The 54,396-nt window shown below is 72.6% G+C and carries 44 protein-coding genes and 1 tRNA gene; 12 read left to right on the top strand and 33 right to left on the bottom strand.

Annotation, left to right across the window (positions count from 1 at the left end; translation table 11 throughout):
* The first annotated feature begins 292 nt into the window (after positions 1–292).
* Positions 293–970, top strand: coding sequence for a Type 1 glutamine amidotransferase-like domain-containing protein (locus NOCJ54_RS0117370; protein ID WP_028656507.1), 678 nt, complete (start codon positions 293–295; stop codon positions 968–970).
* 54 nt (positions 971–1,024) lie between these two features.
* Positions 1,025–2,074 carry a phosphatase PAP2 family protein gene (locus tag NOCJ54_RS26585; RefSeq protein WP_051485994.1) on the top strand — a complete coding sequence of 350 codons (1,050 nt, stop codon included), beginning with the start codon at positions 1,025–1,027 and terminating at the stop codon, positions 2,072–2,074.
* On the opposite strand, the gene NOCJ54_RS0117360 is transcribed toward NOCJ54_RS26585, so the two are convergent.
* From NOCJ54_RS0117360 to NOCJ54_RS0117315, 10 genes are all read right to left on the bottom strand, one after another.
* Positions 2,037–2,771, bottom strand: a complete 735-nt coding sequence (locus NOCJ54_RS0117360; RefSeq protein ID WP_028656506.1) for an SDR family oxidoreductase — start codon at positions 2,769–2,771, stop codon at positions 2,037–2,039. The two genes, NOCJ54_RS26585 and NOCJ54_RS0117360, sit on opposite strands and share 38 nt — an antisense overlap.
* Before the next feature lies 1 nt (position 2,772).
* A complete protein-coding gene (locus tag NOCJ54_RS0117355) occupies positions 2,773–3,627 on the bottom strand; it encodes a bifunctional allantoicase/(S)-ureidoglycine aminohydrolase (protein ID WP_028656505.1) in 855 nt (284 codons plus the stop codon).
* 4 nt (positions 3,628–3,631) lie between these two features.
* Positions 3,632–4,975 carry an allantoinase AllB gene (gene allB, locus NOCJ54_RS0117350; protein ID WP_028656504.1) on the bottom strand — a complete coding sequence of 448 codons (1,344 nt, stop codon included), beginning with the start codon at positions 4,973–4,975 and terminating at the stop codon, positions 3,632–3,634.
* A 55-nt stretch (positions 4,976–5,030) separates the two neighbouring features.
* Positions 5,031–5,921: a fumarylacetoacetate hydrolase family protein gene (locus NOCJ54_RS26580; RefSeq protein ID WP_051485993.1), complete on the bottom strand. Its 891-nt coding sequence runs from the start codon at positions 5,919–5,921 to the stop codon at positions 5,031–5,033.
* On the bottom strand, positions 5,918–7,054 hold the full coding sequence (locus NOCJ54_RS0117340; protein ID WP_028656503.1) for a glycerate kinase: 1,137 nt from the start codon (positions 7,052–7,054) through the stop codon (positions 5,918–5,920). Before NOCJ54_RS0117340 ends, NOCJ54_RS26580 begins: the two co-directional genes overlap by 4 nt.
* A gap of 13 nt (positions 7,055–7,067) precedes the next feature.
* Positions 7,068–8,843, bottom strand: a complete 1,776-nt coding sequence (gene gcl, locus NOCJ54_RS0117335) for a glyoxylate carboligase (RefSeq protein ID WP_028656502.1) — start codon at positions 8,841–8,843, stop codon at positions 7,068–7,070.
* Between the two features lies 1 nt (position 8,844).
* Entirely contained in the window at positions 8,845–9,726 is an 882-nt protein-coding gene (locus tag NOCJ54_RS0117330; RefSeq protein ID WP_028656501.1) for a 2-hydroxy-3-oxopropionate reductase, read from the bottom strand.
* Between the two features lie 25 nt (positions 9,727–9,751).
* Positions 9,752–10,573, bottom strand: a complete 822-nt coding sequence (locus NOCJ54_RS0117325; protein WP_028656500.1) for a hydroxypyruvate isomerase family protein — start codon at positions 10,571–10,573, stop codon at positions 9,752–9,754.
* 206 nt (positions 10,574–10,779) lie between these two features.
* The gene (locus NOCJ54_RS26575) at positions 10,780–12,315 is read right to left on the bottom strand and encodes an NCS1 family nucleobase:cation symporter-1 (RefSeq protein ID WP_084255392.1); all 1,536 of its coding nucleotides are present in this window, start codon (positions 12,313–12,315) and stop codon (positions 10,780–10,782) included.
* Positions 12,316–12,397: 82 nt separating this feature from the next.
* Positions 12,398–13,123, bottom strand: coding sequence for an aspartate/glutamate racemase family protein (locus NOCJ54_RS0117315; protein WP_028656499.1), 726 nt, complete (start codon positions 13,121–13,123; stop codon positions 12,398–12,400).
* A 170-nt stretch (positions 13,124–13,293) separates the two neighbouring features.
* On the opposite strand from NOCJ54_RS0117315, the gene NOCJ54_RS0117310 reads away from it, so the two are divergent.
* The 6 genes from NOCJ54_RS0117310 (at position 13,294) to NOCJ54_RS0117285 (ending at position 23,001) form a co-directional block, all read left to right on the top strand.
* Positions 13,294–14,823, top strand: a complete 1,530-nt coding sequence (locus NOCJ54_RS0117310) for a PucR family transcriptional regulator (protein WP_028656498.1) — start codon at positions 13,294–13,296, stop codon at positions 14,821–14,823.
* Positions 14,824–14,984: 161 nt separating this feature from the next.
* Positions 14,985–16,934: a 2-oxo-4-hydroxy-4-carboxy-5-ureidoimidazoline decarboxylase gene (gene uraD, locus NOCJ54_RS0117305; RefSeq protein WP_028656497.1), complete on the top strand. Its 1,950-nt coding sequence runs from the start codon at positions 14,985–14,987 to the stop codon at positions 16,932–16,934.
* Positions 16,931–18,463: a xanthine dehydrogenase small subunit gene (locus NOCJ54_RS0117300; protein ID WP_036518450.1), complete on the top strand. Its 1,533-nt coding sequence runs from the start codon at positions 16,931–16,933 to the stop codon at positions 18,461–18,463. The genes uraD (NOCJ54_RS0117305) and NOCJ54_RS0117300 overlap by 4 nt, the downstream gene beginning before the upstream one ends.
* A complete protein-coding gene (gene xdhB / locus NOCJ54_RS26570) occupies positions 18,460–20,838 on the top strand; it encodes a xanthine dehydrogenase molybdopterin binding subunit (protein ID WP_051485992.1) in 2,379 nt (792 codons plus the stop codon). The genes NOCJ54_RS0117300 and xdhB overlap by 4 nt, the downstream gene beginning before the upstream one ends.
* A 4-nt stretch (positions 20,839–20,842) precedes the next feature.
* Positions 20,843–21,679 (top strand): xanthine dehydrogenase accessory protein XdhC, encoded by an 837-nt coding sequence (gene xdhC, locus NOCJ54_RS26565; RefSeq protein ID WP_036518449.1) that lies wholly within the window; start codon positions 20,843–20,845, stop codon positions 21,677–21,679.
* Positions 21,676–23,001 carry a guanine deaminase gene (locus NOCJ54_RS0117285; RefSeq protein ID WP_028656508.1) on the top strand — a complete coding sequence of 442 codons (1,326 nt, stop codon included), beginning with the start codon at positions 21,676–21,678 and terminating at the stop codon, positions 22,999–23,001. The genes xdhC and NOCJ54_RS0117285 overlap by 4 nt, the downstream gene beginning before the upstream one ends.
* Before the next feature lie 644 nt (positions 23,002–23,645).
* Here NOCJ54_RS0117285 and NOCJ54_RS26560 read toward each other — a convergent pair.
* From NOCJ54_RS26560 to NOCJ54_RS0117240, 9 genes are all read right to left on the bottom strand, one after another.
* Positions 23,646–24,371 (bottom strand): IclR family transcriptional regulator, encoded by a 726-nt coding sequence (locus NOCJ54_RS26560; RefSeq protein ID WP_051485991.1) that lies wholly within the window; start codon positions 24,369–24,371, stop codon positions 23,646–23,648.
* Positions 24,372–24,389: 18 nt separating this feature from the next.
* Complete coding sequence (locus tag NOCJ54_RS26555) at positions 24,390–25,802, bottom strand: nucleobase:cation symporter-2 family protein (protein ID WP_084255388.1); 1,413 nt, start codon at positions 25,800–25,802, stop codon at positions 24,390–24,392.
* 10 nt (positions 25,803–25,812) lie between these two features.
* Positions 25,813–26,718, bottom strand: a complete 906-nt coding sequence (gene pucL, locus NOCJ54_RS0117270) for a factor-independent urate hydroxylase (protein WP_028656495.1) — start codon at positions 26,716–26,718, stop codon at positions 25,813–25,815.
* Between the two features lies 1 nt (position 26,719).
* Positions 26,720–27,085, bottom strand: a complete 366-nt coding sequence (gene uraH, locus NOCJ54_RS0117265; RefSeq protein ID WP_198020254.1) for a hydroxyisourate hydrolase — start codon at positions 27,083–27,085, stop codon at positions 26,720–26,722.
* Complete coding sequence (gene uraD, locus NOCJ54_RS0117260; protein WP_028656493.1) at positions 27,082–27,591, bottom strand: 2-oxo-4-hydroxy-4-carboxy-5-ureidoimidazoline decarboxylase; 510 nt, start codon at positions 27,589–27,591, stop codon at positions 27,082–27,084. The genes uraH and uraD (NOCJ54_RS0117260) overlap by 4 nt, the downstream gene beginning before the upstream one ends.
* A gap of 240 nt (positions 27,592–27,831) precedes the next feature.
* On the bottom strand, positions 27,832–28,299 hold the full coding sequence (locus tag NOCJ54_RS0117255) for a helix-turn-helix domain-containing protein (RefSeq protein ID WP_028656492.1): 468 nt from the start codon (positions 28,297–28,299) through the stop codon (positions 27,832–27,834).
* Positions 28,300–28,391: 92 nt separating this feature from the next.
* Positions 28,392–29,651, bottom strand: a complete 1,260-nt coding sequence (locus NOCJ54_RS0117250; protein ID WP_028656491.1) for a DUF6986 family protein — start codon at positions 29,649–29,651, stop codon at positions 28,392–28,394.
* On the bottom strand, positions 29,648–31,246 hold the full coding sequence (aceB, locus tag NOCJ54_RS0117245; RefSeq protein WP_036518448.1) for a malate synthase A: 1,599 nt from the start codon (positions 31,244–31,246) through the stop codon (positions 29,648–29,650). Before aceB ends, NOCJ54_RS0117250 begins: the two co-directional genes overlap by 4 nt.
* A 14-nt stretch (positions 31,247–31,260) precedes the next feature.
* The gene (locus NOCJ54_RS0117240; RefSeq protein WP_028656489.1) at positions 31,261–32,640 is read right to left on the bottom strand and encodes an NAD-dependent malic enzyme; all 1,380 of its coding nucleotides are present in this window, start codon (positions 32,638–32,640) and stop codon (positions 31,261–31,263) included.
* 143 nt (positions 32,641–32,783) lie between these two features.
* Between NOCJ54_RS0117240 and NOCJ54_RS0117235 the strand changes: the two genes are divergently transcribed.
* On the top strand, positions 32,784–33,551 hold the full coding sequence (locus NOCJ54_RS0117235) for an IclR family transcriptional regulator (RefSeq protein WP_028656488.1): 768 nt from the start codon (positions 32,784–32,786) through the stop codon (positions 33,549–33,551).
* Here NOCJ54_RS0117235 and NOCJ54_RS26550 read toward each other — a convergent pair.
* The 3 genes from NOCJ54_RS26550 to NOCJ54_RS0117220 form a co-directional block, all read right to left on the bottom strand.
* Entirely contained in the window at positions 33,511–35,685 is a 2,175-nt protein-coding gene (locus NOCJ54_RS26550; protein ID WP_036518447.1) for a thiamine pyrophosphate-dependent enzyme, read from the bottom strand. The genes NOCJ54_RS0117235 and NOCJ54_RS26550 overlap by 41 nt on opposite strands.
* Positions 35,686–35,839: 154 nt before the next feature.
* Positions 35,840–35,915 (bottom strand) — tRNA-Thr (locus NOCJ54_RS0117225).
* A gap of 93 nt (positions 35,916–36,008) precedes the next feature.
* Positions 36,009–36,191 (bottom strand): hypothetical protein, encoded by a 183-nt coding sequence (locus tag NOCJ54_RS0117220; protein WP_028656487.1) that lies wholly within the window; start codon positions 36,189–36,191, stop codon positions 36,009–36,011.
* Between the two features lie 106 nt (positions 36,192–36,297).
* Here NOCJ54_RS0117220 and NOCJ54_RS0117215 point away from each other — a divergent pair, with 106 nt between their 5' ends.
* Positions 36,298–37,215: a LysR family transcriptional regulator gene (locus tag NOCJ54_RS0117215; RefSeq protein ID WP_028656486.1), complete on the top strand. Its 918-nt coding sequence runs from the start codon at positions 36,298–36,300 to the stop codon at positions 37,213–37,215.
* A 51-nt stretch (positions 37,216–37,266) separates the two neighbouring features.
* Here NOCJ54_RS0117215 and NOCJ54_RS0117210 read toward each other — a convergent pair whose 3' ends face one another.
* The 9 genes from NOCJ54_RS0117210 to NOCJ54_RS0117170 form a co-directional block, all read right to left on the bottom strand.
* On the bottom strand, positions 37,267–38,832 hold the full coding sequence (locus NOCJ54_RS0117210; RefSeq protein ID WP_084255386.1) for an alpha/beta hydrolase: 1,566 nt from the start codon (positions 38,830–38,832) through the stop codon (positions 37,267–37,269).
* A gap of 40 nt (positions 38,833–38,872) precedes the next feature.
* On the bottom strand, positions 38,873–40,030 hold the full coding sequence (locus NOCJ54_RS0117205) for a DNA polymerase III subunit delta' (RefSeq protein ID WP_028656484.1): 1,158 nt from the start codon (positions 40,028–40,030) through the stop codon (positions 38,873–38,875).
* Complete coding sequence (tmk, locus tag NOCJ54_RS0117200; protein WP_028656483.1) at positions 40,027–40,686, bottom strand: dTMP kinase; 660 nt, start codon at positions 40,684–40,686, stop codon at positions 40,027–40,029. The genes NOCJ54_RS0117205 and tmk overlap by 4 nt, the downstream gene beginning before the upstream one ends.
* A gap of 145 nt (positions 40,687–40,831) precedes the next feature.
* A complete protein-coding gene (gene topA, locus NOCJ54_RS0117195) occupies positions 40,832–43,558 on the bottom strand; it encodes a type I DNA topoisomerase (protein WP_028656482.1) in 2,727 nt (908 codons plus the stop codon).
* Between the two features lie 130 nt (positions 43,559–43,688).
* Positions 43,689–44,879: a DUF2510 domain-containing protein gene (locus NOCJ54_RS28480; protein ID WP_028656481.1), complete on the bottom strand. Its 1,191-nt coding sequence runs from the start codon at positions 44,877–44,879 to the stop codon at positions 43,689–43,691.
* 30 nt (positions 44,880–44,909) lie between these two features.
* Positions 44,910–46,406, bottom strand: coding sequence for a DUF7059 domain-containing protein (locus NOCJ54_RS0117185; RefSeq protein WP_028656480.1), 1,497 nt, complete (start codon positions 46,404–46,406; stop codon positions 44,910–44,912).
* A gap of 33 nt (positions 46,407–46,439) precedes the next feature.
* Positions 46,440–47,270: a DUF2817 domain-containing protein gene (locus tag NOCJ54_RS28475; protein WP_028656479.1), complete on the bottom strand. Its 831-nt coding sequence runs from the start codon at positions 47,268–47,270 to the stop codon at positions 46,440–46,442.
* Positions 47,271–47,278: 8 nt separating this feature from the next.
* On the bottom strand, positions 47,279–49,615 hold the full coding sequence (locus NOCJ54_RS0117175) for a sodium-translocating pyrophosphatase (RefSeq protein WP_028656478.1): 2,337 nt from the start codon (positions 49,613–49,615) through the stop codon (positions 47,279–47,281).
* A gap of 529 nt (positions 49,616–50,144) precedes the next feature.
* Positions 50,145–50,486, bottom strand: a complete 342-nt coding sequence (locus NOCJ54_RS0117170; protein ID WP_269634544.1) for an STAS domain-containing protein — start codon at positions 50,484–50,486, stop codon at positions 50,145–50,147.
* Positions 50,487–50,631: 145 nt separating this feature from the next.
* Between NOCJ54_RS0117170 and NOCJ54_RS26535 the strand changes: the two genes are divergently transcribed.
* A complete protein-coding gene (locus tag NOCJ54_RS26535) occupies positions 50,632–53,001 on the top strand; it encodes a DEAD/DEAH box helicase (protein WP_232221822.1) in 2,370 nt (789 codons plus the stop codon).
* 10 nt (positions 53,002–53,011) lie between these two features.
* Complete coding sequence (locus tag NOCJ54_RS0117160; RefSeq protein ID WP_028656476.1) at positions 53,012–53,338, top strand: hypothetical protein; 327 nt, start codon at positions 53,012–53,014, stop codon at positions 53,336–53,338.
* Position 53,339: 1 nt separating this feature from the next.
* On the opposite strand, the gene NOCJ54_RS26530 is transcribed toward NOCJ54_RS0117160, so the two are convergent.
* The gene (locus tag NOCJ54_RS26530; protein ID WP_232221821.1) at positions 53,340–53,780 is read right to left on the bottom strand and encodes an Rv3654c family TadE-like protein; all 441 of its coding nucleotides are present in this window, start codon (positions 53,778–53,780) and stop codon (positions 53,340–53,342) included.
* Positions 53,777–54,142 (bottom strand): TadE family type IV pilus minor pilin, encoded by a 366-nt coding sequence (locus NOCJ54_RS0117150; protein WP_028656475.1) that lies wholly within the window; start codon positions 54,140–54,142, stop codon positions 53,777–53,779. The genes NOCJ54_RS26530 and NOCJ54_RS0117150 overlap by 4 nt, the downstream gene beginning before the upstream one ends.
* Between the last annotated feature and the right edge of the window lie 254 nt (positions 54,143–54,396).

Below are 54,396 nucleotides of genomic sequence, written 5' to 3'. Positions count from 1 at the left end.
CACCGGCGGGAGGGCAGCGCCGGGGCGCCTCGCACCTCAACCACCGGCGGGAGGGCAGCGCCGGGGCGCCTCGCACCTCAACCACCGGCGGGAGGCCGGTGCCGCGGCGCCTCGCACCTCGACCACCGGCCGGGCCGCACCTCGAGGAACCCCGCCCGGCCCGGTGGTTGAGGTGCGACGAGCGCCAGCGAGGAGCCTCGAAACCTCCGGGCCCACCAGGCTTAGGTGCGGCGCACCGTCCGGCGAGAAGGCCTCGCGATGATTCCGGCGCCTCCGACGAGTCCTCCTGTCCGTGAAGCTCCTCCTCACCTCCGGTGGCGTGACCAACCCGAGCATCCGGCAGGCGCTGGTCGACCTGCTGGGCAAGCCGGTCGAGGAGGCGCACGCGCTGTGCATCCCGACGGCCATGCACGGGCACCCGCAGGTCGAGCCGGCGCTGACGTGGCAGTTCGTGGCGGGGCGGTCGGACAACCCGATGGTCGACCTGGGCTGGGCGTCGGTCGGGCTGCTGGAGCTGGCGGCGCTGCCGAGCATCGAGCGCGAGCGGTGGGTGCCGTGGGTCGAGCAGGCCGACGCGCTGCTGGTGGCGGGCGGGGACGTGCTCTACCTGTGCCACTGGGTGCGGGAGTCCGGGCTCGCCGACCTCCTGCCGGGGCTCACGGACACGGTGTGGGTCGGCCTCAGCGCCGGCAGCATGGTGCTGACGCCCGAGGTCGGGGACGACTTCATCCAGTGGCGACCGCCGTCCGGGGACACCAGCACGCTGGGCCTCGTCGACTTCTCCATCTGCCCGCACCTCGCACCGGAGGGGCGACCGGGCAACACGCTGGCCGAGGCGGAGGCGTGGGCGGCGGCGATCTCCGCGCCGGCGTACGCCGTCGACGACCAGACCGCGTTCCGGGTCGTCGACGGCGAGGTCGAGGTGGTCTCGGAGGGGACGTGGCACCAGCTGCGCCGAGCCACGCCCTGAGAACCCTCTCGCGACCTGTCGGCCGCCACCACTACCCTCCTCCGGGGAGGTCCCATGACAGGCGGTGAAGCAGAGGCGACGGCGCGTCCGGCCCTGCCCCGGGTCGACCTCGTGCGGGTCGCCGGCATCGCGGCCTTCGTCCTCGCCCTGGCGGCGTACGTGCAGTACAAGGGCCTGCCGCGGCAGGGCTACCAGGTCGTCATCATCCTGTGGCTCGCCACCGTGGTCTGGGACATCCGCCGGCCGCTGCGCGAGCACGTCGCGTTCATCAGGGACTGGTGGCCGCCGTTCGCGGTGCTGCTGTTCTACCTCTACAGCCGCGGCGTGTCCGACGACCTCGGCATCTTCAGCGTCCACTACAGCGAGCCGATCGAGGCCGACCGCTGGCTGTTCGGCGGCGTCCTGCCGACGCAGTGGCTGCAGGAGCAGCTGTGCGGGGTGCCGTGCCGGCAGTCCCTCCCGCCGGCCTGGTACGACGTCGTGCTGACCACCGTCTACTACTCGCACTTCTTCGCCGCGCTCGCGATCGGCGCCGTGCTGTGGAAGCGCAACCGCGACGCGTGGGTGCACTACATGCGGCGCTACCTGGTCATCATCTCGGCGTCCGTCGTCTGCTACGTCCTCTACCCGATGGCGCCGCCGTGGATGGCCGCGCGCGACGGCTACATGACCGACGACGTCGCCCGGATCACCGGCCGCGGCTGGTTCGACCTCACCGCCTCGACCGGCAGCACGACGACCGCGCACCAGAACGTCTCCGCGATCGGCAACCAGGTCGCGGCGATGCCGTCACTGCACTCGGCGCTCGCGATCTTCATCGCCTGGTGGGCGATCACCCACTTCACCAGCAGGTGGCGCTGGACGGTGCTGCTCTACCCCGCCAGCATGCTGTTCTCGCTCGTCTACTACGCCGAGCACTACGTCGTCGACGAGATCGCCGGCGCCCTGCTGGTCGCGGTGGTCGTGGCCGGCTGGAGCCGGTGGGACCGCCGGCGCGCACGCCGTGCCGCTGCCACCGTCACGGGCAGCAGCGCCGATGGCGACGAGGGCGGGGACGAGGACGGGCTCAGCCCCGACCGACGTACGGCATCCCTGTCGCCATGATCGTCATCGTCGGCACGCTGACGTCGAGCGGCAGCCGGGCCATGGCGAAGACGGCGTCCGCGACGTGCTGCGGGTCGAAGGTCGGCTCCGGCCGGACGGAGCCGTCGGCCTGACGGGCGCCGGTCGCGATGCCGGCGGTCATCTCGGTCGCGGCGTTGCCGATGTCGACCTGCCCCACGGCGATGTCGTGGGCGCGCCCGTCGAGCGCGAGCGCCTTGGTCAGCCCGGAGATCGCGTGCTTCGACGTCGTGTACGCCGCACTGCCGGGCCGCGGGACGTGCGCCGAGATCGACCCGTTGTTGATGATCCGCCCGCCGCGTGGCTCCTGGCGCTTCATCTGCCCGAAGGCGGCCCGGGCGCAGAGGAACGAGCCGGTCACGTTGACCGCGAGGGTGGCCGCCCAGTCGTCGACGGCCACGTCGTCGACGTCGCCGGAGGGCCCGAAGGTGCCGGCGTTGTTGACCAGCAGGTCGACCCGGCCCCACTCCGCGACGACCGCGGCGAACGCGGCCTCGACCTGGCCGGGGTCGGCGACGTCGGTCGGCAGCACCAGCGCCGAAGCCAACGGTGCGGCTGTCTCCTCGAGGGTGGCGCGGGTGCGGCCGAGCAGCGCGACGTCGTGCCCGGCCTCCCCGAGGGCGCGGGCGACCACCCGGCCGAGGCCGGAGCCGGCACCGGTGACGACGGCGACCGGCACGTCAGACGAGCTGCCGCGACAGGGCGGCGTGCCGGTTGACGTCCTTGTAGAGCAGGTAGCGGAACCGACCGGGACCGCCGGCGTAGCAGGCCTGCGGGCAGAAGGCGCGCAGCCACATGAAGTCGCCCTCCTGCACCTCGACCCAGTCCTTGTTGAGCAGGTAGACGGCCTTGCCCTCGAGGACGTAGAGGCCGTGCTCCATCACGTGCGTCTCCGGGAACGGGATCGCTCCGCCGGGCTCGAAGCTCACGATGTTGACGTGCATGTCGTGGCGCACGTCGTTCGGGTCGACGAAGCGCTGGGTCCGCCACGCGCCGTTGGTGCCGGGCATCTCGCCGCCCTCGACCTCGGTCTCGTTGGTGACGAAGGCCTCCGGGACGTCGATCCCCTCGACCCGCTGGTAGGCCTTGCGGATCCAGTGGAAGCGCGCGACCTGGTCGCTGGTGTTGTGCAGCGTCCAGGCGCAGCCCGGCGGGAGGAACGCGTAGCCGCCGGGGGTGAGGTCGTGCTTCTCACCCTCGATCGCCAGCGTCAGCGCGCCCTCGACGACGAAGAGCACGCCCTCGGCGCCGGGGTCGAGCTCGGGCTTGTCGCTGCCGCCGCCGGGCGAGACCTCGACGATGTACTGCGAGAAGGTCTCCGCGAAGCCGGACAGCGGCCGGGCGATCACCCACAGCCGGGTGCCCTCCCAGAACGGCAGGTTGCTGGTGACGATGTCGCGCATCGTGCCGCGTGGCAGGACGGCGTAGGCCTCGGTGAACACCGCACGGTCGGTGGTGAGCTCGTGCTGGCCCGGGTGGCCGCCCGTCGGGGCGTAGTAGCGGGGCTGGTCAGGCTGGGCGGACTGGTCGGCCATCGGGTCAGGCTCCTCCTCGGGTCAGCAGCCGGCCCTGCGGCGCGGCGTCGATGTCGATCTTCGCGCCGCGCAGCCAGGTCGAGCGGACGACGCCCGCGAGCGGCCGGCCGTGGTACGGCGTGACGGCGTTCTTGTGGTGCAGCTTGGCGACGTCGACCACGAAGGCGTCGTCGGGGGCGAAGACGCAGAAGTCGGCGTCGTAGCCGAGCTCGATGCTGCCCTTGCGCTGCAGGCCGGCCTGCCGGGCCGGGGCCTGGGACATCCAGCGGGACACGTCGACGAGAGAGAAGCCGCGACGGCGGGCCTCGGTCCACACCGCCGACAGGCCGAGCTGGAGCGAGGAGATGCCGCCCCACGCGACGCCGAAGTCGCCGGTGTCGAAGCACTTGAGGTCCGGCGTGGACGGCGAGTGGTCGGAGACGACGAGGTCGATGACGCCCTCGCGCAGGCCCTCCCACAGCAGCTCGCGGTTGGCGGCCTCGCGGATCGGCGGGCAGCACTTGTACTGCGTCGCTCCGTCGGGGATCTCCTCGGCGGCGAAGGTCAGGTAGTGCGGGCAGGTCTCGGCCGTGATCCGCACCCCGTCGCGCCGGGCGGAGGCGAGCATGGCGAGCACGTCGGAGCTGGAGACGTGCAGGATGTGCACCCGGCAGCCGGTCCAGCGGGCGAGCTCGATGACCTGGGCGACGGCGAGGTTCTCCGCGCCGCGCGGGCGGCTGTGCAGGAAGTCCTCGTAGGTCTCGCCGTGCGGGTCGGGCGCCCGCTCGATCGCGTGGGTGTCCTCGGCGTGCACGATCATCAGCCCGTCGAAGGACTGGATCTCGCGCATCGCCTCCTCGAGCTGGTCGGGGTCCAGGTGCGGGAACTCGTCGACGCCGGAGTGCAGCAGGAAGCACTTGAAGCCGAACACCCCGGCGTCGTGCAGGCCGCGCAGGTCGGGCACGTTGCCGGGGATCGCGCCGCCCCAGAAGCCGACGTCGACGAACGCCTGGCTCTCCGCGGTCTTGCGCTTGAGCTCCAGCGCCGGGACGTCGCAGGTCGGCGGGATGCTGTTGAGCGGCATGTCGACGATCGTGGTGACGCCGCCGGCGGCCGCGGCGCGGGTGGCGGACGAGAAGCCCTCCCACTCGGTGCGGCCGGGGTCGTTGACGTGGACGTGCGAGTCGACGACACCGGGCATGAGCAGCTCGTCGTCACCGAGCTCGAGCACCTCCGGGGCCTCGAGGCCGGACGACAGCGGCTCGATCGCGACGATCGCGCCGTCGCGCACGCCGATGCAGCGGGCCACCTCGCCGTGCCGGGCCACGACGCGCGGCGCGCGGATCACCAGGTCCAGGTCGCGGTCCATGGGCTCACCCTCCGGGACTTCCACATTTCGGAATGTCATTTCTGTTCTCTGAAAATTACGCCGGGCGCTTCGCGCCGGTCAAGAGGTCTGCGCCCGCGGCCGCGACGACCGGGGTGCACTGCCGGCCGAGGCCGCTGACCTCAGCCTCCACCACCTGTCCGGGCCGGAGGAAGGGCCGCGGCTCGGGACGTCCGGCAGCCACGCCGCCGGGGGTGCCGGTCAGCACCAGGTCGCCGGGCTCGAGGGTCATCAGCGTGCTCACGTAGGCGAGCAGCTCGGCGACCCCGAAGGCCATCCGCGCCGTCGTGCCGCGCTGCCGGCGCTCGCCGTCGATCCACAGCTCCAGGCGCAGGTCCTGGGGGTCGGGCACCTCGTCGGGCGTGACCAGCCAGGGGCCGACGGGCGTGAACGTGTCGGCGCACTTGCCCTTGGCCCACGTCGGGCCGGCGGCGATGCGCGAGCGCTCGCTCACGTCGTCCGCGGTGACGTAGCCGCCGACGGCGGCGAGCGCCTCCTGGGGGGAGGAGCAGCGGCTGAGCCGGCTGCCGACCACGACACCGAGCTCGACCTCGTGGTCGCTGGTCTCCGAGCCCGGCGGCAGCTCGATCGCGTCGAACGGCCCGGACACCGTGGTCGACGGCTTGAGGAAGACAACGGGCTCGTCGGGGATCGCGGCCCCCGCCTCCTCGGCGTGGTCGACGTAGTTGAGCCCGATGCCCACCACCTTGCCCGGCCGGGCGACGGGGGCGCCCACCCGCAGGCCGTCGGGAACGACGGGCAGCTCGGCGGACGCGAGCGCCTGGCGGACCACCCGCAGCCGCACCGGGTCGGCGAGCAGGGCGCCGTCGACGTCGGCCACGACCGCGGACAGGTCGCGCAGCACGCCGTCGGCGTCGAGGCCGGCGGGCCGTTCGTGGCCCGGTGGGCCGATGCGCAGCAGCCTCATGCGTTCTCCTCGATCAGGACGAGTCGGTCGGTGGCGATCTGCTCGCCGAGCTGCTCGAGCAGGGTGGCGCCGTCGGTCAGGCAGCGCTGGAGGTCGGGCTCGACGTCGGCCAGGGCGTAGGCCGTGCCGATGCCTGCGGCCCCGAGCCGCCCGGGGTCGAGCCGGTTCACGCCGCAGACCGCGACGACCGGGACACCGGCACGGGTGGCAGCGGCGGCGACGCCCGCGGGCGCCTTGCCGTGCAGGGTCTGCTCGTCGAGCGCCCCCTCGCCGGTGACGACGAGGTCGGCGCCCGCGAGGCGCTCGCCGAAGCCGACGAGCTCCAGCACCAGCTCGATGCCGGAGCGCAGCTCGGCGCCGAGCACGGCCAGGGCCGCGAAGCCGACACCGCCGGCGGCGCCGGCGCCGGGCCGGTCGCGCACGTCGGCGCCGGCGCTGGTCGCCACGACGTCGGCCCAGCGGGCGAGTGCGGCGTCGAGGCGTCGTACCTGCCCTGGGTCGGCACCCTTCTGCGGGCCGTAGACCGCGGCCGCGCCGTGCGGGCCGGTGAGCGGGTTGTCGACGTCGCAGGCCACGGTGACCGTGACGCCGTCGAGCCGGTGCCGCAGGCCGTCCAGCTCGAGCCGGTCGACGTGCTCCAGCCCGGCGCCGCCGTCGGCGACGTCGCTGCCGTCGGCGGTGAGCAGCCGCGCGCCGAGACCGCGGAGCAGGCCGGCACCGCCGTCGGTGCTGGCGCTGCCGCCGATCCCGAGGACCACCCGGCGGCAGCCCGCGTCGACCGCGGCTGCGAGCGCCTGGCCCGCGCCGAGGCTGGACGCGCCGAGCGGGTCGGGCGCGCCGGGCAGCCGGACGAGGCCGGCGGCGTCGGCGAGCTCGACCACGGCGAGATCGCCCCGCCGCGCGTACGACGTGCGCACGGGCTCCCCGGTCGGGCCGGTCACGGTGACCGGGACGAGGTCGAAGCCCGCGGCCGCCGCAGCGGCCAGGGTGCCGTCGCCGCCGTCGGCCACCGGGGCCGAGTCGACGACGGCGTCCGGGACGACGCGCCGAATGCCGGCGCCCACCGCCGCCGCGACGTCGGCGGCGGTGAGCGATCCCTTGAACTTGTCGGACGCGATCAGGACCCGGGGCACGGCACGGTCCCGATCAGTCCAGCGGGACGAGGGCGGTCGGGGCGTGCTCGCCGCGCTCGGCCAGCTCCTCGAACTCCACGACACCGTCGATCTCCAGGCCCATCGACACGTTGGTGACGCGCTCGAGGATGACCTCGACGACGACGGGGACGCGGTACTCCGCCATCAGCGCCTTGGCCTTCTCGAAGGCGGCACCGAGGTCGGCGGGGTCGGTGACCCGCAGCGCCTTGCAGCCCAGGCCCTCGGCCACCTTGAGGTGGTCGACGCCGTAGCCGTTGACCTCGGGGCTGTTGACGTTGTCGAAGGACAGCTGCACGCAGTAGTCCATCTCGAACCCGCGCTGCGCCTGGCGGATCAGGCCCAGGTAGGAGTTGTTCACGACGACGTGGATGTAGGGGATGTTGAACTGCGCCCCGACGGCCAGCTCCTCGAGCAGGAACTGGAAGTCGTAGTCACCCGACAGTGCCACGACCTGGCCGTCCGGGTCGGCGGTGGCGACGCCGAGCGCGGCCGGCAGGGTCCAGCCCAGGGGGCCGGCCTGGCCGGCGTTGATCCAGTGCCGCGGCTTGTACACGTGGAGCAGCTGGGCAGCCTGGATCTGCGACAGCCCGATCGTGGTGACGTAGCGGGTGTCTGCGCCGAAGGAGCGGTTCATCTCCTCGTAGACCCGCTGCGGCTTGATCGGGATCTCCTCGAAGTGCGTCTTGCGCTGCATCGTGGCCTTGCGGTCACGGCACTGCTCGGCCCAGTCGGCGCGGTCCGCCAGCTGGCCGGCGGCGGCACGCTCGCGGGCGACCTCGACGAGGACCTCCAGCGCGGCCTTCGCGTCCGAGACGATGCTGTAGTCGGGGGCGAAGACCCGGCCGATCTGGGTCGGCTCGATGTCGACGTGCACGAAGGTGCGGTCCTTCGTGTAGGTCTCGACCGAGCCGGTGTGGCGGTTGGCCCACCGGTTGCCGATGCCCAGGACGAAGTCGCTCGCCAGCATCGTCGCGTTGCCGTAGCGGTGCGAGGTCTGCAGGCCGACCATCCCGGCGTTGAGCGGGTGGTCGTCCGGGATGGTGCCCCAACCCATCAGGGTCGGGACGACCGGGACGCCGGTGACCTCGGCCAGCTCGACGAGCAGGTCGGCGGCGTCGGCGTTGATGACGCCGCCCCCCGCGACGATGAGCGGGCGCTCCGACGCGGCCAGCATGTCCAGCGCCCGGGCCGCCTGGGCCTTCGTCGCTGCGGGCCGGCTGACCGGCAGGGGCTCGTAGGTCTCGATGTCGAAGTCGATCTCCGCCTGCTGGACGTCGATCGGCAGGTCCACCAGGACCGGGCCCGGGCGGCCCTCGCGCATCAGCTGGAAGGCCTTCTGGAAGGTGCCGGGCACCTGCGCCGGCTCCATCACGGTGACCGCCATCTTCGTCAGCGGGCGGGCGATGGAGGCGATGTCGACGGCCTGGAAGTCCTCCTTGTGCAGCTTCGAGACCGGCGCCTGGCCGGTGATGCACAGGATCGGGATCGAGTCGGCGGACGCCGAGTAGAGCCCGGTGACCATGTCGGTGCCTGCGGGGCCCGACGTGCCGATGCAGACGCCGATGTTGCCGGCCTTCGCCCGGGTGTAGCCCTCGGCCATGTGCGAGGCAGCCTCGACGTGGCGGGCGAGCACGTGCTTGAGCCCGCCGTGCTTGCGCATCGCGCTGTAGAACGGGTTGATCGCGGCGCCGGGCAGCCCGAACAGCTGGGTGGCGCCCTCCTTCTCCAGGATCAGGACGGCGGCGTCGACCGCGCGCATGCGTGCCATGTCAGTTCTCCCGTCCGCTCAGGCGCTCGACCCCGCGCAGCAGGCCGGAGTGGTCCAGGCCGCCGTCACCGTTGGCCTTCGCGCTCGCCATCAGCTGCGCGACCAGCGCACCCAGCGGCGCGACGACGCCCGCCTCGCGGGCGGCCGCGGTGACGATGCCGAGGTCCTTGTGGTGCAGCTCGATGCGGAAGCCGGGCTGGAAGGAGCGGGTCAGCATGTTCTCCTTCTTCTGGTTCAGCACCGCCGAGCCGGCCAGGCCGCCGCCGAGCACCTCGAGCGCGGCCTTGGTGTCGACGCCGTACGCCTCGAGGAAGACGACGGCCTCCGCCAGCGCCTGGATGTTCGCGGCGACGATGAGCTGGTTGGCGGCCTTGACCGTCTGGCCGGCACCGCTGGGGCCGACGTGGACGACGGTCTTGCCGACCACGTCGAAGACCTCGCGTGCTGCCTCGAAGTCGTCGGCTGAGCCGCCGACCATGATCGACAGCGCCGCGTTGCGCGCGCCCGCCTCACCACCGGAGACGGGGGCGTCGAGGAGGCGGAAGCCCTTGTCCTGCGCCTGCTCGGCGAGGGCGGCGGTGACGTCGGGCCGGATGCTGGAGAAGTCGATGACCAGGGTGCCGGGCGCGGCGTTCTCGAAGACACCGCCCTCACCGGCCAGCACGGCCTCGACGTCGGGCGAGTCCGGGACCATCACGCAGACGACCTCGGCGCCCTGCACGGCGTCGGCGATCGAGTCCGCGGCGCGGCCGCCCACCTCGACGAGGGGCTGGGTCTTCTCGGGGGTGCGGTTGTAGCCCGCCACGGTGTGGCCGGCGCTGGCCAGGTGGACGGCCATCGGGCTGCCCATGATGCCGAGGCCGATGAAGGCGATGTTCGTCATGGTGTCTCTCCTCTGGGGACGGGGGTCAGTGGGTGGCGGCCGCGGCGGAGCGACGCTCGCGCGGGAGCCAGCCGAAGCTGTCGGCGGAGGTGGTGGCCGGCTTGTACTCGAGGCCGACCCAGCCGCGGTAGCCCGCGGCCTCGAGGGCCGTGAGCTGGCGCTCGAGCGGTAGGTCGCCGGTGCCGGGCTCGTTGCGGCCGGGGGCGTCGGCGATCTGGACGTGCGCGACGCGGGCCGCGTGCTGGGCGATGACGGCATCGACGTCGTCGCCGTTGACCGCGAGGTGGTAGAGGTCGGCCAGCAGGCCGATGTTGGCCTCCCCCGCCCGGTCGACCACGGCGAGCGCGTCGGCGGCGGTGAGCAGCGGGTAGCGGTCCGCGCCGCTGACCGGCTCGACGAGCACGGTGCCGCCGATGCGGGCGGCGGCGCGGGCGGCCAGGGCGAGGTTCTCGGCACCGAGCTCGTCCTGCTCCTCGGCAGCCACCCCGTCGACGCGGTTGCCGTAGAGGGCGTTGAAGGCGGTGCAGCCGAGCTGCTCGCCGATGCCGACGGTCACGTCGATGTTGTCGCGGAACTCGGCCGATCGGGCCGGCCAGGAGACCAGGCCCCGGTCGCCGCCGGGCATGTCGCCGGCGAAGAAGTTGAGGCCGACGAGCTGGACATCGGCGGCGCGCACCGCAGCGACGAAGGCGTCGACGTCCTTGTCCGCGGGCACGGCCTCGGCGAACGGCCACCAGAACTCGACGGCGTCGAAGCCGGCCGCCTTGACCGCCGCCGGCCGCTCGAGGAGGGGCAGCTCGGTGAACAGGATCGAGCAGTTCACCTCGTACCGGAGCTGGTGCGTCATCTCGAAGTCCTTTCTTCCGTAATGCGGAATCAGTTTTCTGATATTCGGAATGCTACGGACGTGACCGTGGTCACGTCAAGCCCCCGCCGCGAATCCGGCCGGAGCCGGAAACCCGCGTGGGGCAAGGAAAAACCCCGCCCCCGGCACGGGCGTACCGGCGGGGGCGGGGCGCAGGTGGGACGACGGCCGGTGGACGGCCGGCGCCGTCAGACCACTGCGGTGGGGACCGGCTGGTCCTCGTCGCGGCACCGCGAGGTGGCCGCGACCTCCATCGCCTGGGCGATGAAGTAGTAGGCGACGAAGCCGACGCCGCAACCGATGAACCAGCTGTAGTTGCTCATCCAGTCGATCGGCGAGGAGCCGTCACCGAGCATCGCCCACAACCTCGGCACGATCACCGACCCGAGCGAGAAGAAGCCGGCGATGAGCAAGGCGTGCACGGCCGCCATGTTGGTGCCCTTCTGGTACCAGTAGGCGCCGTCCTCCTCCATGGTGAACAGCTCATCGACCTCGATCCGCTGGCTGCGGATCATGTAGTAGTCGGAGATGAGGATGCCGAACAGCGGGCCGATCAGGGCGCCGAGGATGCCGAGGGTCCAGAAGATCGCCTCGTCGTTGTTGTACCAGTTCCAGGGCGTGAGCAGCACCGAGCCGACTGCGGCGATCATGCCGCCGGCGCGCCAGCTGATCCGCTGCGGGTCGACGTGGGAGAAGTCGAACGCGGGGCTGATGAAGTTGGCGACGATGTTGATGCCGATGGTGGCGATCACGAAGGTCGCGCCGCCGAGCACGATGGCGAAGGTGCTGTCGAGCTTCTCGACGGTCTCGATCGGGTCGGTGATCAGCTCGCCGTACAGCGGGACGGTGGCGGCCGCGGTGAGCACGGTCAGCAGCGAGAAGACGATGAAGTTGATCGGCAGGCCGAGGAAGTTGCCGCGCCTGACCGCCTTGAACGACCGGGCGTAGCGGGAGAAGTCGCCGAAGTTCAGCATCGGGCCGGAGAAGTACGACACGACGGCGGCCACGGCACCGCACATGGCCCAGACCAGGGTCCAGCCGCCGAGCTGGTGCTCGGAGAGGTTCAGGTCGATCTTGAAGTCGACCTTGAAGAGCATGTAGAGGCACATCACGAGCATCACGACGTAGACCGCCGGACCGGCGAAGTCGACGAACCGGCGGATCATCTCCATGCCGCGCCAGAACAGCAGTGCCTGCAGGACCCAGAGGATCGCGTAGCTGATGTAGCCCAGCGCCGAGAGGCCGAGGAACTCGTGCTGGGTCAGCGGCACGGCGAAGTCGGGCCACAGCTTGAGGAAGACGATGTTCAGCGACTGCGCGGCCAGGAAGGTCTGCACGCCGTACCAGGCGACCGCGATGAGGCCGCGGATGATCGCCGGGATGTTCGCACCGAGGACGCCGAAGGACGCCCGGGAGGTGACCGGGTAGGGGACCCCGGCGATCTGGCTGGGCTTCGCTACCAGGTTGCAGAAGAACTGGACGATGACGATGCCGACGATCAGGCAGACGAACACCTGCCAGGCAGTGAGGCCGATCGCGAACAGGGCGCCCATGGTGACGTAGCCACCGACGCTGTGCACGTCCGACATCCAGAACGCGAAGATGTTGTAGGAGCTCCAGGTCTGCTTCTTGAGCGGAGCGAGGTCCTCGTTGGTGAGGCGCGGGTGGTAGTCCCGCTTGATGACACTTTCGCCGGCCGGGTGGTCGGTGGCGTCGTTGATCATGGACGGATCTCCTCGGTGGGTGGCGGTGGCAGGAGGAAGCTGGGGGGATCTGGGGCGATCTGGGGGATCTGGGGGTTCTGGCTCAGGGCTGGAGCGGCCAGCCGGTCAGGCGCTTGGGCCGCGGGGGCGCGTAGGTGCGGACCTTGCTGGTGCTCAGGCCCAGGGCGACGAGGCTCTCGGCGAGCTGGACGGCGGCGGAGACGCCGTCGACCACCGGCACACCGGTGGCGGCGTGGACCGCCTCGTCGAGGCCGGCCATGCCGCCGCAGCCCAGGCAGATGACCTCGGCCTTGTCGTCCTGGACGGCGCGCTGGGCCTCGGCGACGATCACCTTCACGGCACGCTCGGGGTCCTCCTCGAGCTCGAGGACGGACAGGCCGCTGGACCGCACGGACGCGCACCGGCGGTCGAGGCCGGCGAGCAGGAGCCGGTCCTCGATGAGCGGGACCGCGCGGTCGAGGGTGGTGACAACGGAGTAGCGGTGGCCGAGCAGCGAGGCCACGTGGCCGGCCGCCTCGGTGATGTCGACGACCGGCACCTCGAGGAGCTCCTGGAGGCCCTCGCGGCCGTGCTCGCCGAAGCCGGCCTGGACGACGGCGTCGAACGGGCCGTCGTACGCGACGACCTCGTTCATCACCGCCAGGGCGGCGAAGTAGCTCTCGAAGTTGCCCTCGCACGACTCGGCGCCCACGCGGGGCGTGAGGGCGACGACATCGGTGCCCGGTCGCGCTGCCGCCCGGGCGGAGGCCGCGATCGCCTCCGTCATCGAGGCGGTGGTGTTGACGTTGACCACGAGGATCGTCGGCATCGGGTGCCCCTCTCGGTCCCGCGGAATTGCGGAGACTTCTCGGAACGTTTTCGTATCGTGGAAGTCCGTTTCCGAACAGTAGAAGTGTGGTCACGGTCACACAGATGTGTCAAGAGACCTGCCGCCAGGAGGGGTCGGCGTTGTACCTTCCTCCAAGAAGGGGGGCGACGATGCTGCTCTCGGAGCTGCTGGCGACACCAGGCCTGGGGCTCCGGCTGCTGCACGCACCCCCCGGCTCGCTCGAGCGGCCGGTCGGTCGCACCATCACCATCGACCTGCTCGAGCCGGGCCGCTTCCTGACCGGCGGCGAGCTGGTCCTCACCGGCCTGGTGTGGCGGCGCACGCCCGAGGACAGCGAGACCTTCGTGACCTCGATCGCGTCCCGGGGGGCGGCCAGCCTGCTCGCCGGCGCGGCCCAGCTGGGCTCGGTCCCCGACGACCTGGTCGAGGCCTGCCGGCGCCACGAGCTCGCCCTGGTCGAGGTGCCGGTGGACGTGCCCTTCGCCGACATCACCGAGCACGTGGCCGCCGCCGGCGCTGCAGGGGTCGGCGCGCGGTTGTCCGCGAGTCTGGTCCGCCAGCGCCAGCTGCTGTCCGCCGTCGCCGAGGGCCGCAGCCTCGACGAGCTCGCCGCGCGGGTGTCCGCCGAGGTCGGCCACGCCTGCCGCGTGCTGACCGCGAGCGGGCGCCACGTCGTGCCCGGACCGGGCGAGCTCGACCCGGACACCGTCGACCTGCTCACCCGCGCCTTCCTCACCGCCGACGTGGTGCCCGCGGTCGCCGAGGCCGGCGGCACGTCGTACTCCCTGCTCGCGGTCGGCTCGGGCCTCGCCGACCGGCTGACCGGGTGGGCGCTGGTCGTCGAGGGCGACCACCGTGCCTGGCCCCAGGACGTGCTCGACGCCATCCACGAGCTGGGCGCGATCGTCGCGCTCGACCGGTCCCGCCGCGAGGAGGGGCTGCGGGTGCTGCGGCCGCTGGCCGCCGAGACGCTGGGGCAGGTCGAGGCCGGCGCGACGCCCGCGGGGATCGGCGCGAGACTGCGCCAGTCCGGGCTGGACCCGGACCGCCCGCTCGTGGTCGCGGTGGCCGAGCTCACCGGCGGCCTCCCCGATGTGGCCGCGGTTGCGCTGGAGGACGTCGCGCAGGCCGTCGGACCGTCGGTCGTGGCGTCCTCGGCGGACGGCGGGGTCGTCGCGTTCCTGCCGGCCGGGCCCGGCCTGACCGACCAGCTGCGCCGCTCCCTGACCCGCCTCGCGCCGGGCCTCCCCCGCGGGTCGCTCTCGATCGGGTTGAGCGGCGAGAGCAGCATCGACGCCCTGGCCGGCGCGCTCGAGGAGGCCCGGTTCGCGCACCGGGTCGCCCGCTCCGGCGGCGGCGCGGTCGCCCTGGTGTCGTCGGAGGAGGTGACCTCCCACGTGCTGCTGCTCGCGACGGTCCCCGACGACGTACGACGCACCTACGCGCACCGCGTGCTGGGGCAGGTCATCGAGCACGACGAGCGCGGCAGCGGCGACCTGCTGCCGACGCTCGCGGAGTTCCTCGCCTGCTCCGGGTCGTGGACGCGCACGGCAGAGTCGCTCCACCTGCACGTCAACACCGTGCGCTACCGGATCGCGCGGGTCGAGGAGCTGACCGGGCGCGACCTGGGCACCCTCGAGGACCGGGTCGACGTGTTCCTCGCCCTCAAGTCGCTCTGACCGCACCCCCGCGCTGGAGGATCGCACAAGGCGCCCTGCGCAGATGAGGTCATCTTCGGAGGATCGGCGGGTGCCCCGAGAACCCTCACCGGGACGATCCTTGTGTGTCGTGGGTCACAGCAGAGGGCCTGCGACGACGCCCCCGAGAAAGGTGTGAGGCGATGAAGGCACTCCAGAGGTCGAACCGGTCGGAGAAGCGGGCTCGCGCAGCCGGCGTCCACCCCGTCGACGAGGTCCTCCCCGCAGGCAAGCTCGCGGTCTACGGCATGCAGCACGTGCTGGCGTTCTACGCCGGCGCGGTGATCGTGCCGATCCTGCTGGCGAACGCGATCGGGCTCAGCACCGACCAGCTGATCCACCTCATCAACGCCGACCTCTTCACGTGCGGCATCGCCTCGATCATCCAGTCGGTCGGCTTCTGGAAGGTCGGCGTCCGGCTCCCGCTGCTGCAGGGCGTCACGTTCACCGCCGTGTCGCCGATGATCGCGATCGGCCTGGCCGCCGGCGGCGGCACCGACGGCCTGCTGGTGATCTACGGCGCGGTCATCGTCGCCGGGCTCGCGACCTTCTTCATCGCCCCCTTCTTCAGCCGGCTGATCCGCTTCTTCCCGCCGGTGGTCACCGGCTCGGTGATCACGATCATCGGCCTCGCGCTGCTGCCGGTCGCCGCGGCCGACGCGACCGGCGGCGCCGGCCCGACGTCGGACCCGACCAGCGGCCGCAACCTGGCCTACGCACTGGGCACGCTGGCGCTGATCGTCGCGATCCAGCGGTTCTTCAAGGGCTTCATGGCCACGGTCGCCGTCCTCGTCGGCCTGGTCGTCGGCACGCTGGTCGCCTGGGCGCTCGGTGACGCGCACTTCGACTCCGTGAACGAGGCCGGCTGGGTCGGCGTCACCACGCCCTTCCACTTCGGCTGGCCGCAGTTCTCCTTCGCCGCGATCGTCTCGATGATCGTCGTCATGCTCATCACCGCCGTCGAGACCACCGGCGACGTGTTCGCCACCGGTGAGATCGTCGAGAAGCGCGTCGACCGCGAGGACATCGCCCGCGCGCTGCGCGCCGACGGCCTGGCCACCACCCTCGGCGGCACGCTGAACTCGTTCCCCTACACCTGCTTCGCCGAGAACGTCGGGCTGGTGCGGCTGACCCAGGTGAAGAGCCGCTGGGTCGTCGCCTCCGCCGGCGCGATCATGATCCTGCTGGGCCTGCTGCCGAAGGCCGGCGCGATCGTCGCCGGCATCCCCCACCCGGTCCTGGGCGGCGCCGCGCTCGCCATGTTCGCCACCGTCGCCGTCGTCGGCTTCCAGACGCTGACCAAGGTCGACTTCCACGACCACCGCAACGTCGTCATCGTCGCCACCAGCGTCGGGCTCGCCATGTACGTCACCGCGCAGCCCCAGGTCGCGCAGGCCGTCCCGGACTGGGCCGAGATCATCTTCGGCAGCGGCATCACCCTGGGCAGCCTGACCGCGATCCTGCTCAACATCCTCTTCCACCACGTCGGCAAGGACTTCGGCCCGGCCGTCGCCGGGATGCCGGGCGACTCGGTGCGCCTCGACCAGGTGAACCAGATGAGCCGCACCGAGTTCGTCGACACCTTCGCCGGCCTCTTCCAGGGCCCGCGGTGGATGGTCGAGCGGGCCTGGCAGCAGCGCCCCTTCGCCGACACCCACGCCCTGCGCCGCGCCTTCCAGGACGCCCTGTTCGGCGGCTCCGCCGAGGAGCAGCGCCAGCTGATCGAGTCCTACCCCGACCTGGGCTCCCGCCTCGTGGCCGACGGCATCACCGGCGAGGAGTCGCTGCGCGACCAGTCCTCCCGCGGCCTGACCCACCTGGCCGAGCCGGACCAGGAGGCGCTGACCGCGCTCACCGACGCCTACCGCGAGCGCTTCGGCTTCCCGCTGGTGATCTCGGTGCGCGACACCCCCTCGCTCGACCGGATCCTCGCCGAGGGCGCCTCCCGGCTGGGAAACTGTGAGCGGCAGGAGCACGCCGCCGCCCTGATCGAGATCGCCAAGATCGCCGGTCACCGCTTCGACGACTTCCTCCGCGAGGCCAACCCCATCCACAGCGCACGCACCCGCACCCCCTGGAGCAGCCAGCGATGAGCAGCACTCCGACCATCACCGTCAACGGCGACGAGGTGCCCCTGGCCGGCATCGCCGCCCACACCACGACGCTGGACTGGCTGCGCGAGCGCGGCCTGACCGGCGCCAAGGAGGGTTGCGCCGAGGGCGAGTGCGGCGCCTGCTCCGTCCTCGTGGCCCGACCCGGCACCGACGCCCCGACCGAGTGGACCGCGGTGAACGCGTGCCTCGTCCCGGTCGCCGCGCTCGACGGCCAGGAGCTGGTCACCAGCGAGGGGCTCGGCACCAGCAGCGACCTGCACCCGGTGCAGCAGGAGATCGCCGTCCGCGGCGGTTCGCAGTGCGGCTTCTGCACCCCCGGCTTCGTGTGCAGCCTGGCCGCGGAGTTCTACCGCCCCGGCCGCACCGGCGACGCCACGCCGGCCGGCACTGGCGATGGCACTGGCGACGGCACCGTGAACGGCACGAGCCGCGGCACCGACGTCGCGCCGTGCGACCACGAGCACGGCCCGAACGGGGTCGACCTGCACGCGCTGAGCGGGAACCTGTGCCGCTGCACCGGCTACCGCCCGATCCGCGACGCCGCCTTCGCGCTCGGCGCCCCCGAGGCCGACGACGCGTTCGCCGCGCGGCAGGCCGAGCCACCGCCAGCGCCGCGCCCGACCCGGGTCGCGGTCGACGGTGCGGAGTTCGTCCGCCCGCAGTCGCTCGCCGAGGCGCTGGACCTGCTCGTCGCGCGTCCCGACGCCCAGGTCGTCGCCGGGTCGACCGACTGGGGCGTCGAGGTCAACATCCGCGGCCGTCGTGCGCCCTACGTCGTCGCGGTGGACCGCCTGCCCGAGCTGCGCGAGCTGTCGTACGGCGACGACGTGGTCGAGATCGGCGCCGCGCTCACGCTCACCGAGATCGAGCGCCGGCTCGCCGGCCGGGTGCCGCTGCTCGCCGAGGTGTTCCCGCAGTTCGCGTCGCGGCTGATCCGCAACAGCGCGACCATCGGCGGCAACATCGGCACCGGCTCGCCGATCGGCGACACCCCGCCGGCGCTGCTGGCCCTGGACGCCGAGGTCGTGCTGGCCTCGCCGCGCGGCGAGCGGGTCGTCCCGCTCGCGGACTACTTCACCGGGTACCGCCAGAGCGTGCGCAGCGACGACGAGCTGATCAAGGCGGTCCGCCTGCCGCTGCCGCTCGCCCCGCTCGTGGGCTTCCACAAGATCGCCAAGCGCCGCTTCGACGACATCTCCAGCGTCGCGGTCGGCTACGCGCTCGAGGTCGCCGACGGCGTCGTCGCCCGCGCGCGGATCGGGCTGGGCGGCGTGGCCGCCACGCCGCTGCGGGCCGTCGCCACCGAGGACGCCCTCGTCGGCCGGCCCTGGACCGAGGAGACCGTGCGCCGCGCGGCCGCCGTGCTCGCCGGGGAGGGGACGCCGATGGACGACCACCGCGCCAGCGCGTCGTACCGCTCGGCGATGCTCGGCCAGTCGCTGCTGCGCCTGTTCCACACCCACGGACCGGCCGACGGACCGGCCCCCCTGCAGGAGGTTTCGGCATGAGCGCACTGTCCGAGCGTCCCGAGAACCCGATCGTCGGGATCCCGCTCCCCCACGAGAGCGCCGCGCTGCACGTGACCGGCGAGGCGCTCTACACCGACGACCTCGTCGTGCGCACCGCCGGTGCGCTGCACGCGTGGCCGGTCCAGGCACCGCACACGCACGCCCTGGTGACGTCGCTGCGCCCCGAGCCGGCGTACGACGTGCCCGGGGTCGTGCGGGTGCTGACGGCTGCCGACGTGCCCGGCGTCAACGACGCCGGCATCAAGCACGACGAGCCCCTCTTCCCCACCGAGGTGATGTTCCACGGCCACGCGGTGTGCTGGGTGCTCGGCGAGACGCTGGAGGCCGCCCGGCTCGGCGCGGAGGCGGTCGAGGTCGAGTACGAGCCGCTGCCGGCGCTGGTGACCGTGCAGGAGGCGATCGCCGCGGAGAGCTTCCAGGGCGCCCGCCCGCACCTGGAGCGCGGTGACGTCGACGGTGCGCTGGACGACGCGGCGCACGTGTTCGAGGGCGAGTTCGAGTTCGCCGGCCAGGAGCACTTCTACCTGGAGACCCACGCGTCGCTGGCGCTGGTCGACGAGGGCGGGCAGGTACTGGTGCACAGCAGCACGCAGCACCCGTCGGAGACCCAGGAGATCGTCGCGCACGTGCTGGGCCTGCCCAGCCACGCGGTCACCGTGCAGTGCCTGCGGATGGGCGGGGCGTTCGGCGGCAAGGAGATGCAGCCGCACGGTTACGCCGCGATCGCCGCGCTCGGCGCCACGCTGACCGGCCGCCCGGTGCGGCTGCGCCTCAACCGCACGCAGGACATCACCATGTCCGGCAAGCGGCACGGCTTCCACAGCACCTGGCGGGTCGGCTTCGACGACGAGGGCCACGTCGTCGGGCTGGAGGCGACGCTCACCGCCGACGGCGGCTGGAGCCTCGACCTGTCCGAGCCGGTGCTCGCCCGCGCGCTGTGCCACATCGACAACGCCTACTGGGTGCCGAACGTCCGGGTGGACGGGCGGATCGCGCGCACCAACAAGACGTCGCAGACCGCGTTCCGCGGCTTCGGCGGCCCGCAGGGCATGCTGGTGATGGAGGACATCCTCGGCCGGTGCGCGCCGCGCCTGGGCATCGACCCGGTCGAGCTGCGGCGGCGCAACTTCTACAAGTCGCACCACACCACGCCGTACGGCCAGCCGGTGCGGCACGCCGACCGCCTGCAGGCCTGCTGGGACCAGGTCGCCGAGTCCGGCGAGGTCGCCCGCCGCCGCGAGGAGGTCGCGGAGTTCAACCGCCGCCACCCGCACACCAAGCGCGGGCTGGCGATGACGCCGGTGAAGTTCGGCATCTCGTTCAACCTCACCGCCTTCAACCAGGCCGGCGCGCTGGTGCACGTCTACAAGGACGGCTCGGTGCTGATCAACCACGGCGGCACCGAGATGGGCCAGGGCCTGCACACCAAGATGCTGCAGGTCGCCGCGACCACGCTGGGGGTCCCGCTGGAGCGGGTGCGGCTGGCACCGACGCGCACCGACAAGGTGCCGAACACCTCCGCCACCGCGGCCAGCTCCGGTGCCGACCTCAACGGCGCGGCGATCAAGAACGCCTGCGAGCAGATCCGCGAGCGGCTGGCGCAGGTCGCCGGCGGCCGGCTCGGCACCAGCCCGCGCGACGTCCGCTTCGACGCCGGCACCGTGCGCGGCCTCTCCGCCGCGTCGGGGACGATCGGCTGGGACGAGCTGGTCAACACCGCCTACCACCAGCGGGTGCAGCTCTGGGCGGCCGGCTTCTACCGCACCGAGGGCCTGCACTGGGACGCCGCGAGCATGCGCGGCGAGCCGTTCAAGTACTTCGCCTACGGCGTCGCCGCGGCCGAGGTCGAGGTCGACGGGTTCACCGGCTCCTACCGGCTGCGCCAGGTCGACATCGTCCACGACGTCGGCGACAGCCTCAGCCCGCTGATCGACATCGGCCAGATCGAAGGCGGCTTCGTGCAGGGCATGGGCTGGCTGACCCTCGAGGACCTGCGCTGGGACACCTCCGACGGCCCGGGCCGTGGCCGGCTGGCGACCCAGGCGGCGAGCACCTACAAGCTCCCCAGCTTCTCCGAGATGCCCGAGGTCTTCCGGGTCGCGCTGCTCGAGAAGGCCCACGAGGAGGGCGCCGTCTACGGCTCGAAGGCCGTCGGCGAGCCGCCGCTCATGCTGGCCTTCTCGGTGCGCGAGGCGCTGCGCGAGGCGGCTGCCGCGTTCGGCCCCGCCGGCACCAGCATCGAGCTGGGTTGCCCGGCGACGCCGGAGGCCGTGTTTTGGGCGCTCGACGGTGCCCGCGCCGCGGCGACCCCCGTGCCGCCGGACCCCGAGCCCGCCCTCGTGAGCGCGGGGTGACGTCGTGCAGTGGCTGAAGGCGGTCCAGCGGCTCCGGGAGCAGCGCGTCCCCGGCGTCCTGGTGACCCTGACGTCCGTGCGCGGCCACTCGCCGCGCGAGGCCGGCACCAAGATGGTCGTCGCCGCCGACGCATCGTGGGACAGCGTCGGCGGCGGCAACCTCGAGGCCGTCGCCATCGAGCGCGCCCGCGCCATGCTGGCCGAGGGCAGCACCACGCCGCAGACCGTGGAGTGCTCGCTGTCCGACAAGGCGCCGTACCAGCACGGCGTGCAGTGCTGCGGCGGCGAGGTCGAGATGCTGCTCGAGCCGCTGCCCGTCGTGCCGTCCGTCGCGATCTTCGGGATGGGTCACGTCGGCCTCGAGCTCGCGCGGGTCCTGGCCCGCCACGACATCGAGCTGCACCTGGTCGACTCGCGCTCCGAGCAGCTCGAGCCCGCCCAGCTGCGGGCGCTGGACGACGCCGTCGCCAACGTGCACGTGCACCGGGTGCCGGTGCTGCCCGAGCTCGTCGTCGGCGAGCTGCCCACCGGCACGCACGTGCTGGTGATGACCCACGACCACGCCGAGGACGCCGCGCTGTGCGACGCGGCGATCCGCTCCTCCCACCTCGCCACGATCGGGCTGATCGGCTCGAGCGCGAAGTGGACCCGCTTCCGGAAGAAGCTGGCCGACGAGGGCCACTCCCCCGAGGCGATCGCCCGCATCACCACGCCCATCGGGCTCCCCGACCTGCCCGGCAAGGAGCCGGCCACCATCGCCGTCAGCGTCGCGGCCTGGCTGCTGCAGGTGTTCTCGCGGGAGCACGCCCCCACCGACACCCGACCCGAGGTGACCCAGTGACGATCTTCCGGGGAAGCTTCCTCGACACGCCCGCCGACCCGTTCACCGGAGGCGCCCTGCGAGCCGAGGAGGACGGCGCCGTCGTCGTCCACGACGGGGTGGTCGCCGCCCGCGGCACGTACGCCGAGCTGCGGGCGGTCCACCCCGACGACGATGTGGTCGACCTGACCGGCGGCGTCGTCCTGCCCGGCTTCGTCGACACGCACGTGCACTTCCCGCAGGTGCGCGCGATCGGCGGCCTCGGCATGCCGCTGCTCGACTGGCTCGAGCAGTGCGCGCTCCCCGAGGAGGCCCGGCTCGCCGACACCACCTACGCCGAGGGCGTCGCCACGGACTTCGTCCGCGGCCTCGTCGGCGCCGGTACGACGACCGCGCTGGTCTTCGGCAGCCACTTCGCCGGCGCCGTCGACGCGCTGTTCGCCGAGGCCGACCGCGTCGGCCTGCGCGTCACCAGCGGCCTGGTCCTCAGCGACCGCCTGCTGCGCGCCGACCTGCTGACCGACCCCGACCGCGCGGTCGCCGAGTCCGTCGCGCTCGCCTCCCGCTGGCACGGGGCCGGCCGCAGCCGCTACGCCGTGACCCCGCGCTTCTCGCTGTCCTGCACCGACGACATGCTCGCCGCCTGCGCCGAGGTGCTGGCCGCGGTGCCCGGCGCGATGCTCACCTCGCACGTCAACGAGAACCCCCGCGAGGTCGAGGGCGTGCGCGAGCTGCACGGGTGCGACTACGTGACGTCGTACGACCGGCACGGGCTGGTCGGCGCCGCCACCGTGCTCGCCCACGACGTGCACCCGACCGACCAGGAGCTCGCCCTCCTCGGCGTCCGCGGCGCCGCCGTCGCGCACTGCCCGACCAGCAACGCAGCCCTCGGCAGCGGTCTCTTCCCGCTCGCCCGCCACCGCGCCAACGGTGTGCGCGTCGCGCTCGGCTCCGACGTCGGCGCCGGCACCGGCTTCTCGCTGCTGAAGGAGGGCCTGCAGGCCTACTTCGCGCAGCAGCTGCTCGGCGACGCGGGTGTCCCGCTCAGCCCGCCGCACCTGCTCCACCTGGCCACCGCGGCCGGCGCCGACGCCCTCGGCCTCGGCGACCAGGTCGGCGACTTCTCCGTCGGCCGCCGCTTCGACGCCCAGTGGATCCGTCCCGCCCCCGGCACCCCGCTCGACGTCGGCCTCACCCACGCCGCCAGCCCCGGCGACGCCCTGGCCCGCGTCTTCGCCCTCGGCACCCCCGCCGACGTCCGCGGCGTGTGGATCGACGGCGTCCCCGTCACCCGCCCCGACGACGCCGTCGCGGAGGCAGGCTCCCCACTGCTGGTGGGCTGACGCCCTGCACCCGGGTGTGCCCGGCACAGCCCGCCCGCCAGGCCCGGAGGTTTCGAGGCTCGGCGCCGGGGCGCCTCGCACCTCAACCACCGGGGCTTGGCGCAGGCGGCGTGACGGTGGCACCTCCCGCCGAAGTCACAGGGAGATGTGCGCCGATCGGGCGGAAACTGCACGATCCGAGGCGGATTCCCTGCAGTTCGTGACCAATCGGCGGCCGCGCAGCGCGGGGTCAAGTCCCGGTGGTTGAGGTGCGACGAGCGCCAGCGAGGAGCCTCGAAACCACCGAGACCTGTGCGCGGGCGTCGTGGGGGCACCACCCACCGTGATCACACGGAGACGAGCGCCGCTTGGGCAGGAACTGCACGATCCGAGGCGGATTCCCTGCAGTTCGTGACCAATCGGCGGCCGCGCAGCGCGGCGCGGACGCAGTCCGTGCCGGCAAGCGCGCCGCCAGCCGTCCGTCAGGGCCCCGCAGTCAAGGACGCCGCAGGCGCCGCGCAGCGGGCGAGCGAAGCGAGCTCCTTGACGGCGGGGGACGGACGGCTACGGTGCGCGGCCGCCGAGAACTCCCCCGAGGTCCGACCTCCTCTGCGTCGGAGATCGGAGACCAGCCCCGAGCATCGAGGCGCGCGGTCTACATGCCATCAGCGCACGACGCGCTTGAGCTCCTCGGCGACCTGCGGCACCCGCTCCCGGCCGACCCTGGTGGTCGGGCCGGAGACGGAGACGGCGAGGGGGAAGGGTGAGGAGAGGACGGGGACGGCGACACAGCGGGCGGCGTACTCGTCCTCCTCGTCGTCGACGGCGTAGCCGAGCCGGCGCACCGTCGCGAGGTCGGCGAGCAGGTCCTCGACGGTGCCGAGGGTGCGGTGGGTGCGCCGCGGCAGGCCGGTACGACGGACCAGCTCGGCCACGGCGTCGTCGGCCAGCTGCGCCAGCATCGCCTTCCCGACCGCCGAGCAGTGCGCCATCGTGCGGTGGTGCGGGACGGTCGAGGTGCGCATGGGGTGGGAGGACTGCACCTGCGCGACGTAGAGCACGACGTCGCCGCACAGGGTGGCGGCGCTGGCGGTCTCGCCGGTCGAGCGTTCGAGCCGCTGCAGCCAGGGCGTGAGCGCGGGGCCGACCGGGTGGAGCGCAATGCCGCCGAGCGCGACGAGGCGCGGGCCGAGGCGGTAGCGGCGGTCGGGGTCCTGGTGCAGGTAGCCGGAGGCCACCAGGGAGCGCACCATCCGGTGCGCGGTCGAGACCGGTACGCCGCAGGCGGCGGCGAGATCGCTGAGGCCGATCGGCTCGCCGGCGTCGGCGACCTGCTCGAGAAGGCCGAGCGCCCGCCCCAGTGACTGGAGCGGGCGCTGTGCGGTGTCCATGAGAACCCTTCGGCCGACCTAGGCCCTGGCGATGTCGTCGTCGAGGCGCTCGCCGAGGCTGTCGCGCCGGTCCTCCGACGCGGCGAACACCGAGGCGCCGGACTTGTTCCCGAGCGTGACCTCGTTGAACAAGACGTTGAGCACGACGGCGACCAGGGCGGTCGCGCTGATGCCGGAGTGCATGACCACGCCGAGCCACTCGGGGAACTCGTCCCAGAAGGTGGGGGCGGCGATCGGGATGATGCCGACGGCGACCGCGACGGAGACGATCACCATGTTGAGGTTGTCCTGGTAGTCCACCCGCGACAGCGTGCGGATGCCGCTCGCGGCCACGGAACCGAAGAGCACGATGCCGGCACCGCCGAGGACGGGGTACGGGATCGCGGCGACCACCGCACCGATGACCGGGAGCAGGCCGAGCAGCAGGAGGACGAGGCCGCCGGTGGCGACGACGTACCGGCTCCGGACGCCGGTGAGGGCGACCAGGCCGACGTTCTGGGCGAACGCGCTGCACGGGAAGGTGCCGAACACCGGAGCGACCGTGGTGGCGGCCATGTCGGCGCGCAGGCCGGCGGCGACCCGCCTGGTGTCGACGTCGGTCTCGACGATCTCGCCGATGGCGAGGATGTCGGCCGTCGTCTCCGTCATGATCACCAGCACCACGATCGTCATCGACACGATCGCGCCGATCTCGAAGGTCGGGCTGCCGAAGTGCATGACCGGCGGCAGCGCGACCACGTCGGCGTCACCGACGGCCGAGAAGTCCGCCTTGCCGGCGATCGTCGCGATGACGGTGCCGACGACGAGGCCGATGAGGATCGACAGCCGGGAGATCGCGCCCTGGAAGACGCGGCTGATGACCAGGATGATCAGCAGCGTGAGCCCGGCGTAGCCGATGTTGGTCATCGACCCGAAGTCCGGTGCGGACTCGTTGTTGCCCATCGCCCAACGGAACGACACCGGCATCAGCGACAGGCCGATGACCGTGATGATGGTGCCGGTGACCACGGCTGGGAACAGCCGCACCAGCTGGGCGAAGAACGACGACAGCACGAGGCCGATGAGGCCGGCGACGATGATCGCCCCGAAGACCGGGCGGAGCCCGTCCTCGCTGGCGATGGTGACCATCGTCGACACGCTGGCGAAGGAGATGCCCTGCACGATCGGCAGCCGGCTGCCGAACGGGCCGAGCCCGAGAGTCTGCAACAGCGTCGCGAGGCCCGAGACGAAGAGGCCGGCGGTGACCAGCAGCGCCAGGTCCGTCGCCGAGAGGCCCGCGGCACCCCCGACGATGAGCGGCGGCGCGATCACGCCGCCGTACATCGTCAGGATGTGCTGCGTGCCGTAGGCGAGGAGCTGGCCCGGCGGGTGCCGCTCGTCCTCCGGCCGGGTGGAGACCGGCGCGGTTGACTTCTTCCTGCGACCGAGCATGACCGCCCCCTCAGCAGAAGCCGGGGATCGCGTGCCAGGCGTTGCCGGCATCGCGGGCCTCGTCGCGGATGACGGAGGCCTCGATCAGGCCGTAGGGCCGGTCGGCGGCGAAGAACACCTCGCCCGGGTTGTCGAGACCGAAGGGCGACAGGTCCGAGAGGAAGTGGTGCTTGTTGGGCGCGGAGAACTTGATCTCGGCGACGTCGGCGTGCTGCTCGAGGACCGAGGTGCCCATGCCGTGCAGGGTCTGCTGCAGCGCGAGGCTGTGGATCTCGGCGAACCGCTGCAGAAGCAGGGCGCGGATGGAGTCGTAGGACTTGTCCCAGTCGACGTCGGTGCCCTCGTAGCGCCAGCGGGCGACGAGCGACGTGGCGAGGATGCGGTCGTTGGTCTCCTGCAGGGTCGTGAACTCGTCCTTGAGGAAGCCGTGGAACTCCGAGCCGGTCGACTTGAGCACGACGAGGTCCTTGATGCCGGACACCACGTGTGCGACGCGGTCCTCGCCGCGGCCGTCGACGTTGACGACGGTGGTGCGCACCCCGCCGCCGGTGCGGACGAAGGAGTGGTCGTGGCCGGTGCCGTCGACCTGGATGCGGTCCCAGCCGTACTCGTCGATCTCGACGCGCGCGCCCTCGGCGGCCGGGCAGGCCTCGAGGTAGCGGTCGGCGAGCGCGAGGGCGAACTCCTCGATCGAGGCGACGCCGATCTTCCTGGCGTAGGCGAAGACCGTGTTCTTCTGCGTGTCGGTCGGCAGCACGTCCTTCTGGTCGCCCGAGGTGTGGGCGTCGTCGAAGCGGCCGCGCAGCGCGGTCGAGACGTTCAGGTCGCGGATCTGGTGGCGGGGCGTGTCACGGACGATCCGTACGACGCGGTTCTCGGCCTTGCCGTACTGGTTGGGTCCAAGGCGGATGGGCATGTCAGCTCCCTCGGTAGGTGGAGTAGGCGAACGGGCTCAGCAGGAGCGGTACGTGGTGGTGCCGCTGGTCGGTGACGGCGAAGGTGATGGTCACCTCAGGGAAGAAGCACTCCTGGCCGCTCGCCGCCGCGTAGGCGGCGGTGTCGAACCGGAGCTGGTAGGTGCCGGCGGGGACCTGGTCGGGTCCGAGCTCGGCCACCCGGCCGTCGTCGTCGGTGGTGGCCTCGGCGAGGACGGTGGTCTGGGGGTCGGCCTGGCTGGTATCGGCCTGCTCGAGGCGCGAGAGCCGGACCGGGACACCGGCGGCCGGGCGGCCCAGCGCGGTGTCGAGGACGTGGGTCGTGATGGCGCTGCGGTGGGTGCTCACGCGGAGACCTCCTCGGTGGTCAGGACCCGCTCGAGGCGCAGCAGGGCGATCTTGCGCAGCTCGTCGGCGACGACCGCCGCCTCGGCCTCGGGGTCGTTGTCGAGGCGCTGCCGGAGCGCGGCGAGGATCTCCTCGGCCGAGCGGCCGGAGGCGCAGATCAGGAAGACCCGGCCGAAGCGGTCCTCGTAAGCGCGGTTGCCCTCGGCGAGCTCGCGGGCGGTGGCGTCGTCGGTGCTGACGCCCGCCTGCTCCTTGCGCGACCAGGCCGCCTCCTTGTGCTCGCCCTCGGCGCGCTCGCCGATCCGCGGGTGCGCGGCCAGCGCCCGCTCGACGTCGGCCGCCGTGAACCGCCGGGCCGCGTCGTCGGCGGCGCGGAGCACGGCCGACTCGTCGTCGTACGGCCGGCCGGCGAGGACCGCGGCGACCCAGTCAGGGACGTCGCAGCACGCCTGGAGCGCCGGCCGGAGGTCGTCCTCCGGAGCCTGGTTGAACAGTTCGAGGTCCATGCCACCTGCCCTCTCGCAGAGCGGAAAAGTGATTCCGTATGCAAAGAGAGTGACATGTGACCCGGATCACGGTCAACAGTTTGTTGAAAAGATTTCGGGGAGTTCTGGTGCGGCGGGGAGGGGTCGCCGACCAGGCCGGGAATCACCGCTCAGGCGGCGATTCCCTGACTTGTTGACCGCTGCAAGGGCCACCACGTCGGGGAAGCGGCCACCATGTCCGGCCGCGCACGGCCGACGGCCTCAGTCCTTCTCGCGGTTCAGGTAGTTGTAGACGGTGAACCGGGTGACGCCGAGCGCCTCGGCGACGATCTCCGCGCTCTTGCGGTACTCGAACGCGCCGCGCTCCTCCAGCAGCCGCACCGCGCGCTGCTTCTCCGGGCGCCCGAGGGCGCGGAGGTCACCGCCGAGCTCGTCGGCGACCTCGGCGAGGAGGGCGTCCAGCCCCGAGACGGTACGACGAGGGGCCGGTCGCCCCTCGAGCCGGACCTGGAAGGTGACCTGGTCGGCGCCGTGGTCGAAGCCGGCGGCGACCACCGTCGCCAGGGTTCGCAGGACGGCCTCGCGCTCGCCGCGCACGGAGGTGCCGAGCGGGCCGAAGTCGCACTCGAGGCCGGCCTCGCGGGCGGCCTCGAGGGCCGCGGTGGCGTGCTCGGGCGGCTCGCCCTCGCCGCGGAACGGCTCGGTGGTGAACTCGGCTTCGAGGCGCATGGCCGCAGGCTACCCAGCGGGCCGCCACGCACCCCTCGGGCGCGTGGGCGCCGGCAGGCGACCGCGGACGGTCCCTGCCGGCGACGGGGGACTCAGGCCGGCTCGGCGACCTTCCGCTTCGCCAGCTCGGCGAGCCGGCGCTGGTCGATGCCGGCGAGCTTGTCGACCTCGTCGACGCCGACGGCCCCGCACTCGACGCCGCGCAGCACGAACGCGGCGAGGGCGGTCGCGGTGGCCGGCTCGTCGAGGTAGCTGGAGTCGCCGCCGTGCACGTAGGCGCGCAGCCGCGCGGCCGCGGTCTCCAGACCCTCGCGGAAGAAGGAGTAGGTGGCGACGTAACGGCTCGGCAGCTGGGCGGGGTGCAGGTCCCAGCCCTGGTAGATGCCGCGCGAGAGGGAGCGGCGGACCAGGCGCAGGTGCAGGCGCCACGCGGCACGCACGGCCTCGCGGTCGCCGACGGGCAGCACGTTGGTGGAGCCGTCGGAGACGAAGACACCGGTGCCGGCGGCGGCGACCTGCATGACGTCCTTGGCGTGGTCGGCGACCGGGTGCTCCATGCTCTGGTAGGCCGCGGCGACGCCCAGGGACGCGGAGTAGTCGTAGGTCCCGTAGTGCAGGCCGGTGACCCGGCCGGCGCCGGCGGTGATCATCCGCGCAACGAGGGCGGTGCCGTCGTTGCCGAGGATGGCCTGCGGGGTCTCGACCTGGATCTCGAAGGGCACCGGCGTGGTGATGCCGTGCGCCCCCTCGAGCGCCTCCAGCGCGGTGACCATCGCGGCCACCTGCTCGACCGAGGTGACCTTGGGCAGCGTGACGACGAAGCCGTCGGTGATGCCGCCGGCGGCGGCGAGCTCGCCGAGGAAGAGGTCGAGGGTGCGCAGCCCGCGGTGGCGGGTGGGCGCCTCGAACGACTTGATCCGGATGCCGTGGAAGGGCGGGGCCGAGCCGTCGCGCACGGTCGCGGCGAGGGTGCGCGCGGCCTGGACGACCGCGGCGTCCTCGTCGGCGTCGGGCCGGTTGCCGTAGCCGTCCTCGAAGTCGATGCGCAGGTCCTCGATCGGCTCGCGCTCGAGCTTGGCGGTCACCCGGTCGTAGACCTCGGCGGCGAGGCTGGGCCGCAGGTCGAGCGCCTCGGCGATCTCGATCGCGGACCGGCCGTGCAGCGCGAGCACGCTGCGCGCGTCCTCGGACCACTCTGTGACGAGGTCGGCGGTGTAGCGGTCGCCGGGGACGTAGACGGTGTGCACCGGCTGGCGCACCCCCCGGTCGCCCGGGTACGACGACGCGAGGGCCGCGTCCGCGTCGGCGAGCGTGCCGTCGAGGCGGGTCACGAGGTCGTCGAGGTGGCTCATGACGCCACCACGGCGTCGTACGCGGGCAGGGTGAGGAAGTCGACGTACTCGTCGGCGAGCGCGACCTCCTCGAAGATCCGGCGCGCCTCCTCGAAGCGGTGCTCGGTGCCCTCCGCGTCGGCGAGGATCTTGGCGACCTCCTCGTCGAGGACCTGGCGCACGAGGTCGGCGGTGACGACGGTGCCGTCATCGAGCTTCGACTCGTTGCGCACCCACTGCCAGATCTGCGAGCGGGAGATCTCGGCGGTGGCGGCGTCCTCCATGAGGTTGTGGATGCCGACGGCGCCGAGGCCGCGCAGCCAGGCCTCGAGGTAGAGCAGCGCGACCTCGACGTTGTCACGCAGGCCGGCGGCGGTGATCTCGCCGGGCGTGGAGGCGACGTCGAGCAGGTCGTCGGCGGTGACCTCGACGTCGTCGCGCTGGCGCTCGACCTGGTTGGGCCGGTCGCCGAGGACGGCGTCGAAGACCTCGCGGCACACGGGGACGAGGTCGGGGTGGGCGACCCACGAGCCGTCGAAGCCGTCGCCGGCCTCCCGCTCCTTGTCCTCGCGGACCTTGGCGAACGCGCGGGCGTTGACCTCCTCGTCCTTGCGGCTCGGGATGAAGGCCGCCATGCCGCCGATGGCCTGGGCGTTGCGCCGGTGGCAGGTCTTCACGAGCAGCTGCGCGTAGGCGCGCATGAACGGCGAGGTCATGCCGACCGACGCGCGGTCGGGGAGGACGAACTCGGGGCCGGAGTCGCGGAAGTACTTGATGATGCTGAACAGGTAGTCCCAGCGGCCGGCGTTGAGGCCGGAGACGTGGTCGCGCAGCTCGTAGAGGATCTCGTCCATCTCGAACGCGGCCGGGATGGTCTCGATCAGCACGGTGGCGCGCACGCTGCCGTGCGGGACGCCGAGCTCGGCCTGGGCGAACGTGAACACGTCGTTCCACAGCCGCGCCTCGAGGTGGCTCTCCATCTTCGGCAGGTAGAAGTACGGGCCGCTGCCACGCTCGAGGAGCTCGCGGGCGTTGTGGAAGAAGTAGAGGCCGAAGTCGACGAGGGCGCCGACGACCGGCGTGCCGTCGACGAGCAGGTGCTGCTCGTCGAAGTGCCAGCCGCGCGGGCGCATCACGATCGTCGCGAGCCGCTGGTCCTGCTCGAGCTCGTAGGTCTTGCCCTGGGGCGAGGTGAACGAGATCTGGCGGCGGATGGCGTCGTACAGGTTGACCTGGCCGCCGACCACGTTGGACCAGTGCGGGGTGCTGGCGTCCTCCATGTCGGCCAGCCACACGCGGGCACCGGAGTTGAGCGCGTTGATGGTCATCTTCCGGTCCGTGGGGCCGGTGATCTCGACACGCCGGTCCTGGAGGTCCGCAGGGGCCGGGGCGACGGTCCAGTCGCCGGCGCGCACGTCCGCGGTCTCGGGCAGGAAGTCGAGGCGGCCGGTGCGGGCCACCTCCTCCCGGCGGGTACGGCGGGCGGCGAGCAGCTCGTCGCGGCGGGCGCCGAAGCGCTCCTGCAGCTGCGCGACGAAGGCGAGGGCGTCCGGCGTGAGGATCTCCGCGCCTCGCTCGACCTCGCCACCGGCGATCTGAATGTCCACGGGTTCCATCTCCTTCGTTGCGGTCATCGTGCGGCCTCCCGCACCCCCGCGGCCACGGCCGGCGCGACGGCCGGGTCGAAGACCGAGGGCACGATGTAGCTGGCGTTCACCTCGTCGGGGTTCACCGCGTCGGCGATCGCCTGGGCGGCCGCGAGCATCACCTCGTCGGTGATCTCGCGGGCTCCCGCGTCCAGCATCCCCCGGAACAGGCCGGGGAAGGCAAGGACGTTGTTGATCTGGTTGGGGTAGTCGGAACGTCCGGTCGCGACGACGGCGGCGTGCTCGCGGGCCGCCGCAGGGTCGACCTCGGGGTCGGGGTTGGCGAGGGCGAACACGATGGCGTCGTCGGCCATCGTGGCGATGTCGTCGCCGTCGAGCAGGTTCGGCGCGGAGACGCCGACGAAGACGTCGGCGCCCGCGAGCGCCTCCTTGAGCGAGCCGGTGAAGCCGTCGGCGTTGGTGTTCTCGGCGATCCAGGCACGGTCGGGGTCGTGGCCCTCCTGGCCGCGGTGCACGGCACCGTTGCGGGCGCACGCGACGACGTCCTTGGCGCCCTGGGCGAGCAGGAGCTGGATGATCGCGTGGCCGGCGGCGCCCACGCCGCTGACGACGATGCGGACCGCGGACAGCTCCTTGCCGACCACGCGCAGGGCGTTGGTGAGCGCGGCGAGGACGACGATCGCGGTGCCGTGCTGGTCGTCGTGGAAGACGGGGATGTCGAGCTCGGCGCGCAGCCGGCGCTCGATCTCGAAGCAGCGCGGGGCGGCGATGTCCTCGAGGTTGACGCCGCCGTACGACACGGCGATCGCCTTGACGATGTTGATGATCTCCTCGGTGTCCTGGGTGTCCAGGCACACCGGCCAGGCGTCGACGTCGGCGAACTGCTTGAACAGCGCGGCCTTGCCCTCCATGACGGGCAGCGCGGCGCCGGGGCCGATGTTGCCGAGGCCGAGGACGGCCGAGCCGTCGGTGACGACGGCGACGGTGTTGCGCTTGATCGTCAGCCGGCGCAGGTCCTCGGGGTTGTCGACGATGGCGCGGCAGATCCGCGCGACGCCGGGGGTGTAGGCGCGGGACAGGTCGTCCCGGTGCTTGAGCGGCACCTTCGGCACGACCTCGAGCTTGCCGCCCAGGTGCATGAGGAAGGTGCGGTCGCTGACCTTGCGCACGGAGACGCCGGGGACGGCCGCGAGGGCATCGGTCACCGTGCTGCCGTGGTCGACGTCGGTGACGTCGCAGGTGAGGTCGACGACGAGGGTGTCCGCGTGCGACTCCGCCACGTCGAGGGCGGTGACCGAGCCGCCCGCGGCGGCGACCGCAGCCACGAGGCTGCCGGTGGCACCGGCGGAGGAAGGCGTCTCGACACGGACGGTGATCGCGTACCCGGGGCTCGGAGTCGCCACTGTTTTCCTCTCCATGGATTGATACTTTCGCATTGTGGATAGTAGTCCGCGTCACACCCCGAGCGCAACCAACCCCGGACTTCCTTCATTCGACGCTAGACTTCCGTCATCCGGAAGTGGTTCCGGTGGACCGAGGAGTGCAGATGAGTGAGAACCAGGCCCCCGCGAAGGGTCGTGCCGGCGGCGTCCAGTCGATCGAGCGGGCGTTCGCCCTGCTGGAGACGATGGCCGACAACGGCGGGATGATGGGCCTCTCCCAGCTGGCCACCGCCTCCGGGCTGCCGCTGCCGACCATCCACCGGCTGGTGCGCACCCTCGTCGACCTCGGTTACCTGCGCCAGGAGCCGAACCGCCAGTACGTGCTGGGCCCCAAGCTGATCCGCCTCGGCGAGAGCTCCTCGCACATGCTCTCCACCTGGGCGCGCCCGCACCTGGCCCGCCTCGTCGACGAGCTCGGCGAGTCCTCCAACCTCGCCATGCTCGACGGCGACCAGATCGTCTACGTCGCGCAGGCGCAGTCGCGCCAGTCGATGCGGATGTTCACCGAGGTGGGTCGCCGCGTCTCCCCGCACTGCACCGCGGTCGGCAAGGCGATCCTCGCCGGCATGGAGCCCGAGCAGGTGCGCGACATCCTGCGTCGCACCGACATGGTGCGCCACACCGACACCACCCTCACCGACCCTGACGCCTACCTCGAGCAGCTCGAGTGGGTCGGCCAGCACGGCTACGCCATCGACGAGGGCGAGCAGGAGGAGGGCGTGCGCTGCGTGGCGGTCGCCGTCCCCGGCTACGCCACCCGCCTGGCCATCTCCGTCTCCGGCCCGACCGGCCGGATGAACGACGAGCTCGTCGAGCGGGCCGTCCCGCTGCTCACCGACGCGGGGAAGCTGCTCGCCGCCGACCTCGGCTGACCACCCGCCGGGCGGCCTCGACGACCTCGTCCACCTGCAGCAGCACGGTGGCGGCGGCCGGGCCGAGCGGCACGTAGCTGTCGGCGCTCGCGACGCGGGCGACCGGCACGTCGACGCCGGCCTCGACCAGCGCTGTCACCACGCCCTCGCCGGCCCCGCCGCTGCGGCGCGTCTCGTCGACGACCAGCACGGCGTCGTACGTCGCGGCCAGCTCGGCGAGCGTCCGCTCGGGCAGGGGTGAGAGCCACATCAGGTCGAGCACGGTGCAGCCGGTGCCCTCCGCCTCGAGGATCCGTGCGGCGCTCCGGGCCATGTGGACCCCGTTGCCGAAGGTGACGAGGAGCAGGTCGGTGCCCTCTCCCCACGTGGCGACGTCGCCGGGCGCGAAGCAGCCCGTCGGGTCGGGCGCGGCCAGCCAGGCTCCGTCACCCTCGACCAGGTCGCGGGTGTGGTAGCGGGCGATCGGCTCGACGTACACCGCCACCCGGCCCTCCTCGCGGGCCAGGCGCAGGCAGCCGCGCAGCAGGCCGGGCGCGAGGGCGGGGTGGCTCGGCACCGCCAGCACCAGGCCGGGGACGTCGCGCAGCACGGCGAGCGAGTTGTCGTTGTGGAAGTGCCCGCCGAAGCCGCGCTGGTAGGCCAACCCCGCGATCCGCACGACCATCCCGTTCTCGTACTGCCCGTCCGAGAAGAACCGCAACGACGCGGCCTCGCCGCGCAGCTGGTCCTCGGCGTTGTGGAGGTAGGCGAGGTACTGGATCTCCGGCACCGGGGTGAAGCCCGCCAGCGCGGCGCCGAGCGCGGTGCCCAGGATCGTCTGCTCGTCGAGCAGCGTGTCCAGCACCCGGGTCGGCCCGAGCTCGGCCGACAGGCCGCGGGTGACGCCGTAGACCCCGCCCTTGGCGCCGACGTCCTCCCCGAGCACGAGGACCCCCGGGTCGCGGGCCATCTCCTCGTGCAGCGTGCGGTTGATCGCCTGGGCCAGGGTGAGGCGCCCCTCCCCGTCGGCCGGTACGTCGTCGGGCCGGTGCCGCAAGGGTGACCCGGTCGGGCGGTGCGCGATCGGCGCGACCACTTCGGATCGCGTGGCCAGCGGCGGTTCACCGACCACCTCCTCCATGACCGCGGCGACCCGCTCCCGCGTCGCCTCGTACTGCTCGAGCACCTCCTGCGGGGTCCGCAGGCCGCGCTCCACGAGGGCCCGTGCGGTGCCGAGCAGCGGGTCCAGCGCGAGCTCCGCCGCGATGGCGCGGGGCGTGCGGTAGGCGATCTCGACGTCGGACCCGGCGTGGCCCATGAACCGGACCGTACGCAGGTGCAGCGCCGCCGGAGCCCGGGTCTTCCGGACCCGGTCCAGCGCCCGGCGGACCACGTCCAGCAGCCCGACGGGGTCGTGGCCGTCGGCGGTGAGGCAGGGGACGCCGGGCAGGGAGCCGAGCACGGCCTCGACCCAGCCCCGCGGCGTACGCGTGCTGATGCCGAGGCCGTTGTCCTCGCAGACGAGCAGCACCGGGCAGGGCTTGTGCCGGTGGGCGACGTAGGCCGCGGCGTTGAGCGCGCCGGCAGCGGTGGAGTGGTTGACCGACGCGTCACCGAAGCTGGTCACCACGACCGCGTCGTCGGACCACGGCGTCGACCGCCCGAGCGCCGCGGCCAGTCCGAGCGAGAAGCCCAGCCCCACCGCTCGCGGCAGGTGCGAGGCGATCGTCGACGTCTGCGGGACGATGCCGAGGCGCGGGTGGCCGAAGACCTTGTGCCGTCCGCCCGACGCCGGGTCGTGGCGCGACGTGGTCAGGCTGCGTAGCGTCTCGCGCACCGGGTCCACCTCACCGCTGCGGGCGGCCCGCGCGGCGTAGAACCCGCCGGAGCGGTAGTGCAGCAGCGCCGGGTCGGTCAGCCGCGACAAGAGCCCGAGCGCGGCGTTCGACTCGTGCCCCGCGGACCCGATCGTGTAGTAGCCCGCACCCCGTCGCTGCAGCTCACGCGCGGCGAGGTCGAGGTGCCGGCTGACCACCTGCGCCTCGAGCAGGGCCAGCAGCTCCTCGGCGAGCCCCGGCTGGTCCGGGCCGGCCGTGGCTGCTGGCACGGCGAGCCCGCGCACCGCGTCGAGGAAGTGCTGGTCGACAGGCTCCACCCCTCGACCTTCTCAACCCGACGGCGCGGGCGCCACCACTTCCCGCGCCTGGCTGCTCAGGAGCCGTCGATCCCGCTGCGGTAGTTCAGCAGGCCCGTCCCGACCGGAAAGCACGAAGGCCCCGCTCCGCTTCCGCGGATCAGGGCCTGCTGCGTGGAGCCGCCTGTCGGAATCGAACCGACGACCTAATCATTACGAGTGATTCGCTCTACCGACTGAGCTAAGGCGGCGTACGTCGACGCAAGCGTCGGCGACCGCGGAAGCATACCGAGCGGGGTCGGCCGGGGGCGAATCCACCCCGGCCCCGGTGCGCGGCGGGTGGGTCAGGCGGCGACGGCGGGGGTGGCCGGGGCCGGGACGTCGGCGCCGGTCAGCAGGGTCTGCTCGGCGTCGCACCAGCAGGTGAAGCGGACGACGATGCCCTGGTCGGTGTTCTCCAGGCCGACGACCTGGCTGGGGAAGATGAGCTCGCGGCGACCGCAGGCGGTGCAGTGGTGGGTGAACATGGGGGCCTCCTTCCCTTCCATGGTGGGCCGCGCAAGAGTCAAGGGGTAGCCTCTCTTTCCATTCTGATCCATAGGTGATGCCTATGCATATGACGGGGGTCCCACGATGTTGTCGCTGCACCAGCTCACCTGCTTCCTGGCGGCCTACGAGCACCGGTCGCTGACCCGCGCGGCGGAGGAGCTCGGCTACGCGCAGCCGTCGGTGTCGGAGCAGATCCGCAACCTCGAGAAGTCGCTCGGCGTCCCGCTGTTCCGGCGGGTGGGGCGCGGCGTCGTACCCACCACCGCGGCGGACACCTTCCGGCCGCACGCCGAGAAGGTGCTGGCCGCCGCGGACGACGCGCAGCGGGCGGTGACCAGCATCAAGAGCTTCGAGACCGGGACGATCCGGTTCGGCATGTTCGGCGTCGCGCGGCTGTACGGCGGCGCCGGGCTCGTCGCCGACGTGCTGGAGCGCTACCCCGGGGTCCGGGTCGAGCTGGTCGGGCGGCACTCGCGCGACGTGCAGGAGGACCTGCGCCGCGGGCGGCTGGAGGCGGCGATGATCGCCGTGGCCGGGCTGGCCAGCGAGGGCATGGCGGTGACGCCGATCGCCCGCGACGAGCTGGTCTACATCTCCGCCGACCCCGAGCGGCTGAAGGCGCCCGTGACGGCGAAGCGGCTGGCCGACGCGACGCTGGTCATGCCGGAGAGCACCTACCGCGACGTCGACTCGGCACGGATCGTGCTGCGCCGGATGCTGCACGAGGCGGGCCTCAACCCCAAGACCCGCATCGAGGTCGAGGACGTCGAGACCGCGGTCGAGCTGGTCGGTCGCGGCCTCGCCGACTCGGTGACCCAGAAGGGCGTGGCCGTGCAGCTGCTCCCTCGCCTCGCCCCGAAAGCGGGCTGGGTGCCGCTGCGGCCGCGGGTCTACGACACGCTGGCGATCGTGCACCGCGCCGGGGCAACCCTCTCCCCCGCGGCGCGGCTGATGATCGAGCTGGCCACGCAGCGGATCCAGGCGATCATCCCGCCGGCCTGACCGAGCGGCCGCGGCTGGTCAGGGGCCGGTCAACGGCTGGTCAGCGGCTGGTCAGCACTTCAGGCCGTCGTCGGGCACCTTGCCGTCGATCAGGTAGCCGTGCACGGCGTCGTCGATGCAGCTGTTGCCCTTGTTGTAGGCGGTGTGCCCGTCGCCGTCGCGGCTGACCAGCACGCCGGACTCCAGCTGCTCGGCCATGGCGACGGCCTCCTCGTAGGGCGTCGCCGGGTCGCGCGTCGTGCCGAGGACGACGATCGGCGCGGCGCCCGAGCCGTCGATCTCGAGGTCGGGCTCGTCGGTCGCGGAGAAGGGGATGCCGTTGCAGGAGGTCAGGCCCCACGCGAAGACGCGGCCGAAGGTCGGCGAGGCCTTCTCGAAGTCGGCGAAGTTGTCCGGCACCTCGTCCACGGTGATCGACCACGGGTCGTCGAGGCAGTTGATGACCGAGATCGCCTCGAGGCTGTTGTCGGTGTAGCGGCCGCCCTCGCGGGAGCCGTAGAAGTCCGAGAGCCGCAGCAGCGTCGTGCCGGTGCCCTCCAGCGCCTCACGCAGCGCCTGGTCGAGCAGCACCCAGTTGTCCTCGCTGTAGAGCGGGGTGATCAGGCCGTAGAACGCCAGGCCGACGGTGAGCTCGCGCCCCTCCGTGTCGCTGGTGGGCAGCGGCTCCTTGTCGATGGAGTCGACGAGGTCCTTGATCGTGGCGACGCCCTCCTCGACCGAGGAGCCGAGGAAGCAGTCGCCGCCCTCGACGCAGTCAGCGACGTACGAGCGCAGCGCGGTCTCGAAGCCCCCGGCCTGGCTGAGCGAGCCGTCCCGGGCCGACAGGGACGGGTCGACGGCGCCGTCGAGCACGAGCCGGCCGGTCTTGTCGGGGTAGAGCTCGGCGTAGGTCGCGCCGAGGCGGGTGCCGTAGGAGAAGCCGAGGTAGTCGAGCTCGTCCTCGCCGAGCGCGGCCCGCAGCACGTCCATGTCACGCGCGGCCTCGACCGTGCTGACGTGGGCGGCGACGTCACCGGACTTGGCCTCGCAGCCCTTCCAGAACTCCTCGGAGCCCTCCTGACCCTCCGCGACCTCCTCCGGGGTGTCGGGGTCGGGGTCCGCGGCGATCCACTCGTCGAGCTCGTCGTCGGTGAGGCAGTCGACCGGGGAGGACTCGCCGGTGCCGCGCGGGTCGAAGCCGACGATGTCGTAGCGCTCCAGCAGCGCGGGGGCGAAGTAGGCGTCGGCCTGCTCGGCGAGGTAGGTGCCCCCGGCGCCCGGGCCACCCGGGTTGACCACGAGAGAGCCGAGCCGGTCGCCACTGGCCTTGCGGCGCTCGAGCGCGATCCGGATCGTGCCGCCGGCGGGCTCCTGGTAGTCGATGGGGACCTCGAGCGTGCCGCACTCGTTGCTGCCGCAGCCGTTCCAGGTGATCTCCTGGTCGTAGAAGTCCTCGAGCGTCTTGCGCCCGCTCGGCTCCGACCCGTCCGTGCCCGGTCCGTCGGTGCTGCCGGCCTTGCGGTCGGAGCCACCTCCGTCGCCGTCGTCGCCGGTCAGCAGGACGACACCGATGCCGATGCCTCCCGCGAGCACGAGCGCCCACACGACAGCCACGGCAACGATCAGCTTCTTGCTCACCCGAGTACTTCCCTTCGTCTCCACCCGTCCGGCGACGGGCTCAGCGCTCCGGCGCCTTGAGTGCCACCATCATGGACTCCAGCGCCAAGGCGACGGGCACGTTGAACTCGAGCATCTGCTCGCGGGCCTCGAAGATCCACCCGATCCGGCGCAGGTTCAGCTCCGGCGAGGTGCTCTGCGCGATCTGCTCGACCTGGTCGCGGATCTCCTCGTTGACCAGCGCGCCGGGGGCACCGGTGGCCAGCGCGATCGCGTCGCGGTAGACCGACACCAGGTCGGTCAGCCCGCGGTCGACCACGTCGAGGTGGCGCCGCTTGGCGCGGGTGCGCTGCGCCTTCTCCAGCGCCGCGAGGGCGGGACCGTACTCCCGCGGACGGCGACCGCGCTCGACCACGCCGTACGCCGAGTCGAGGTCGCCCTTCTCCCGCGCGTCGAGCTCGGCGGTGATCGCGTCGGCCTCCTCCTTGGCGGTGGAGGCGAGCCGTGTGGCGGCGTCCATGCAGCGCCCCAGCGACGTGAGCCGGGCCGGCATCCCCACGACCTCCTGGCGCCGGTTGCGCACCGCCTCGTCGAACGCGAGCGCCCGCGCCCGGCCGATGTGGCCCTGGCTCGCCCGGGCGGCGTACGACGCCAGCCGCTCCTCGACGCCGCGCGCCACGAGGAACGCGGTGACCTCCGGCGTGGTCGGCGTGGAGAGGGTGACCAGGCGGCAGCGGGACCGGATCGTGGGCAGCACGTCCTCGACGGTCGGCGCGCACAGCATCCAGATGGTGCGGCCGTTGGGCTCCTCGATCGCCTTGAGCAGCGCGTTGCACGCCTGCTCGGTGAGCCGGTCGGCGTCCTCGACGACGAGGATCTGCCAGCGGTCGCCCATCGGGCTCAGCGAGGCACGGCGCACGAGCTCGCGGACCTCGTCGACGCCGATCGAGAGCTTCTCGGTCCGGATCACCGCGACGTCGGCGTGCGACCCGGCGAGGACGGTGTGGCAGGCGTGGCAGCCGTCGGGGCAGTCGGGGCCGACGCCGCCCTGGGGGCACTGCAGCGCAGCCGCGAACGCGATCGCCGCGTTGCTGCGACCCGATCCCGGCGGGCCGGTGAACAGCCACGCGTGGGTCATGCCCTGGCCGGAGACGGCCGTCCGCAGCACGTCGACGGTCGACCGCTGCCCGACGAGGGTGCCCCAGACACCGGCCGTCATCCGCGCACCGCCCGCCCCAGCAGCGGCACGACGCGCTCGGTGATCGCCGCCGCGAGGTCCTCGATCGTGCCGCGGGCGTCGAGGACCAGATAGTGCTCGGGGTCGCGGGCCGCGAGGTCGAGGAAGGACTGTCGCACCCGCTGGTGGAACTCCAGGGACTCGCCCTCGATCCGGTCGCGACCCTCGAAGCGGCCCAGCCCGGCCTCGGGCTCGAGGTCGAGGACGACGGTGAGGTGCGGGCGCAGCCCGCCGGTCGCCCACGCGGCGACCTCGGCGAGCTCGCCGCCGTCCAGTGCCCGGCCGGCGCCCTGGTAGGCGAGGGTCGAGTCGACGTACCGGTCGGTGATCACGACCTCGCCGCGCTCCAGCGCGGGCTGCACGACGGTCTCGACGTGCTCGGACTTGTCGGCGAGGTAGAGCAGGAACTCGGTCTTGTGGGCGAGCGCACCGGTCTCCGGGCTGAGCACGATGCGGCGCAGCTCCTTGCCGACCGGGGTGTCGCCGGGCTCGAAGGTCAGCAGCACGCGGTAGCCGTCGGCCTCCAGCGCGTCGCGCAGCCGTCGGGACTGGGTCGACTTGCCGCCGCCCTCGCCGCCCTCGAAGCAGATGAACACACCGGTGTCGGCGTACCGGGGGCTGGGCGCGGAGGCGGTCACGGGGAGAACCTACGAGACGGCACCGACCGTTGTCGCGGGTGGGTCCGCGGGGGCGGACCTGGTGACGTTTCCTTGCGCTTGTCGGCCGTTGCAACCGTCGACAAGCGCAGGAATCCCCGGTCAGCCGGGGATTCCTGCACCCGCGTCACGACTTCTTCGCCGCCGCCTTCTTCGCGGTGGTCTTCTTGGCCGTCGTCTTCTTGGCGGTCTTCTTCGCCGTCGTCTTCTTGGCCGCCGACTTCTTGGCCGCGGTCTTCTTCGCGCCCTTCTTGGCGGCCTTCTTCGCCGGGCCCTTGGCGCGGCGCTCGGCGAGCAGCTCGGCGGCGCGCTCGATCGTGATCGACTCGACCGAGTCGTCCTTGCGAAGGGTGGCGTTGTACTCGCCGTCGGTGACGTACTCGCCGAAGCGGCCGGCCTTGACGACCACCGGCTGCCCGGAGACCGGGTCGTTGCCGAGCTCCTTGAGCGGCGGGGCCGCGGCGGCGCGGCCGCGCTGCTTGGGCTGGCTGTAGATCTTGAGCGCCTCGTCGAGGGAGATCGTGAAGATCTGGTCCTCGCTGGTGAGCGAGCGGGAGTCGGAGCCCTTCTTCAGGTACGGCCCGTAGCGGCCGTTCTGCGCGGTGATCTCCTCGCCGTCCTCGGCGGTGCCGACGGTGCGGGGCAGCGAGAGCAGCTTGACCGCGTCGTCGAGGGTGACGGTGTCGAGGGACATCGACTTGAACAGCGAGCCGGTGCGCGGCTTCGCGCTCTTCGGGGCGTCCTCGGGCAGCAGCTCGGTGACGTAGGGGCCGAAGCGGCCGTTCTTCGCCACGACCTGCAGGCCGGTCTCCGGGTGGACACCGAGGTCGATCTCCTCGCCGGCGGGGTTGGCGAGCAGCTCCCTGGCCTTCTCGACCGTCAGCTCGTCGGGCGGCAGGTCGTCCGGGACGTTGGCGCGCTTCGCGAACGGCGCGCCGTCGTCGCCGGGACCCTCCAGGTACGGGCCGTACTTGCCGACCCGCAGGTGGATGCCGTCCTCCTCGGAGCCGACCGGGAAGGTGGCGAGCTCCTTGGCGTCGATGTCGCCGAGCTCGGTGACCAGGCGCTGCAGGCCGGCGACCCGGTCGGAGCCGTAGTAGAACTCGCTGAGCTCGTTGACCCGCTCCTTCTCGCCGCGCGCGATGTCGTCGAGGACGGTTTCCATGCCGGCGGTGAAGTCGTAGTCGATGAGCCGCGTGAAGTGCTCGGTGAGCAGCCGGACCACGGAGAACGCGATCCAGGCCGGCACCAGCGCGGTGCCCTTCTTGTAGACGTAGCCGCGGTTGAGGATCGTGCCGATGATCGAGGCGTACGTCGAGGGGCGGCCGATCTCCCGCTCCTCGAGCTCCTTGATCAGCGTGGCCTCGGTGTAGCGCGACGGCGGCTTGGTCTCGTGCCCGTTGGCGGACAGCGACGCGGCCGAGACGCGGTCGCCCTGCTGCAGGTTGGGCAGCCGGGTCTCCTGGTCGTCCTTCGCGGCCGCCGAGTCGTCGGTGCCCTCGACGTAGGCCTTGAGGAAGCCGTGGAAGGTGATCACGCGGCCCGACGCGGAGAAGACCACGTCCTCGCCGGTCGCGGCAGCGCCGCCGAGGCGGATGGTGACCGACTGGCCGACGGCGTCCTTCATCTGCGAGGCGACGGTGCGCATCCAGATGAGCTCGTAGAGCCGGAACTGGTCGCCGGTGAGCCCGGTCTGCGCCGGGGTGCGGAAGGTGTCGCCGGCCGGGCGGATCGCCTCGTGCGCCTCCTGGGCGTTCTTCACCTTGCTGGCGTAGGTGCGCGGCGCGTCGGGGAGGTACTCGGCGCCGTACAGCTCCTGCACCTGGGCGCGGGCCGCCCCGATCGCGCTGCCGGACAGCGTGGTGCTGTCGGTACGCATGTAGGTGATGAAGCCGTTCTCGTAGAGCCGCTGCGCGACCGACATCGTCACCGACGCGCTCATGCCGAGCTTGCGGCTGGCCTCCTGCTGCAGCGTCGTGGTGCGGAAGGGGGCGTACGGCGAGCGCCGGTACGGCTTGGCCTCGACCGAGCGCACGTCGTACGTCGTGTCGGCGAGCGCGCTGACGAGGTCCTCGGCACGCCGCTTGTCGAGGTGGACGACGTCGGCCCTGGCCTTGAGCTGGCCGTCCTGGCCGAAGTTGCTGCCGCTGGCGACGCGGGTGCCGTCGATGGTGTGCAGCTTGGCGGGGAACATCCGCTGGTCGTGCTTCGAGCCGGCGTCGAAGGTGCCCTCGAGGTCCCAGTAGGACGCGGCCTTGAAGGCCATCCGCTCCTTCTCCCGGTCGACCACGAGGCGGGTGGCGACCGACTGGACGCGCCCGGCCGAGAGGCCGGACATCACCTTGCGCCACAGCACCGGCGAGACCTCGTAGCCGTAGAGGCGGTCGAGGATGCGGCGGGTCTCCTGGGCCTCGACGAGGTCCATGTCGAGCTCGCGCGGGTTGGCGGCGGCCTCCTGGATGGCGGCCTTGGTGATCTCGTGGAAGACCATCCGCCGGACCGGGATGCCCTTCGGCTTCAGCTCGTCGAGCAGGTGCCAGGCGATGGCCTCTCCCTCGCGGTCCTCATCGGTGGCGAGGTAGAGCTCGTCGGCGTCCTTGAGCAGCTGCTTGAGCTTGGAGATGTGGCTCTTCTTGTCCCGCGGGACGACGTAGTAGGGCTCGAAGCCGTTCTCGACGTCGATGGCCAGGCGCCCCCACGGCTTGTCCTTGATCTTGGCCGGGGTGTCGGCGGCGTTGTTCGGGAGGTCACGGATGTGGCCGATGGAGGACTCGACGACGAAGCCGTCGCCGAGGTACCCGCCGATGGTGCGGGCCTTGGCCGGCGACTCGACGATCACCAACTTGTGTGCCACGGGGGACCTTCTCTACCTGGCTCTACTGGGACGAAGCACTGCTACGGCCGATCACGGTAGCGCGTGCTGTCCAGTTCCCCGTCCCCCGGACTCCACGATGGGCAGCCGGGCGGCACCCCGGAGGAGGCGCTCAGCGGACCTTGATCGCCTCGATCGTCTCCTCCAGCTGGGTCTCCTTGTCGGGGTCGCCGAGCGGGATGACGCCGAGGAAGAGGCCGAGGGAGTCGGCACTGCCGGTGTCGACCACGATCACGGTGGTCTGGTCGCCGCCGACGGTGACCTCGGGGTCGGAGACGCGGATCTCGGAGGTGATCCGGTAGCCGGGCTTGCCGCCCACGGTGACCTCCTCGCGCTTGAGGTCGGTGCGGCCGGTGAAGCCCTGGTAGAAGGCGTCACTGGCGGTGAGGCACTGCATGACGATCTCGGCGGCGGTCTCCGGGTCGTCGAAGTCGTTGGCCTTCGAGAGCGCACCGACGGCGTACTCGGAGATCCACTTGTCCTCGATGACGATAGAGAACTGCACCTGCACCCCGTCCGCGAAGGAGTGCGCGGCGGCGTAGCCGGGGTCCGCCTCGTAGCCGGGCAGGACGGGGACGGTCAGGCCGCCGCCACGGATGGCCTTCGCGGTCGTGGCCGGCGGCTTGGCGGGCTCGGGGCTGCCGCCGGTGCACTGGATGCCGGTCGGACGGACGGTGCTGGAGGGCTGGTCGGTGGGGTCGGTGCCCTTCGCGGTCGCGTCACTGCCGTCGGTGGCCCCGGAGGTCGGGCCGTCGGAGGCCTTGGTCCTCTTCGGGTCGTCGTCACCGGTGAGGGCACGGACGCCGAAGAACCCACCGATGCCGATCAGCACCAGCGCCACGACGGCGGCGATGACGATGCCGATGACCTTGCCGTTGCCACCGCCTCCGCTGCCGGGCTGCGGGGTCGGGCTCCACTGCTGCTGGCCGTAGCCGCCCGGGGGCTGGCCGTAGCCGCCGCCCTGGCCGTAGCCCTGCTGGCCGTAGCCGCCCTGCGGCTGGCCAGGCTGGCCGGGCTGGCCGGGCTGGCCGTAGCCGCCCGGCGGGGTGGCCGGGGGCACGGCGCCGTAGACGGTCTGTGCCGACGCAGGGTCCGACGGGGCGCCCGGCTGCTGGGGCGGCTGCTGGCCGGCCGGGCCCTGCGGAGCCTGCTGGCCCTGCGGGGCCTGCGGAGCCTGCGGGGCCTGCGGGGCGCCACCACCCGGAGGAGTGGTCGTGGTCATCTGGCTCCACGCCTGACCGTCCCAGTAGCGATAGGTGTCGGGCGCGCCAGCGGGGTCGGGGTACCAGCCTGCGTTCGTCACGGGGGACAGTCTGCCCGACGCGGGGCGGTCCTACTCCCCGGCTCGCGGAGTCCCCGCCGGCTCGAGGAAGCCCTCGGCCACCAGCTCGGTCAGCTCGGGCAGGTAGACCTCGCGCAGGCTGGCGGCGTCGCGCTCGAGCAGCTGGCCGACGGCGTCGACGAGCGGACCCAGCGGGAGGTCGCCGTCGCAGGCACCCACGACGGCGGCGGTGACGGTGTCGACCTGGCGGGCGCGCCGGAAGCCGCGCTGCTGGCGGATCACGATCGTGGAGGGGTCCTCGGCGCCGACGGCCCCGGTGGTCTCCTGCACCACGTCGGAGCGGAGCACGAGGTGGCTGTCCGGCCCGACGGTGCGGGCCGCGGCGGCCGACTCGGCCCAGCCGGCGATCGCGGGCGCGATCGGCTGCTCGACGTCGTACGGCCACTCGAGGAGGTCGCGGGTGGTGCCGCCGGTGCGGTGCAGGTTGATCCAGCCGAAGCCGATCCCGCCGACGCCCTGCTCCTCCAGCCACGACAGCCAGGTGTCGTAGCGGTGCGAGTACGCCGCCGGGTCGCCGCCGGTCGCGGGGTGGTGGCCGGAGTCCTTGAGCCAGAGCTCGACGTACGACGCGGGGTCGAGCACCTCGCGCTGCACGACCAGCGCGTCGCAGTCGTCGGGCAGCCAGGTGGCGAGGCGCTCGTCCCACGGGCGGTCGCGCTCGATCACCCAGTTCGCGAGGACCTGGCACCAGCCGCCGTCGGTGAGGTGGTCGGGCGCGGTGCGGACGATGTGCTCGACGACCTGGTCGCCGGGCAGGCCGGAGTCGCGGTAGACCAGCCGCTCCCCCGTGGCCGGGGAGATGACGAACGGCGGGTTGGTGGCGATCAGGTCGAACCGCTCGCCCTCGACCGGCGCGAAGAACGAGCCGTCGCGGACGTCGACCTTGTCGTCGACGTCGTTGAGGGCGGCGTTGAAGCGGGCGATCGCGAGCGCACGCTGGTTGACGTCGGTCGCCACCACCCGGTCGCTGTGGGTGGCCAGGTGCAGCGCCTGCACGCCGCAGCCGGTGCCGAGGTCGAGGGCCGTCCCGACGTCGTGGCGCAGGGTGAGCTGGGCCAGGCTCGAGGACGCCGGGCTGATGCCGAGCACGTAGTCGCCGGTGACCCGGGTGGGCACGCCGTCCAGGCCGGGCGTCAGGTCGCTGACGACCCACAGGTCGCCCTCGTCGGTCGCATAGGGCCGCACGTCGAGCCGCGCCGCGACCTCGCCGACGGACTGCACCAGCGCGCCGGCGTTGGCGAGCCGGTCGACCAGCCCCGGCAGGGCACGCTCGGCGTCCGCGACGGGCACGGAGGTCTGGAGCAGGAACAGCCGGACCAGGGTGGCCAGCGGGCTGCCGTCCGTCGTACGACGCAGGCCGGGGGTGGTCTCGTTGCGCGACAGCGCCTCGTGCGCCTGCGGGCCGAGCAGCTCGCTGACGGCGTCGTAGGTGAAGTCGGCGGCGACGAGGGCTTCGCGGAGCGGGGCGGCAAGGGCGACGGGCAGCACGGGACCACGCTAGTCGGCCCGCAGCCGGTGCCGTCAGCGGACGCGGGTCGCCCGGGTGATGCCGCGCCCGGCGACGATCGTGCGGTAGCGCTTCGAGGGGCGCGGGCCGCACTCGATGGTGATGGCGACGCCGGCGTAGCGGCGGTTGTACCAGCCGGTGAGGGTGGGCGAGACCGTGCCGGAGGGGTTGCCGACACCGAGCCAGCGACGCGGGAGGCGCAGCTGCCGGGCGAGCCGGACCTGCCACGCCGGCGCCTTGCTGCTGCGGCCGACCGCGCGCAGCGGCTGGTGGATCGAGGCGATGTAGGCGGGCTTCACGTCGGCCAGGAAGCGCATCATGGCGCGGGTCTCCGGCTCGCTGGCTCGGCGCGGCCCGCTGTAGTAGCGGCCCCGGCTGGTGCGCCGCCAGCCGTTGGTGGGCCAGTTGCGGTTGAGGTCGACGCCGCGGGCGTTCTGGCGGGTGTGCCGCGCGTGGCCGTCGGGGTTCATCGTCGGGACGACCCAGATGCCGGTGCCGGCGAGCGGGCGGACGTTGTTCTTGATCCAGGTGGCGGTGGCCAGGCCTGCGGGCTCGTCACCGTGCATCTGGCCGAGGACGACGAGCACCCGCTGGGCCCTGGGCGACCCGCGGTAGTAGGCGCGGATCGCGCGTCCGCGCACGGATCGGCCGACCAGGCGGGTGCGGGTGACGACGTCGCCCGGGGCCGCGGCAGGCCCCGTGGCGCTGGCGCCGACGTGGGCGGCCGGCCGCCGGGAGGGGGCGTCAGCAGCGGCCGGGACGGCCAGCGCCGCGCTGGCGGCGACCACGAGGGCCACCGCCAGCGCGGCGATGGTGTGCCAGCTCTTCCCGAGAGGGCGGGCCACGGGCCCGGTCAGCCCTTGTCGAGTGCGACGGGCTCGGGGGCCTCGTCGCTGATCGCGGACGAGCGCTGCTTGGAGATGAACACCGCAGCGAAGATGCCGGCGGCGGCCGCGAGGGCGATGAGGATGCGGACCACGTCGTTCTCGTTCTCGCCGTAGGTGAGGCTGATGACCGCGCCGACGATGAGCAGCGACACGAGGTTCATCACCTTGAGCAGCGGGTTGATGGCGGGGCCGGCGGTGTCCTTGAACGGGTCGCCGACGGTGTCGCCGATGACGGTCGCTGCGTGCGCCTCCGAGCCCTTGCCGCCGTGGTGGCCGTCCTCGACGAGCTTCTTCGCGTTGTCCCAGGCGCCACCGGCGTTGGCGAGGAAGACCGCCATCAGCGTGCCGGTCGCGATCGCACCGACGAGGAAGCCGGCCAGCGGTCCGACGCCCAGGCCGAAGCCGACGGCGATCGGGCTGAGGATCGCGAGGATGCCCGGGGTGGCCAGCTCGCGCAGCGAGTCGCGGGTGACGATGTCGACCACGCGGCCGTACTCCGGGCGCGCGGTGCCCTCCATGATCCCGGGGATGTCGCGGAACTGGCGCCGCACCTCCATCACGACCGCACCCGCGGCGCGGCCGACGGCGTTGATCGCCAGGCCGGAGAAGAGGAACACCACGCCGGCACCGAGCAGGGCGCCGACGATCAGCTTGGCGTCGTACACGATGAAGTCGCCGAGCAGGTCGAGCGAGCCGAGGCCGCTCTCGTCGTCGACGGCGTCCTGGAAGGACTCGAACGCGGACTGCGTGTAGGAGGCGAACAGGGCGCTCGCGGCGAGGACCGCCGTGGCGATCGCGATGCCCTTGGTGATCGCCTTGGTGGTGTTGCCGACGGCGTCGAGCTCGGTGAGGATCTGCGCGCCCTCCTCGCTGACGTCGCCGGACATCTCCGCGATGCCCTGGGCGTTGTCGGAGACCGGGCCGAAGGTGTCCATCGCGACGATGACGCCGACGGTGGTCAGCAGGCCGCAGCCGGCCAGCGCGACCGCGAAGAGCGCCAGGGTCGTGGCCCCGCCGGCGAGCAGCGCGGCGCCGTAGACGGCGGCGCCGATGACGATCGCGGTGTAGACCGCCGACTCGAAGCCGACCGAGAGGCCGGAGAGGATGACGGTGGCGGCGCCGGTCACCGAGGTCGCACCGACGTCCTTGACCGGGCGGTGCTCGGTGCCGGTGAAGTAGCCGGTGAGGGCCAGGATCGCGGCCGCGAGGACGATGCCGATGACCACCGCTCCGGCAGCGAAGGCGGCCGGGCCGAGGTCGGCGGTGTCGCCGCTGGCGTTCGCCAGGTCGCTCCACTCGCTCGGCAGGTAGATGAAGGCCGCTGCCGCGCTGGCGACCGCCCCGAACGCGGCGGAGAGGTAGAAGGAGCGGTTGATCGTGGTCAGCCCGCCCTCGCCGGGACGCGGCTTGGTGAGGTAGACGCCGGCGATCGCGGCGAGTGCACCGATCGCAGGCACGATCAGCGGGAACACGAGACCCTTGTCACCGAACGCCTGCGAGCCGAGGATGAGCGCCGCGACCAGCGTGACGGCGTACGACTCGAAGAGGTCGGCGGCCATGCCGGCGCAGTCACCGACGTTGTCGCCCACGTTGTCGGCGATCGTCGCCGCGTTGCGCGGGTCGTCCTCGGGGATGTTCTGCTCGACCTTGCCGACCAGGTCGGCGCCCACGTCGGCCGCCTTGGTGAAGATGCCGCCGCCGACGCGCATGAACATCGCGAGCAGTGCGGCGCCGAAGCCGAAGCCCTCCAGCACCTTGGGCGAGGCGTCCTGGAAGACCAGGACGACGACGCTCGCACCGAGGAGGCCGAGGCCGACCGTCGCCATGCCGACCACCGCGCCGGTGCGGAAGCCGATGTTCATCGCCGGGTCGCGCCCCTGCTCGTTGGCCGCCGCGGCGACGCGCAGGTTGGCCCGGACGGCGAGGGACATGCCCAGGAAGCCGATCGCCGCGGAGAACCCGGCGCCGAGCAGGAAGAAGACCGAGCGGAAGATCCGCACCGCCCACTCCGACTGGAGACCGCCCGCGTCGCCGGTGTCGGCAGGCAGCGCGAGCAGGACGACGAACGCGATGGCCGCGAAGATCGTCAGGGTGCGGAACTGCCGGGTCAGGTAGGCGCTCGCGCCCTCCTGCACGGCCTGCGCGATGCGCTGCATGTTGGGCGTCCCCTCGCCGGCGCGGAGCACCTCGGCGCGGAACATCGCAGCCATGGCCAGGGAGACGAGGGCGATGGCGGCGACGACGACCACGAGGGCGAGGTCGCCCCCGGAGACTTCGATGTCGGCAAGCAACGGACGGGGCATGCACTGCCTCCTGGGGAGTTCAGGTACGGGTCCCGGAGACCCAGGTCTGAGATCGTGGCCCGGAGTCTACGCACGGTGTGATGCAGAACACACGGATGTTGTGACGCGAGTCACAGGCATTTCGACGAGGGGTCGCCGGATTTCCGGTAGGTCGCATCGGCACCGTCCGCCATCAGGGCCCGGGGGTTTCGAGGCTCCTCGCTGGCGCTCGTCGCACCTCAACCACCGGGAGGGCGGCTCGACCGCAGGCGGCCTCGCGCCTCAACCACCGGGAGGGCGGCCCGACCGCAGGCGGCCTCGCACCTCAACCACCGGGAGGGCGGCTCGGCCGCGGGCGGCCTCGCGCCTGGACCACCGGGAGTCAGGCGCAGCAAACCAAAAGGCCTGCCGCCAGGCGGCGGCTGGACCTACGCAAGGCAACTGCGCGCGCGGCAGCGTGGCGCCCGCGCCGAAGGCGCGTCGAGGGCAAGTGCGGGCCGAGCTTGCGAGCGCCTGCGCGCAGCCCTCGACAGGCGACACGCTCGCGCCATCAAGCCAGCGCGGCCTCGGGGCTCTCGTGGATGACGAAGACCTTGGCGAGACCGGTGATCTTGAAGATCTTGAGCAGGCGGTCGGCGTTGCAGACCAGCTCGAGGGAGCCGTCGTGGGCGCGGACCTTCTTGAGGCCGCCGACGAGGACGCCGAGGCCGGTGGAGTCGAGGAACTCGACGCCCTGCATGTCGATGACGAGGTGGTAGGTCCCGGCAGCGACGAGCTCGGTGATCGTGTCGCGCAGCTTCGGGGCGGTGTAGACGTCGATCTCTCCACCCACGGCAACGACGGTGCGACCACCGACCTCGCGCGTCGACAGCGTCAGATTCAACGAACTCACCCCGGGATGTGTCACCTACGTGGGTGTCAATCAAACCATGCCCGTCGCGGGCGCGCACGAGGACGGTGGCAAGGGTTCACCAGCCGACACCGGAACCGGTGCCACCGCCGGGGGTCGGGTCGGGCCCTCTTGCGACAATCGAGGGGTGAGTGTCGAGCCCCGTTCCTCCCTGGCGCCCGCGCCTGCCCGGCGCGACCCGGGGGCGGTGCTGGAGCGGCTCACCGCGCTCCCCAGCCGGGCCGACCGGCTGACCCACCTGGAGCGGTTGCCGGCCCGTCCGGCGGTGACCGCGGAGTGGCCGGCGTGGACGGACCCGACCCTGCTGGCGTCGTACGCCGCGCGCGGGGTGGTCCGGCCGTGGGCACACCAGGTGGAGGTCGCCGAGGTGGCGCACCGGGGCGAGCACGTCGTGGTGTCGACGGGGACGGCGTCGGGGAAGTCGCTGGCCTACCTGTTGCCCACGCTCTCGGAGATCCGGGCGGCGCGCGGCCCGCGGGGGCAGCGTGGCGCGTCGGTGCTCTACCTGGCGCCGACGAAGGCGCTGGCGCACGACCAGTGGGCGGCAATCCGCGAGCTCGGGCTCGACGTGCGCGTCTCGACCCACGACGGCGACAGCACGCAGGAGGAGCGGGAGTGGACCCGCGACCACGCGGAGTACGTGCTGACGAACCCCGACATGCTGCACCGGTCGCTGCTGCCGGGGCACGAGCGGTGGACCCAGTTCTTCCGGACGCTGCGGTTCGTGGTGGTCGACGAGTGCCACCACTACCGCGGCGTCTTCGGTGCGCACGTCGCGCAGGTGCTGCGCCGGCTGCGGCGGATCTGCGCGTCGTACGGCGCCTCGCCGACCTTCATCCTCGCCTCGGCGACGGTCGCCGACCCCGACGTGACGGCGCGGCGGATGACCGGGCTCGACGTGACCACGGTGACCGCGGACGGCTCCCCGCGCGGGGAGGTGGCGGTGGCGATGTGGGAGCCGCCGCTGACCGAGTTCACGGGTGAGAACGGCGCGCCCGTGCGGCGTCCGGCCACGGCGGAGACGGCGGACCTGCTGGCCGACCTGGTGGTCGACGACGTGCGCACGCTCGCGTTCGTGCGGTCCCGGCGGGGAGTCGAGACGGTGGCGCAGCGCGCCGGTGAGCTGGTCGCGGAGGTCGACCCGTCGCTTGCGGGGCGGATCGACTCCTACCGTGGCGGCTACCTTCCCGAGGAGCGGCGGGCGCTCGAGGACGCGCTGCGCAGCGGTCGCCTCCTCGGCATGGCGGCGACGAACGCGCTCGAGCTCGGCATCGACGTGAGCGGCCTCGACGCGGTGCTGGTGACCGGCTACCCCGGCACCCGGGCGGCGTTCTGGCAGCAGGTAGGTCGGGCCGGCCGCGACGGCGGAGGCGCGCTGGGCATGTTCGTGGCCCGCGACGACCCGCTCGACACCTACCTCGTGCACCACCCGGACGCGCTGCTCGGTCGTCCGGTCGAGGGCACGGTCTTCGACACCGACAACCCCTACGTCCTCGGACCGCACCTGTGCGCCGCCGCCCAGGAGCTGCCGGTGACGACCGCCGACCTCGAGCTGTTCGGGCCCCGCACCCGCGAGGTGCTGGGCTCGCTGGTCGAGCAGGGCATGCTGCGCCGCCGGCCGGCGGGCTGGTACTGGACCGACCGCTCACGGGCCTGCGACCTCGCCGACATCAGGTCCGGCAGCGACCGGCAGGTGCAGCTCGTCGAGGCGGCGACCGGTCGCGTCGTCGGCACCGTCGACGGCGCCCGCGCCCACGGCACGGCGCACACCGGCGCCGTCTACCTCCACCGCGGCGAGACCTGGCTGGTGGAGGACCTCGACCTCGACGAGCACGTCGCGACGCTGCGCCGCGCGGAGGCCGACCACACCACCTCGGCCCGCGAGGTCACCGACATCGCCATCACCTCCGAGGAGGAACACGTTGACTGGGGACCGTGCCGGGTGTCGTTCGGGCACGTTGAGGTGACCAGCAAGGTGACGTCGTACCTGCGCCGCCGGGCCCGCACCGGCGAGGTGATCGACGAGACGCCGCTGGACCTCCCGCCCCGCACCCTGGCCACGACCGCGGTCTGGTGGACCGTGCCGGACGCCGTGCTGGCCCCGCTGCTGGAGCGTGCGGCGCTCGACGTCGCCGACCTGCCCGGCGCCGCGCACGCCGCCGAGCACTGCTCGATCGGGCTGCTGCCGCTCTTCGCGACCTGCGACCGCTGGGACATCGGGGGCGTGTCCACGGCTCGACACCCCGACACCGGTGTGCTGACGGTGTTCGTGCACGACGGCCACCCCGGCGGGGCCGGCTTCGCCGAGCGCGGCTACCGCACGGCAGCCGCCTGGCTGCGCGCGACCCGGGCGACGATCGCCGCCTGCGAGTGCGCGTCCGGCTGCCCGTCGTGCATCCAGTCGCCGAAGTGCGGCAACGGCAACGACCCGCTCGACAAGCGCGGCGCGATCACCCTCCTCGACGCGTTGCTCGCCGGGGCCCCGTCCGCGGCGTAGCCTGCCGTCCATGGTGATCTTCGGGCTGCTCCTGCTCGTCGTCGGCGTCCTCGGCATCCTCGCGGGGGTCTTCGGCAGCGACTACGACGTCGACAAGAAGGACCGGCGGACCACGGAGATCATCGGCATCAACGTCGACCCCGAGGTGCTCTTCCTGATCGGCGTCGCCTCGGGCCTGCTGGTGGTCGCCGGCATCTGGTTCATGAAGACCGGGGCGAAGCAGGGCTGGAAGCGGCGCAAGGAGCAGAAGCGGCTCTCCGAGCTGTCGCAGAAGCTGGACGCCGCCGAGGCCGAGCGGCGCCGCGAGGACGTCTCCGGGCGCGAGGACGAGAGGTGAGTCAACCTGACTCACCTGGGTGGACCGGTCGGGCCCACCCGGGGGCACCTGCCCCGTCGCCCGCCTGACCCGGCGCCGGTCGCACCGAGCCGGCCCGTGCCTCGGCGGTGAGATCCTCGTCCTGGCCGAGCCAGCGCGGACCCGCGACGGTGACGGCCACCAGCACCTCGTCCCCCTCGACCACGCACCGGTCGAGCCGCGCGTCGTTGGCAGTCGCCACCTCGGCAGCCGCGCCGCATGGGTCTCGCGCTGCCTCGCTGAGCGCGGTGGCTCCGGCGAGGGCCGCGAGGTCGGCGGCGGACTGCGCCGATCGGTGCGACGCGACGATCGCCCCGACCACGGCCGCCGCGGCGCCGACGAGCAGCAGGAGACCGGCCATGGCGACGGTGAGCACGGTGGCGGCGCCGCGCTCTCCTGCTCGACCTGGTCGTGGGGTGGTCACTGGTCCTCCTCGGTGAGGGCGACGGCCTCTGCGTCGAGCCGGGCGCCGGGGATGGCGGAGAACAGCCCGCCCGGGCCGGCCATCCGGCCGCTGGCACGGACGACGACCCGGTCGCCCTCGCGGCGGACCGTGATCGCGACGCCGTCGGGGGCGACCCGCTCCCCCACGGCCACCGCGGCCGCCTGGTCGTCGCCGCGGGCGAGGGCGCGGGCGGTCTCGCGGGCGGCGTCGACGGTGCGGACCTGGCCGATCGCGACGGCGAGCAGCCACGCCAGGCCGGCGGTGACGGCGAGGAGCACCGGGAGCGCGACGGCCAGCTCGGCCGTCACCGCTCCCCGCTCGCCGCGCTCCGCCCGGCTCACTGGACTACCTTCCTCGTGTCGGCGGTCCTGGACGGGCCGCTGATGCACCCCAGGTGCCGTCGGGTCACTGCCCTGCTCGCTCGACCCCTTGAGGTCCACGATGAGTTCTGCAGGGCCCGGCGGTCACCCGGGACGCCGTGATCGTCGACAGGGCTGTGCGCCAAGGCCGACCGGATGGCTGGCTGGGAGCGCCGATCAGTGAGCTGACAGACAGATGCGTCCCGGCACCAAGACGAGGGTGCCTCCCCACTGGG

The organism is Nocardioides sp. J54, assembly GCF_000519005.1.
GTDB lineage: Bacteria > Actinomycetota > Actinomycetes > Propionibacteriales > Nocardioidaceae > Nocardioides.
Note: the sequence above shows the minus strand (reverse complement) of the source record. Positions and strands in the feature narration are given on the sequence as shown.

Coding starts and splice junctions, on each gene's coding strand:
- xdhB (WP_051485992.1), top strand. CDS start 18,460: ATGAGCGCACTGTCCGAGCGTCCCGAGAACCCGATCGTCGGGATCCCG.
- NOCJ54_RS26555 (WP_084255388.1), bottom strand. CDS start 25,802: ATGCTCGGTCGCAGGAAGAAGTCAACCGCGCCGGTCTCCACCCGGCCG.
- NOCJ54_RS0117330 (WP_028656501.1), bottom strand. CDS start 9,726: ATGACGAACATCGCCTTCATCGGCCTCGGCATCATGGGCAGCCCGATG.
- NOCJ54_RS0117205 (WP_028656484.1), bottom strand. CDS start 40,030: ATGACGGCCGGTGTCTGGGGCACCCTCGTCGGGCAGCGGTCGACCGTC.
- NOCJ54_RS0117215 (WP_028656486.1), top strand. CDS start 36,298: ATGTTGTCGCTGCACCAGCTCACCTGCTTCCTGGCGGCCTACGAGCAC.
- NOCJ54_RS0117160 (WP_028656476.1), top strand. CDS start 53,012: ATGGTGATCTTCGGGCTGCTCCTGCTCGTCGTCGGCGTCCTCGGCATC.
- NOCJ54_RS26575 (WP_084255392.1), bottom strand. CDS start 12,315: ATGATCAACGACGCCACCGACCACCCGGCCGGCGAAAGTGTCATCAAG.
- NOCJ54_RS0117300 (WP_036518450.1), top strand. CDS start 16,931: ATGAGCAGCACTCCGACCATCACCGTCAACGGCGACGAGGTGCCCCTG.
- NOCJ54_RS0117235 (WP_028656488.1), top strand. CDS start 32,784: ATGAGTGAGAACCAGGCCCCCGCGAAGGGTCGTGCCGGCGGCGTCCAG.
- allB (WP_028656504.1), bottom strand. CDS start 4,975: ATGGACCGCGACCTGGACCTGGTGATCCGCGCGCCGCGCGTCGTGGCC.
- NOCJ54_RS0117255 (WP_028656492.1), bottom strand. CDS start 28,299: ATGCGCCTCGAAGCCGAGTTCACCACCGAGCCGTTCCGCGGCGAGGGC.
- NOCJ54_RS26560 (WP_051485991.1), bottom strand. CDS start 24,371: ATGGACACCGCACAGCGCCCGCTCCAGTCACTGGGGCGGGCGCTCGGC.
- NOCJ54_RS0117220 (WP_028656487.1), bottom strand. CDS start 36,191: ATGTTCACCCACCACTGCACCGCCTGCGGTCGCCGCGAGCTCATCTTC.
- NOCJ54_RS26585 (WP_051485994.1), top strand. CDS start 1,025: ATGACAGGCGGTGAAGCAGAGGCGACGGCGCGTCCGGCCCTGCCCCGG.
- NOCJ54_RS0117175 (WP_028656478.1), bottom strand. CDS start 49,615: ATGCCCCGTCCGTTGCTTGCCGACATCGAAGTCTCCGGGGGCGACCTC.
- gcl (WP_028656502.1), bottom strand. CDS start 8,843: ATGGCACGCATGCGCGCGGTCGACGCCGCCGTCCTGATCCTGGAGAAG.
- NOCJ54_RS26580 (WP_051485993.1), bottom strand. CDS start 5,921: ATGAGGCTGCTGCGCATCGGCCCACCGGGCCACGAACGGCCCGCCGGC.
- uraD (WP_028656497.1), top strand. CDS start 14,985: ATGAAGGCACTCCAGAGGTCGAACCGGTCGGAGAAGCGGGCTCGCGCA.
- NOCJ54_RS0117355 (WP_028656505.1), bottom strand. CDS start 3,627: ATGGCCGACCAGTCCGCCCAGCCTGACCAGCCCCGCTACTACGCCCCG.
- NOCJ54_RS0117250 (WP_028656491.1), bottom strand. CDS start 29,651: ATGAGCCACCTCGACGACCTCGTGACCCGCCTCGACGGCACGCTCGCC.
- NOCJ54_RS0117310 (WP_028656498.1), top strand. CDS start 13,294: ATGCTGCTCTCGGAGCTGCTGGCGACACCAGGCCTGGGGCTCCGGCTG.
- aceB (WP_036518448.1), bottom strand. CDS start 31,246: ATGGAACCCGTGGACATTCAGATCGCCGGTGGCGAGGTCGAGCGAGGC.
- NOCJ54_RS0117325 (WP_028656500.1), bottom strand. CDS start 10,573: ATGACGCACCAGCTCCGGTACGAGGTGAACTGCTCGATCCTGTTCACC.
- pucL (WP_028656495.1), bottom strand. CDS start 26,718: ATGCCCATCCGCCTTGGACCCAACCAGTACGGCAAGGCCGAGAACCGC.
- NOCJ54_RS0117315 (WP_028656499.1), bottom strand. CDS start 13,123: ATGCCGACGATCCTCGTGGTCAACGTCAACACCACCGCCTCGATGACG.
- uraD (WP_028656493.1), bottom strand. CDS start 27,591: ATGGACCTCGAACTGTTCAACCAGGCTCCGGAGGACGACCTCCGGCCG.